Origin of the sequence: Dickeya sp. MK7, from assembly GCF_000406305.1 — a bacterium.
Lineage (GTDB): Bacteria > Pseudomonadota > Gammaproteobacteria > Enterobacterales > Enterobacteriaceae > Dickeya > Dickeya fangzhongdai.
In genome coordinates this window covers 4,775,803-4,833,473 of record NZ_CM001984.1, presented here as the reverse complement: position 1 = coordinate 4,833,473, position 57,671 = coordinate 4,775,803, and the positions used below count along the sequence as shown (strand labels likewise).

Below are 57,671 nucleotides of genomic sequence, written 5' to 3'. Positions count from 1 at the left end.
TCCGTTCGGGAAAGGCTGGCACGGTTCTGGCAATACCATAGGGGTTGCACCACAGGAAGGGATGAATATCCGGCGATGGCTGGGGGAGCCGGTGGTTTTGTTCCCGGGTGTTTTATTAAAGGGATTAAAAAGAAAAGATGTTCAAGAACATAACAATAAGAAAAGGGCAGCTCGGTTTGCTCAGTAAAAACGACAATTTGCTCCAGGTGCTGGAAACTGGCGAGCACACACTGTTTTGTTGGCCGCACAAAATGACGGTAGCAATCATCGCGCAGGATGGCTCTATGGTTGAGACCGCTCTTGCTGACCATTTGCGTCAGTTTCATCCGCAATGGGTGACTCGTTACTGCCTGTCGGTAGATCTGGCTGATGATGAAATCGGTCTGCGTTATGACCGGAAACAATTGCAGGAAATTTTGCCGCCGGGTACCCGACGTTTGTACTGGCGGCGGGATGAGCAACAGCTTGTCGAGCGTGTTTCTGCGCATGAGGTTCAGGTACCGACAACATTATTGCCCGCGTTAATGCAGCCTGTGTTACGCAATAGGGCGGTCAAGGGCAATGAAGGTGTGCTACTGGCAGCCATTCCAGCATGGCACGTGGGGATTTTACATGTCGATGGGCAACCATTGACGTTGTTACCCCCGGGTAATCATGGTTACTGGCGTTTCAATCGCCGTGTAAGTGTGGAGATCGTAGACACCCGTTTGCAGGCACAGGATATCGACGGTGTGGAAGTGTTAACCGCCGATCAAATCAATGTACGTCTAACTCTGGTGGCTACCTGGCGATACGGTGATGTTATGGCTGCGTTTTCACAGTTGGCTCAGCCAGAAGCACACTTGCGTTGCGCTTTGCAGGCTGCGCTTCACCGGGTGGTTGCTGCACACACGTTTTCTGAGTTGCTTGCCGGTAAACATACCGTTGGAGCGCAGGTCAGTGAGCAAATGGAACAACAACTGGCGGGCTATGGGCTGGATCTGGTATCGCTGACGGTGATGGATACCGAGGGATATAACGCTGCCTGGTAACAGCAGTGGCGTTAAACGTGATTAAAAGAATAACTCATTGGATTAAATAATAAATTTAAAGGATGTTTTACATAATGAATAACGATTACCGGATACTGGAAACGCCCCTGAGCGTGCCAATAAAAATGTGGACGCACGGTGTTCCGGTTGAACCTGAAGCCCGGGAGCAGTTACTCAATACGGCAAAAATGCCATTTATCTTCAAACATCTGGCGGTAATGCCGGATGTGCATCTGGGAAAAGGCTCCACGATTGGCAGCGTCATCCCCACATTGGGCGCCATCATCCCTGCTGCGGTCGGGGTGGATATCGGCTGCGGCATGATGGCGGTACGCACTTCGCTGGTGGCTGTCGATCTGCCGGATAATCTGTTCGGTATTCGCAGTGCTATCGAACAGGCTGTACCTCATGGGCGTAGCGTGAACCGCGGTGGGCGGGACAAAGGCGCATGGCATGAGCCGCCTCAGCGTGTCGATGCTCATTGGCAGCAACTGGACGCCGGGTTCAGACGTATGACGGATAAATATCCGTCATTGCTGAAAACCAACAATTACCATCATTTGGGCACGCTTGGGACCGGCAACCATTTCATTGAGCTATGTCTGGATGAAACAGATCGGGTGTGGGTGATGCTGCATAGCGGCTCCCGTGGTGTCGGTAACGCCATTGGTAACCTGTTTATCACGCTGGCGCAGCAGGATATGAAGCAGCACATTGCTAATTTACCCGATCGTAATTTGGCCTATTTTGCCGAAGGTAGCCGCTATTTCGATGACTATATGGCTGCGGTCGGCTGGGCGCAGGATTATGCGCGTCACAACCGTGAGGTAATGATGGAGCATGTGCTGCAAGCGCTGGCGAAAGCGATTCCTAAACCTTTTGCCGCCAGACAAGAAGCCGTGAATTGCCACCACAACTATGTGCAACAGGAACAGCATTTTGGTCAGTCGGTGCTGATAACGCGTAAGGGAGCGGTATCGGCTCACAAAGGACAGATGGGGATTATTCCCGGCTCGATGGGGGCCAAAAGTTTCATTGTGCGTGGTCTGGGTAATCACGAGAGTTTCTGCTCATGCAGTCATGGCGCAGGGCGCACCATGAGTCGAACGGCAGCGAAAAAACGTTTCACAGTGGAAGACCAGATCCGGGCAACCGCTCATGTCGAGTGCCGTAAGGATTGCGAGGTGATTGACGAAATACCTATGGCTTATAAGGACATCGACGCAGTCATGGCGGCACAGTCATCACTGGTCGAGATTGTTCACACGTTGCGGCAGGTGGTGTGTGTAAAAGGGTAATAGTGAGAAAAATATGGAAAACGAATCGGATGTAAGCCACGTGATGCGTGAGCGTGTCCGTGGCGTTCTGATGGATGTTGAGCAACAGTTTGGCGTACGTGTACTTTACGCCTGTGAATCGGGTAGCCGGGGGTGGGGATTTGCCTCACCGGACAGTGATTATGATGTGCGTTTTATCTATGTGCATCCGCCAGAGTGGTATTTGCGGGTTGAGCCGGCAAGGGATGTGATTGAACTGCCGATCGATGATGAACTGGATGTTAGTGGATGGGAATTGCGCAAGGCTCTGGGGTTACTTAAGCGAGCCAACCCGACATTGATGGAGTGGCTTGATTCGCCGGTGGTGTATCGTCAGGATGCCGAGGTGATGGCTCAGGTGCGGGCATTGGCATCGAACCACTTTTCACCGGGGCGCGCCCGTTACCATTATCTGTCGATGGCTCGAAAGAATTTTCGTGGATATTTGCAGGGGGAATCGGTACGACTGAAGAAATACTTCTATGTGCTAAGACCGATACTGGCTGTGCTATGGATTGAAGCGGATAAAGGGTGTCCGCCGATGCGCTTTGAGTCATTGCTGGCAGGTACGGTGACTGATCCCAATTTGCTGGCGGAAATTGCGCATCTGTTGCATATCAAACGCCAGTGCGGTGAAGCGGAATACGGTGCGCGCTTGCCGCACATTCATGCTTTTATCGAACGGCAACTGAATCGTGAGCGACCGTTGCTGGATGAGGCGTTAGCCAGGATGGACCTGGTATTGAACCAACTGCTGTTTGATACCGTTATGATGGCCTGACTGAGAGCGTAAAGCCGGTTACAACCGGCTTTACCTATCGCACCGATTTTCAAAACCGTTGCGAACCGCTGCGCATTTCTTCATACAATCCCGCTTTCTGTCTTTGCCGGATACCGATCGCTGGCGTTACACTTTTCTCCAGCGTTACACTTTTCGCTGGCGTTACATTTTTTTCGCCGGCGTTACACTGTGAGCCGTATTTCGCCATCGGCGCCAGCATCGGTGCGGCGGCGGGATACGGTCTATTTACCTTTATTGAACGTTTATCGAAAGTAAGCGTGGAGCCCTGATGACCAGACATTATGACTATCTCGCCATTGGTGGCGGCAGCGGCGGCATTGCCTCCATCAACCGTGCGGCCATGTATGGCAAGAAATGCGCGCTGATTGAAGCCAAATACCTGGGCGGTACCTGCGTCAATGTCGGGTGCGTGCCGAAGAAGGTGATGTGGCATGCCGCTCAGATTGCCGAGGCCATTCACCAGTACGGACCGGACTATGGCTTTGATGTCACCGTCAATCAGTTTAACTGGGACACGCTGCTGAAAAACCGCAGCGCCTACATTGACCGTATCCATCAGTCCTACAATAACGTGCTGGGGAAAAATCAGGTCGAGGTGATTCAGGGCTTTGCCCGTTTCGTGGATGCGAAAACGGTGGAAGTGAACGGCGAGCGCATCACCGCCGACCATATCCTGATCGCCACCGGCGGTCGGCCGACGCGCCCGGCGATTCCCGGTGCGGAATACGGCATTGATTCCGATGGTTTCTTTGCGCTGACGGCGTTGCCGAAGCGGGTGGCGGTGGTCGGCGCCGGTTATATCGCGGTGGAAATCGCCGGCGTGCTGAACGCGCTCGGCTCCGATGTGCACCTGTTTGTGCGCAAGCATGCGCCGCTGCGCCAGTTCGATCCGCTGATTGTGGACACGCTGGTGGAAGTGATGAATACCGAAGGCCCGGCGCTGCATACCGAGTCCATTCCCAACGCGGTGGTGAAAAACGCCGACGGCAGCCTGACGCTGCAGCTGGAAAGCGGGCACGAGCAAACCGTAGATTGCCTGATTTGGGCGATCGGCCGCGAACCGGCGAACGATAATATCAATCTGGACGCCGCGGGCGTAGCGCTCAACAGCAAAGGCTACATCGTGGTGGATAAGTTCCAGAACACCAGCGTGCCGGGCATTTACGCGGTAGGCGACAACACCGGCGCCGTTGAGCTGACGCCGGTCGCCGTGGCGGCGGGGCGCCGTCTGTCCGAGCGGTTGTTCAACAACAAGCCGGACGAGCATCTGGATTACAGTAACATTCCGACCGTGGTGTTCAGCCACCCGCCGATCGGCACCGTCGGGCTGACCGAACCGCAGGCGCGCGAGCAGTACGGCGACGATCAGGTTAAGGTGTATAAGTCCGCGTTTACCGCCATGTACACCGCGGTGACGCAGCACCGTCAGCCGTGCCGCATGAAGCTGGTATGCGCGGGGCCGGAAGAGAAAATCGTCGGTATACACGGCATCGGCTTCGGCATGGATGAAATCCTGCAAGGCTTTGCGGTGGCGGTGAAAATGGGCGCGACCAAAAAAGACTTCGACAACACCGTGGCGATTCATCCAACGGCGGCGGAAGAGTTTGTCACCATGCGCTAACGCGCAAAACCGTGGTGTGCTTACGGTGGTGACGGCGTGATAGTACAACACGACGATCGCTACAGGGTGATAACGACGCGGTTAGCACTACGCAGTGACAATCAGGGTGAGGTTATCCTCACCCTGATTTATTTGGGTCAGTAGTACTTCGATAGGTCAGTAATACCCCAGCAGATTCCACCACACCAGTCCGACCGCAAAGGTCAGCAGGACATTGACCGTCACCACGCATAAATTGATTTTGTAAAACCGCGGTCGTTCAAAATAGCCCTGGGCGAAATAAATCGGACCGGGGCCGCCGCCGTATTCGGTATTTCCCCACATCAGGTTGCTGAAAATACCAAAGCATATCGCTACCATGACGGGCGGGGCGCCTGCGGCAATCGCGGTGGCGGCAAAAGGCGCGTACAGCGCGGCGACATGACCGGTCGCGGTGGCGAAAAGGTAATGGACGTAAATATAGATAAGCCCGAGCAGGATAAACGTGCCCATCGCGCCAAAGCCGTGAATGGCGCCGCCCATTTTAACCGTCATCCATTTGATGAAACCCAAATCGGACAGGCCGCCGGCCAGGCTGATGATCACGCTGAACCAGATGACGGTGTCCCAGGCGGCGTGGTCTTTGAGCAGGGCTTTCCAGTCAACCGCGCGTGACGCAAACAGATAGGCGGCAAGGCCCAGCCCAACGGCGGTGGCCGATAGCCCGGTAGCCAAACTGGTGCCCCAGCCAATCAGCGCCAGCAGAAATCCCAGCGCGACTTTCTTCTCGGCGGACGTCATGGCGCCCAGCTCGGTGAGCGCCTGTTTTCCCATCTGTTTTGCTTCCGGGGTGCGCTTTAATTCGGGGTTTAACAGCTTGTATACCAGCAGCGGCATCAGGCAGAAACACACCATAGCCGGCACCACCGCGGCAACGAACCAGCTTCCCCAGGTGATTTCAACATTCAGCGACGATTTCGCCAGGCTGCCTACCAACGGATTCGCCGCCATGCCGGTCAGAAAAATGGCGCCGGTTATCGGGGTGAACTGAAAGCAAACCATGATCAGGAAATCGCCGATTTTTTTCCCTGACTCGCCCGGTGTGGAACCTAATACTTCGTTGATGGAGCGCACGATGGGGAAAATAATCCCCCCTGATCGAGCGGTAACCGATGGCATGGCGGGCGCCATAATCAGGTCGGAAACCCCTAATGAGTAGGCGATGCCCAGACTGCTGCCGCCAAATAACGACAGCATTTTATAGGCGATTCTTTTTCCAAGACCGGAGGTGACAAATCCCAGCGAAAGAATATACGCGCAAAATATTAGCCATACCGTTCCGCTGGAGAAGCCGGCCAGCGCTTTTGCTTCCGGTAATGTGTTGGTGAAAATAACAACGCATAACGCAATCAGCATAACGGCGCCGGAGGGCAACGGCTGGGTTAATATTGCCGCAATGGTGGCGAGAAAAATGGCAAACATATGCCATGCCTGAGGCGTTAATCCTTCGGGTACAGGGGAAAACCAGATTATGGTTCCCAGTAACAGGGGAACCATAAAGGCGATTATCGATTTTCCCTTAGATGAATCAGATGACATGATCATCTCCTCAATCTTACGGGTTATTGATTTTCTGGGGGATTATTGCCGTTTGGCCGATTTTTCCAGTACCTGGTCGACCATTTCCGGCGCAATGCCGAGATAGTTGATCGGGTCTGTTAACCGTTCGATTAATGCTGGTTCAAGACGACTGGATACCTGAGGCATGGCGTTCAGTACGTCGGCCAGGCGTCCTCCCTGCGTATTGACGATGCGGCAGGCGTCGTAAACCACGTCGTGCGCATCCTGCCGGCCCATGTAAGGCGCCAGCCCCATCATCACGGCTTCCGCCACGATCAGCCCCTTGGTCATGTCGAGGTTTTTCGCCATCGCCTGTTCGTCGACAATCAGACCGCTGAGCATGAATTTGGCCTGATTGAGCGCGCCGGCGGCCAGCACAAAACTTTCCGGGATCGCAATCCACTCCGCGTGCCACGGGCCGGTGGCGCGTTCCAGATCCTGCACCATCGCGTCCAGCATTAAGCCGGCGTGTTGGCGCACGCCTTTGGCGCAGGCGAGCATCAGTTCGCTGGAGATCGGATTGCGTTTTTGCGGCATGGTGCTGCTGGCGCCGCGGCCTTTGACGAAGGGCTCGTACAGTTCGCCAAACTCGTTGGAGGCCATCAGCATGACGTCATAGGCGATTTTCCCCAGCGAGCCGGTGATGACCGCCAGCAAGTTCACCGCTTCGGCGAAGCCGTCGCGCGCCACATGCCAGGTTGAGGTCGGCACGCCCAGTTTCAGTTCTGCCATCATCGCTTTCTGCACCGCCAGACCTTTGTCTCCCAGTGAAGCCAGCGTGCCGGCGGCGCCGGCGAACTCGCCGACCAGAATGCGCGGGCGAGCCTGCTCAAGGCGCTCGGCGTGGCGGTCAAACATATCCAGCCAGATAGCGGCCTTGTAGCCGAAAGTGATGGGCAACGCCTGTTGCAGATGGGTTCTGCCCGCCATCGGCGTATCGCGGTAGCGCAGCGCCAGATCGGCGAGAATTTTGCGCAGTGATTTGATATCCGCGTCGATCAGGTCGAAGGCGTCGCGGATTTGCAACACCACCGCCGTATCCATGATGTCCTGGGTGGTCGCGCCCCAGTGTACGTAGCCGCCGGAGGCTCCGGCCTGCTTCGAGATCTGATGGACCAGCGGTAAAATCGGGTAGCCGACGATTTCGGTTTCATGCCGCAGGAGGTCGAAATCAAGCGTGTCGGCGTTACAGGTTTTGGCGATCTCTTCCGCCGCTTCCTGCGGGATGACGCCGCAACGTGCTTCGGCTTTCGCCAGCGCGATCTCCACCTCAACGTATTTGCGGATCAGTTCATGATCGTCAAAGATGGCGCGCATTTCCGGCGTGCCGAACGAGTCCCTGAACAGAATAGAATCAAGAACATTCGATGCCATAGTGAACCCTCCCGGGTCTGATTTAGTGATAGACTGACCGATAGCAACGGTCTTGGTACGGTATGTCCGCGACGACCGACAATGGTGATGAAAATGTCCGGACATATTTCAAATGTACGGACATTTATAGCGAGCATAAATGGCTAGCGGAAGTGTTTACTCACTGCTTTGTGATAATGATCATTAATTTTTGAAGAATGTATCCTTATGAAAGAGTCCCTCTATAAGCGCATTGCCCGAGAGCTGGCGCAGGATATTGTTTCCGGCAAGTACCCCGCCGGCGCGCTTTTCCCGACCGAAAAGGCGCTCTGCGAGGTGTATCAGGCCAGCCGGCATACCGTGCGGGAAGCGCTGCGCGAGCTGACCGAACAGGGTCTGATCTCAAGACGCAAAGGCGCCGGGACCCACGTCACCGATGCCAGAGAAGGGAACACGAATCACCCGCTGGCAAACCTGGAAGATTTGCTGGCGCTGGCGCGGAATAATTTGCGGGTGGTGAAAAAGATTGATGAGATCGTCGCCGATTATGAATTGTCGCAAGTCATCGGTTGCCCGCCGGGGTCGCGCTGGCTGCATATCGCGAGTATTCGGGAAGACAGCATAAAGCCGGACGCGCCGATTTGCTGGACGGACAGCTATGCCAGCGTTGCCTACGACAAGGTCAGGCGTCTGGTGCGCAGCGACCCGTTTTCGTTGATCAGCGATTTGATCGAAAATCACTATGGCGTGAAAAGCAAGGAAGTGCACCAGACCATTACCGCGGTTGGCGTACCGGCCAAAATCGCCAAACAGCTAGGGGTGGAAGCAGGGTCGCCGGCGTTGAAAATCATACGGCGCTATGTGGATCGCAACGGCGAGACCTTTGAAACCACCATCTCCATTCATCCCGCCGGGCGATATACCTGTTCGATCGTCCTGAAACACCACGATGGGAACAGCTAGGCCGGCGGCGTTTTTCACCCGCCCTGATAACGCCCCGGCTTATGCCAGTTCATCAGCATGGCGTTCATCGCCAGCGCGCTGAGCGCCGACCACAGCAGCAGGTGAACAGGCATGGTGATCATCGATACGGCGAACACCAGCACATCCAGCAGCATCTGGCTTTTGCCGGCGTTGATGTTGAAACGTTTGTAGAGCCACAGGGTGACGACGCCGGTGCCGCCGACCGAGGCATTATGGCGCGCCAGCGAGAGGATGCCCATGCCGAGAAAGGTGCCGCCCACCAAGGCGGAAAACAGCGGGTGGATGTAATTGATGCTCAGCAGGTAGGGCACCGCCTGAGTGGCGGCGCTCAGGGCGATGTTGACGATCAGCGTTTTCAGCGTAAAGGCGCGCCCCATGCTGAAGTAGCAGAAAACCATGAACGGGATGTTGGCAAGGATAAACAGTACGCCGATCGACAGCGGAACAAAGTAGGAAAGCAGTAAAGCGATGCCGGCGATCCCGCCGGTGACCATACCGGACAGTTTCAGCATGTTCAGGCCGAAGGCGATAAACATCACCCCCAGCATCAGGCCATACACGTCGTCTTTCAGGGTGTGAGCCAGCCCCGGCTTCTGGCCGGTTTCCGCTGTCTTGGGTAGCACGACAGACTCTTTCAGCACGGGTGTTGCCCTCTCAACGCGATCTTGTCTGATTTAGCCATAAGAAATGCATATATTTGCGTCTTTCATGACTGAACATTCATTTATGGCGCTCAAGTTAACATTGATCACGGAGTGACTTTTAACTAAAAGAAAAGCCATTTATCCATTAAATTAGGGATAATCACCCATCGTAATGGCGTAAATAGAGACTTTCACTCATGAAGATCGACCGCATCGACGCACAGATTTTGAATGAGCTACAGCAGGATGCGCGGCTGAAAATCACCGAGCTGGCCGAACGGGTATGCCTGTCGGCCACACCCTGCACCCGGCGGCTGAAGCAGTTGGAAGACGCAGGCATGATCGACCGCTATGTGACGCTGCTGGATCAGGAAAAGGCCGGGTTTCCGGTGAACGCTTACATTTCGCTGACGCTGGAGCCGAAGTCGGAAGCCACCTTCCGCAAATTCGAACAGCAGATCGCCACCTTCGACGAAGTGATGGAGTGCCACCTGATGTCCGGCAGCCACGATTTCATGCTGCGGGTGGTGGCCGCCAGCCTGTCGGATTTCGAGAAATTCTTGCAGAAGAAATTGATCAAAATTGAAGGACTGCGCGATGTGCAGTCCTCGTTTTCACTGCGGCGGCTGATTCACAAAACCGCGCTGCCGGTTAAGGCGACGGTGTGACGTCAGGCGGCGAATTCGCCGCTGGCGACCAGAAAATCGATCAACGCGGTCAGCGTTTTCAGGTCGTCAAAGGCGATGTTGTGAAACAGCGCGATGCGTAACTGATTGCGCCCCAGCGCCCGGTAGCCTTCGATGCCGTGCGCCAGCCCTTGTTCGTCCAGATAGCGGGTCAGCTTGTCCACGGAAATCGTATCCGCCACGTCGATGGCGGCGACGGTGGTGGAGCGAAACGCCGGGTCGGCCACATAGGCGGACAGATAATCCCGGTCGGCGGCCCACTGATACAGCAACGCCGCTTTAGCGGCGGCCTGACGTTCCACCTCGGCGAAGCCCAGCGCGTTCATGCGTTTGACCTGCTCGGCGAACAGGAACAGCGTCACCACCGCCGGAGTATTGTAAGTCTGCTGCTGTTCGCTGTTGCTCAGCGCCAGCCGCCAGTCGGCGAACGCCGGGATATAGCGGTTGGGATCGGCGGCGATCTCGGCGATCCGCGCTTTGGCCTGCGGCGACAAAATAGCGACAAACAACCCGCCTTCACTGGCGAACACCTTCTGCGGCGAGAAGAAGAACACATCCACGCGGGACAGGTCGCAGGCGATTTGCCCCGCGCCGCTGGTGGCGTCTACCGCCAGCAGGCAATCCTCGCCGACTTCGGGCAAACGGGTGTTCATCACCCCGGTGGAGGTTTCGTTCAGCGTACAGGCCACCACGTCCGCGCCTTCCGTCACAAACGCGGTGTTTGCCTGGCCGTATTCCACCGCGGCGTTGTCCGCCTGAATCCACGGAATCCGGCGCGAGGCTTTGAACCATTTGTCGGAGAACTCGCCGCAGGTGTGGTGGACGATGCGCTTTCTGACCAGCCCGAGGCCGACCATGTCGAACAGCGCGGTGGCGCCGCCGTTCCCCAGCACAATGCTGTAGTCGTCCGGCACCGACAGGTAATCCCGCAGGCCCTGCTGAATCTCGCGGCACAGCGTGCGCACCGGCTCCTTGCGGTGGCTGGTGCCCAGCAGATGCGGCCCTTTGTCTTTCAGTTGCGTCAGGTCGTCAAGCTGAATCAACGACGGGCCGCAGCCAAAACGGGGGTCGGCTGGAATCAGTGCTTCAGGAAGGGTTATCGCCACACGTCTCTCCTCGGGTTCTGTATTGTTTTCATGATGTTGTTGCTATGAGAATACGCAGGATGGAGGAAAAGCGGTACGACTATTTCAACCAGATAGCACGGTGGCGTTGGTGCTGAAAGCAGGCATGATAGGGAAATACGATACTAAAATGTTAATTATCTGTTTGCAAAAAACGCATTTTGTTATAACAATAATAACGGTAATGTTATTGGAATAATGGGGCGGGGCGATGGTGTTTGTCGCCAGTCATGATATTGATTTTTTCCCAAAATATAATTTTTCAAAGCGAATAGCTTTTTCCAAAAGAATAAATTATTGCAAACTGAATTATTTTTCGATGCCTGATCGGTTGGCTATGTGATCACCAGGAAAGGGTATTTCAATGTGAAGTATCGTCGGTCTGCTATGGTTATTTTTTCATGTGATCGTATTTTTATCTTTTCACGTTAGTCGAACGTTTATTGTCGCCAGATTTAATCTGGTATTAAAAATACCGAACTCATCCATGAAGAGAAATAATGGTCAGCAGCCTGACGTGACTTTGCATCGCTGAAAACACGGTGATCACGGAGGTAATATGGATATATCAGTAACCGAACTGGCGTTATTCCCGGCAGAGGAGCGTTCGCGCTGGACGGACTGGCGCTGGCAGCAGAAAAACGCGATCCGGGACGAGCCGGCATTACGGGCGGCCTGCGGCGGCTGGAGCGAGGAGGTGGCGCAACACATCGTCCATAATCTCAAAGACCGCAAAATGCAGATCACGCCGTATTATGCCGACCTGATACGACAAGCCGCGTACACGGATATCGTCGATAATCCGCTGTGGCGCCAGGTGGTGCCGTTTTGGCATGATGACGGCGTAACCGGTTACGACGGCGAATCAGAAAACTGGGAATTGTCGCATGAAATGAAAACGCCGATTTGTCAGCACAAATATGACAATCGGGTTATTTTACGGATGGTCAATACCTGTAATTCCTACTGCCAGTTCTGCTTTGAAGCGCTGCGAACGTTAAAGGTCGATTCGGAAAAAGAGAATGCCGGGCGAAAAGCCTTTCAGGATTCGCTGGATTATATTCGAAATACCCCCGAGGTGGAGGAAGTTATTCTCAGCGGCGGCGATCCGATGATGCTGACGGACGCCAAACTGGATGAGTGTCTGGGGGCGATCCGTAATATCCGTGATTCCCTGTTGATTCGTATTCATTCCCGTTCGCTGACCTTCAACCCTTACCGTATTACCGATAATCTGCTGGATATTCTCCGGCGGCACCGCGTTAATGCCTTCGGGGTTCACGTTTGTCATCCGCTGGAATTGAGCGGCGCATTCCGCGATGCGGTAAAACGTATTCAGCAGGTGGTGCCGATTGTGTTTTCCAATATGCCGTTGCTGCGCGGCGTGAATGACAATGAGGAAACGCTCAGAAGTCTGTTTATCGAATTATACCGCATGGGGGTCAAGCCCTATTATTTATACCACTTTATGCCGTTTTCGCCGGGCGCTTCGGAATACAAGGCATCGATTCGCGACGCCATCGCCATCATGAATCGGCTGAAACGCCGGGTATCCAATATTGCGCTGCCGGAGTACGTGCTGCCTCACGCCAAAGGGAAATTCACCGTACCGTTGCTCAGCGGCGTGGAAGAGATGCCGCAGTTTGAAGACATCGACGGAACGCGTTTTTACCGTTTCACCAACTGGCAGGGCGATGTGTGCCGCTGGCAGGACAGCTAACAGCGACATAGGGAGAACCGGCATGAAATCCGAAGCGATTTTGTTTGTTGATGTCAATGATACCGCGGTGCCCGTCTATACCTACCGCGAGCCGCACTTCGCCGCCGCGCGCCGCCGGGGGCTGGCGTGCCTGACGGCGGCGTGGCGCGGTCACCGGCAACCTCAGCGGCTGGAGGCGGACAGCGACGAGGTGTTCTGGCTGCCGACGCTCTCGGTGGCGTCGCTGGATACGCTGCTGCGGCAACTGGCCGAGCGTTATCAGGTGCGGGCGGTGTTATGTCACGCCGGCCACGCCTCGCCGCTGGGGCAGATGGGGTGTCTGGTGGCGGAGCTGTGTCAGCGTCACGGCCTGGTCTACAGCGCGGCGCAGGCGATAGACCGGTGTAATAACAAGTTCCTGATGCGTCAGGCGCTGGCGCGGGCCGGCGTCCGGTCCGTGGCGTATGCGCTGTGCCATGATGAAGCCGAATTGCAGCGCGAGGCCGAACGGGTCGGCTACCCGCTGATCGCCAAACCGCCCTACGGGGCGGCTTCCGCCTTTATCCGCAAATGCCTCGACTGGCCGCAGCTGCGGGCCTATTACCGCACCTTTCTCGAACAGTACGATCGGGCGTCCGTCGCCAGTTTCTATGGCGAATCGCACCATTTCACCGATCTTGACGGATATTCACACCACTATGTGCCCGGTCGTTCGGTTCTGCTGGAGTCCTACATCGACGGCGTTGAAGGCAGTGTGGAGTGCGTGGCGACAGCGCAGGCGGTTTTTCCGGTGCTGATTAATGAAAAACTGTTGCTGACCACGCAAGACACCACGGTGCTGGAAAACCTGCTGATTACGCCGCCGGTCGCCTTCTCCGACGTGCAGCAGCAACAGATTCGGGAATACGCCGTCGCCTGCCTGCAGGCGGTGGGGCTGACTTACGCCGTGGCGCATGTCGAGTTCCGTATGACGGCGTCGGGGCCGGTGGTTATCGAGATCAATCCGCGGCTGGGCGGGCTGTACGTGAACGCGGCGTTTCAGGATATCGCCGGGCTGGACCCTTACGATCTGTACCTGTCTTTGCTGCTGGCGGAGGAAGGGATTGAGGCGTCGGTACGCACGGCCTGCGAGCGCGTCGCCCATCACCGGCAACACTATTCGATGTTCGCGATTTATCCTCCCGCCAGCGGCTATTTCAACGGTTTTGATGGTCTGCCGTGGGTCGAGCGTCACCCGGCGGTACTGGCGTTCGGCCATTATCCGGTGGGACATTACGTGGATGCCGATATCGAAGAGCATTACCTGTTTAAAGGGTGGGCCCGCGTCGCGTCGGCGCAAGACGCGCAGGCGCTGTACGACGCGTTGCAACAGCACCTCCGCCCAATGATCGACCCGATGCCGCTCACCGTCGCCGACGGCGTAGCGCCCGCGCCTGTCGCGATGCGTTAACTCAGGAAAATCACTATGAATACAGACAGGATTGTTGAACAACTGGCGCAGCAGGATTATTGCCATTTTGCCGCCAGCCGGGAGTGGATTGCGGTGGAGCCGGAGGAAGAAAAGACCTTCAAAGCCTACTGGGATAATCTGGCCGAGGATGAAAACTTCAAAAACTACACCTGCCGCGAACGGCGGATTTTGCGGTTTTTCCACCAGCCCGGCCGACCGCTGCAACTGAATACCGACGCGGATTACCGCTCCACGGTGAAATACGACATCGACTACAAACCGGGGCCGAACCACCTGCAGTATGCCGAAGAGGGGTTTATCCGCCACCCGCTGTTACAGCGCATCGTGGCGACGGATATCGCGATGATGCGACCCTGGATGGCGGCCGATCAGCAGTATGCCGTCGATATTCATCAGTTCCGGGTCAGGGCGGAAAAAGGGCACAGCAGCCCGACCACCTCCGGCATTCATCAGGACGGCATGGCGTGGATTTGCATGCATTTCATTCAGAGTGTGGACACGCAGCCGGTGGTGTCTGAAATTTTCACCTCGGCGCAGGAAGCATCCCCACCGTTGCTGGCAACGGCGATGAGCCGGTTTCTGGAGACGCTGATTGTGAATGACAAAACGCTGTACCACCGCGCCGGGCCGGTTCGACCGGCAGCGACGGCGGAATCAGCCTACCGGGATTTATTGCTGGTGACGTTTCGGCCGGCGTAGGAACGTTAACAGGGAACACCACAGGGAAAACAAAAGGTAATCCGTCATGGCTGAGCATCATGATATCGACATGGGACAATCCCGGCGCAATGCCGGGTTGATTATTGCCGCGCGTTTTATTTCCGATTTTGGCGCGTTTCTGAATATGGTGGCGCTGTCCACCTACGTTTATCTGCTGAGCAACAGCGTGGTGAGCGTCAGTATTTTTCTGGCCTGCCGGGTAGCGGGCGGTCTGCTGGCGAGCCTGATCGGTACGCCGTTTTTCCGCCGCTTTCAGGGGCGCGCCTCGCTGGTCGGTTTCGACCTGCTGCGGGCGGCGCTGCTTTCGCTGCTGCTGGTGTTGCCGCCGGCGTGGCAACTGCCGTTATTGCCGGTGATCGCGCTGGGCGTAGGGGTCGGGAACGCCATGTTCGCGATTGGGCTCAACAGCCAGTTGCCCTACTGGGTGGAGAGTTCGATGCGGCTCGGCACCAACGCCTGGCTGACGTCGGTGGCGGCCAGCGGCGCGGTGCTGGGCAGCCTGGTGTCGGGTCTGCTGGTCGCCGGTTTCGGCTATCCGGTGGTGTTTGCGCTGAACGTGGCGACCTATCTGGCTGCCGCGCTGTTGATTCTGCCGCTGCGCATGGTGGAAAAGCCGCAGCCGCGGGTAAGTCAGCGCGATCGGCTCAGCGAATGGCGTCAACTGAAAGAAGGGTTGCGCGGCGCGCCGATGCTGGCGGGCATGTTGATCGTCAGTATGGCGGACACGCTTGGCAGCGCCGCACATAACGTGGGTTTCCCGGTGTTGTCCGCACTGATTTCTCCCGACAGCGCCAGTAAGACTATGGGGTTGATGCTGGCGCTGTGGGCGGTGGGCAAATTCGCCGGCGCGCGGGTCAGCGGTTTTCTGCTCAGACAAGGGCGGCGCCGGGCGATGGAGCGGGCTTTTTTCATCGGCGTGGCGCTGATGTCCACCGGTTTTATTCTGACCTTCCAGCAGACCGGGCTGATGTGGCTGCTGGTGTTTGTGGTGTGGGCGGGCATTGGCGATGGCGTGGCGGAGGTCAGCCTGATTTCCCGCGCGCAGAGCGAACCGGAATCTTTGCGTCTGCCTATTTTCAGCCTGCTGACGTTGATGCAGATGACCGGGTTCGGTATCGGCATGCTGGTGGTGGCGCCGTTTTATGTGTGGTGGACGCCTGCGGCGGTGATTGTGCTGTTCCACGGTTTGCCGCTGACTATGCTGCTGGTGGTGCAAGGGTGGGCTTATCGTTATGGGCAGCGTGTTCAGGTCGCCAAAGGCGATGTGGCGAAACAGCGCGATGCGTAACGAGCCGCGGCTCAGCGCACGTTCACCGGCGACGCCGTGACGCCATGCGGGTTGTGTACCGACTGGCCTGTTTACAGAATGGATTGTTTAACGAATGGCTTGTTTACCGACTGGCTTGTTTACTGAATGGATTGTGTACCGGCTGAGCATTCCGTTGCTATGCCACCCCGACGCTGGGGAGGTGCCGGTACATGGTGATAGACGGGATGTCATGTCACCGGCATTCACCCGTCAGCGTCGGTAAGCGGTATCAAGCCATCAAATGACGTTCTTGTCGCGCAGGGCCGCCACGGCTGTGCTGTCATAGCCCAGTTCACGCAGAACCTCGTCGGTATGCTCGCCGTGCAGAGGGGATCGGGTGATATCCACCGGGCTGTCGGACATTTTTATCGGCATGCCAACGGTGGTGTACCTGCCACGTGTGGGATGATCAACCTCGACGATGGTGCCGCTGGCGCGCAGGGCATCGTCTCTGGCGATCTCTTTCATTGAAAGCACCGGACCGCAGGGGATGTCGTAATGGTTGAGAATTTCCATCACCTCGAATTTGTTCTTGGTCATGGTCCACTGTTCGATGCGCTGGAAGATTACGTTGAGTCTTGGCAGGCGGACGGCGGGGGTGTTGAAACGTTCGTCCTCGATCCAACTGTGTTCGCCGATCAGATTGCATATCGCCGGCCAGACCGCCGCCTGAGCGATGAAATAGAGGTAGGCGTTGTGGTCGGTTTCCCACCCTTTGCATTTGAGGATAGAACCCGGCTGGCCCCCACCCGAAGCATTGCCTGCGCGCGGCACCGCGTCGCCAATGTGACCATCCGGGAATGGCGGATATTCGTCCAATACGCCGGTGCGTTCCAGCCGTTGCTGGTCACGCAGTTTGACCCGGCATAGATTGAGCACGGCGTCTTGCATCGACACCGAGACTTTTTGTCCGCGCCCCGTGGTATGACGCTGGAAAAGCGCGGAGACAATACCCAGCGCCAGGTGCAAGCCTGAGCCTGAATCGCCGATCTGCGCGCCGGTAACAATCGGCGGGCCATCGTTGAAGCCGGTGGTTGACGCCGCGCCGCCGGCACATTGCGCCACATTCTCGTAGGATTTGCAGTCCTCGTAGCGACCTGGCCCGAAGCCCTTGACCGAGGCGAGGATCAGGCGTGGATTGGTGGCGTGGATGTGCTGCCAGGTCAGCCCCATGCGGTCCAGCGCGCCGGGAGCAAAGTTCTCAACCAGTACGTCACAGCGCCTGATCAGGCTATCCAGTACCTGCAGGCCTTCTGGCGTCTTGGTATTGAGGGTGACGGCGCGTTTGTTGTGGTTCAGCATAGTAAAATACAAGCTGTCCACGCCGGGAATGTCGCGTAATTGCTTGCGTGTCGCGTCGCCCTCGCCGACGCGTTCGATCTTGATAACGTCTGCGCCCATCCAGGCGAGTAACTGGGTGCAGCTTGGGCCAGACTGAACATGGGTAAAATCGATAATTCTGATCCCGTCTAATGCCTTGCTCATGATAATTCTCCTCGACTCTAATTCACCTCGACGTGATTCACCGCTCTTCATCCTTCCTCGGTCTGTTTGCCCTGAGCGTCAGTGGCGACGGTCAGGGCGTGTCGTCAGTCGACTTTTTAGGGCAGTTTATGTCGGTCGCTTTGCTTGCTGTTCTGCCTCAGCCAGACGCTTACGCAGCGTGCGTTCTTCGTTGAAGCGCGTCGTGTCGTCACGGATGACGGCGGCGATGGAGGCTGGCTGCCCCGCCTCCCCAGGCAGCAAGGCCACGGTGAAGGCGATGGAAATCGTGCCGCCGTCACGCGTTAGGGCCGGTACGTGAAGTAACGAAGTGCCGTACCGGGTGGTGCCGCTGTGCATGGTCTGGTGGTAGCCAGACCAGTGCCGCTGGCGCTGCCGCTCGGGAATAATGATGTCGAGCGAGGCGCCCAGCGCCTCGCCCTGGGTGAAGCCGAACAGACGTTCGGCTGCGGGGTTCCAGGCGGTGATGATGCCGTCGGCATCGCAAATAATCACGGCATCACCCACCGCTGAGAGGAACTGCTGTAGCGTGAGCGCCATCGTGCTTACACCGCTTTGGCTGTGTGAATGAGCGCGATCTGCTCTGTCGAGTAGCCCAGTTCCGCCAGCACGTCGTCGGTATGCTCGCCGAGCAGCGGCGAGGCGGTAATCTCAGGTTTGAGCGCCGAGAACTTGATCGGACAGCCGACGGTCCAATAGCTTCCGCGCACTTTGTGCGGCACTTCGACGATGGAGCCGCTTTTACGCAGCGATTCGTCGTGCAGCAGTTCCTTCATCGACATCACCGGCGCACAGGGGATGCCGAACTTACCGAAGTATTCCACCGCGTCGAATTTGTTTTTACCGGTCCTCAGAATGAAACTTTCAATGGCGCCGAAAATATCCATGATGTGCGGCTGGCGCGCCTTCGGGGTGGTATAGGCCGGGTCTTCCCGCCACTCTGGACGCTCTATCGCATCGCAAATCGGCGTCCAGACCAGGTCCTGTACCGTGAAGTAGATGTAGGCATTGGGGTCGGTCTCCCAGCCTTTGCACTTGAGGATCCAGCCGGGCTGGCCGCCGCCGCCGGCATTCCCGCCGCGCGGAACCACGTCGGAGAACGGTTCATGCGGATATTGCGGGTACTCTTCCAGATAGCCGACTTTGTCCAGCCGCAGTTGATCGCGCATTTTGACGCGGCAGAGGTTGAGCACGGCGTCCTGCATGGCGCAGGCGACTTTCTGCCCTTTGCCGGTTTTCTGGCGACCGATATAGGCAGTCAGAATACCGATGGCTAAATGCATACCGGTATTGCTGTCGCCTAACGCGGCGGCCGAAATGGTCGGCACGGCATTCTCACCCTTCCACCAGCCGGTGGTTGAAGCCGCCCCACCTGCGCATTGCGCCACGTTTTCATAGGCTCGCAGGTGTTCGTAGTGGTGGCCTTCGCTGAAGCCTTTGACAGAGGCAAGGATCATGCGGGGGTTCAGTTCCTGAATGTGCTCCCAGGTAAACCCCATGCGATCCAGCGCGCCGGGGCCGAAGTTTTCCACCATCACGTCACATTCTTTGATCAGTCGGGTCAGCACTTCCTTGCCCTCGGGCTTTTTGGTATCCAGTGTGAGTGAGCGCTTGTTGCTGTTGAGCATGGTGAAATACAGGGCGTCCGCATCCGGGATGTCGCGCAATTGGTTACGGGTGATGTCGCCTGAACCCGGACGTTCGATTTTGATCACGTCTGCGCCGAACCACGCCAGCATTTGTGTACATGCCGGGCCAGCCTGAACGTGGGTGAAATCGATGATTTTGACGCCAGCCAACGGCAATTCTTTGTTGTTATTCATAGAACTATCTCCATTTTATGTATGAACGACCAAAGCGATTATTTTTTGATTGCTTTGGCTGGGTTCAGGTTGGTAATGCGGCCACTTTCGGTACCGACCGTCTCGTCGATGACGGCATTGATAAGGGTTGGCTTACCGGAGGCAACGGCTTCATTCATGGCGCGATGCAGTTCATCCGTGGTGGTGACATGCACGCCCACGCCGCCAAAAGCCTGCATCATCATTTCGTAGCGTGCGTCTTTGACGAACACGGTGGGCGCCATGTCATCGCCGCCAGAGGCATTGGTGTCGGTCCCTTTGTAAATGCCGTTGTTGTTGAACACGACAATGCAGACGGGCAGGTGGTAACGGCAGATCGTTTCAACTTCCATACCGCTGAAACCGAAGGCGGAATCGCCCTCAATGGCGATGACGGGGTTGCCCGTCACCACCGCGCCTGCGACGGCAAAGCCCATGCCGATGCCCATCACCCCCCAGGTGCCGACATCCAGACGTTTGCGCGGCAGGTACATGTCCACGATGCTGCGGCCAAAATCCAGCGTGTTGGCGCCTTCGCTGACGACGATGGCTTCCGGGTTGTCCTTTACGATCGCTTTCACTACGCTCAATGCGCTATGGAAGTTCATCGGTGATGGGCGGGCGGCCAACATGTCAGCCATCTTGTTGATGTTTTTGGCTCTGCGTTCTGCGATAACGCCGGTCCAGTCATTCGAGGGTTTGGCCCAGTCGTTGCCGATGCCGTTCAACAAGGCGGTGACGCAAGAGCTGACATCACCGATAAGCGGCGCATCGATAGCGACGTTGCTGTCGATTTCAGTCGGCGCGATATCGATCTGGATAAATTTCTTCGGCCCGTTTTCCTGTCCCCAGGTCTTGCCTTTACCGTGTGAGAGCAACCAGTTCAGACGAGCGCCGATCAGCAGCACCACATCCGCTTCTTTCAAAACGTAGGAGCGTGTGGCGGCGGCTGACAATTCATGCGTATCCGGCAGCAAGCCTTTAGCCATCGACATCGGCAGATAAGGGATGCCGGTTTTTTCGACTAAGGCGCGAATCTCGGCATCGGCACGGGCGTAGGCGGCCCCTTTGCCCAGCAGAATCAGCGGTTTTTGGGCTTTTTTGAGCAGTTCAAGCGCACGGGTTACGGCATCTGGCGCGGGGAGCTGGCGGGGCGCTGGGTCTACAACCTTGATTAACGATTTGCGCCCCGCATCCAGCGGTAGGGTTTGTGAGAACAGTTTAGCCGGCAGATCCAGATAGACCCCGCCGGGGCGTCCGGAGACGGCTGCACGGATGGCGCGGGCGATACCAACGCCGATGTCTTCGGCCCGTAATACGCGGAAGGCGGCCTTACACAGCGGTTTGGCGATGGCCAGCTGATCCATTTCTTCGTAATCGCCTTGCTGCAAATCGACGATTTCACGCTCGCTGGAACCACTGATCAGGATCATCGGGAAACAGTTGGTCGTCGCGTTGGCGAGAGCGGTCAGGCCGTTCAGAAAGCCCGGGGCGGAAACCGTCATACAGATACCGGGTTTGGCGGTGAGGAAACCGGCCGCCGCCGCCGCGTTACCGGCGTGCTGCTCATGCCGGAAAGAAATCACCCGCAATCCTTCCGCCTGGGCCATACGCAGCAGATCGGTAATCGGGATGCCGGGTAAGCCGAAGAGGGTGTCGATATCGTTGAGCTTGAGTGCATCCAGAAAGAGGTGAAATCCATCAATCAGTGTTGTTTTTTCTGATACGGCCTCAACGGTAGTATCAATTTCGGTAATAGAAGACATAAGACCTCGCTTTAATTTCCAATGTCATTAGTTTCTGTAATAAATTTAAATTGTTAGTGTGTGGTTATTAGCATTCCATTCGTTTCCTTCCAGACGGGCGGATGTTTCCAAAGTGGAATGAGAATGAGCCCGGAAAGTAACGCCATGACGGAAGAGGTAATAATGGTGAAGGGGTGTCCATAGGTGGAGATTAAATAGGCGGAGAGTACACCGCCATAAATCCCGCCTATCCCTTTGGCTGAGGCATACAGCATGCCGTAGTTGGAGCCGGAAGCGACTTCGCCGTAGTAATAACCCACGATTGACGCAAACAGGGAATATAATGCGCCCCAGAAGAATATCGAGATAATACAGCTGCTGATAAATCCTGTTGCGCTGCCCGCTTCTGCAAGAAACAGCGCGATAAGAGAAAACAATCCGCACAGGATATAAAAGATAGTCATGGTCTTATCGATGCCGATTTTATCTGCAATCCAACCGCCGACAACCCGGCTAAGACCGCTCGTAATTGCCATTCCTACGGTGACTACCGTGCCTGCCGTCAGACTAAAGTGGAACGCTGACGCAAACTTGATGCTATTTGAAATAAACGTTAAACCAGATGCAGATACCAAAACGAAAGAGGCAATTAACACCCAGAATTGCCAGGTGTGCATTGCTTCTCCCATACTGTATTGCTTCTCACAAGGGCGTTTTACTACGGTATGTTTTGTTGCCGATGATGGGGTGAAATTACACCAGCCTTTCGGTGGGTCTTTCATTAACAGACCTGTAATAATAATAACGCCGGAGATAACCGCTGCCATAATAAAAATGACATTAAAAAAGATATTATCTGGGGCATCTTCCGGAATATTTCGAATGGGGAAAATAAAAGGCAATGCTCCCCAGGAGAAAGCGGCAGAGATAAGACCTATGGTGATGTTCCTGTGATCGGGGAACCATTTGTTGCAGGTGGTTATCGCCGCGTTGTAGACAAATCCGCAGAAAAAACAGCCAATACACCAGACCGTGAGCACGATGTTATACGACAGTACCTGCCCAAATGCGCAAACCAGCAGCCCGATGCCTGAAAATATGCCGGCAACGACAGACACGGCCTTTGGTCCAAACTTGTCACGAAAAATCCCGCCGGGCAGGGTGCCGAATGCCTGAAAAATAACGAACATGCTGAACATTAGCGATATTTTTGTCGGTTCCCAGCTATACATCTTTGCAAAATGCGGCGCAATGACTGACCAGGCGTACTCATAAGGGCTAATAACGGACATGGCCAGAAAAGCCAATGCAAAAAGCCACCATCGATTAAAACCGAGTATTTCCTTATCCGTTCGATTCTGCACATCTATTTTTTCACTCATAATACACTCTCCTGACTTCGAGAATTCGAAAATAAGAGTTGGAATGAAACATGAAGGGAATAATGTGGCCATAATAATGGCCACTTATTCACGACGTGTTTTACTTAATTTATCTGTTTGTGATTTATTTTGTTTGCAGGTGTGTTGATTGTCTTACTTACCTCCAGTGGTTTACTTATTCAAACGATATGGTTTCACTCGATGGCTGTATTTATGTCTGGTGAGTTATTTTTCACCTGGCTAATTGATTCTGTTTTTAAGTATTTTTCCTTGTTACATGCGGCTCCTGCTGATTTTAAAAAAATCACGGTATGTTTCTGGATACAGATGGTTACGATTTTAAAATCGAGAATGATTAAAATCCTGCTTATACAATTCATCAGGATTACACAATCTATCAGACATGGACTGACTGTGCGATTCAATGTTGTCGACGACAAGGCAACATGAAACATTGTTGTTACCAATTAATAACTATTCATTTTTTATTTACACTGACTGTCGCCTCTTTTAATAAATTCAACTCGTTTCTTTGGTCATTTTGATAACTGACTCATTGTTGCCAGAATAAAATTGCGCTTCGCTCTGTTTCTGGTATTTATTAATAACCACAAGGCTCTAAATGTGGAAATGTTTTTTTTAATCTATCGATGACTTAAAATCATGAATATTTCAAATATATCGTTAAGACAGTTACGTATTTTTTTAGCGGTTGCGGAGCATCATGGCTTTAGTCGCGCAGGCAACATGATTTCCCTGACGCAATCAGCCATGAGTCACAGTATCGGTGAACTGGAAAATGAACTTGGGATCAGATTATTTGAGCGCACGACCCGGGAGGTGTTGTTGACGCAAGAGGGGGCTGAGCTGTCGGAAGAACTCCGCCGTGTGCTGGGTGAGCTGGAAACCACACTGTGTAATGTCCAGAGCAGAGGAGAACGGCGCCGTGGACTGGTGCACGTGGCGACCAGTCCGACGATTTCGGCAGGAATCATGCCTGATTGCATCGCGCAGATTGTTGAGAATTATCCACAGATCAATCTGATAATCCATGATCAGGTACAGCAGCAGGCAATGCAGATGGTATTGAACGGCGAGGTTGATTTTGGCGTGATTATCGAACCCTCCGTACCGTCCGACCTGTACACGGAGACATTTATGGAGGAACCATTTTGTCTGGTATTGCCTGAGAACCACCAGATTGCACGTCTGAAACAGGTGACATGGCATGATCTGCAGAATCAAGAAATGGTGTTACTTGACTATGCCTCAGGTAGCCGCCCCTTAATCGACAATGCATTAATTCGTCATGGCGTCACGCCGCATGTCATTCAGGAACTTGGGCATGTCACTACAATATTTCGCATTTTACAGTCGGGTATCGGGGTTTCGGTCATCCCGCAACTGGCGTTATCTTCCCTTGAATGCTCTGGTCTGGCCGTACGTCAGTTATGGCCAATCGAGAACCGACGATTGCAGTTGGTACGCCGCCGTAATCGTTCACTCTCCACTGCGGCAACCGCAGTATGGACGTTAATTCAGACGCTGTGTCAGGCCTAAGTTTTTACCGGCCTTAGCCAACGGGCTCATGCCGTATACATAAAACAGATTGACGATGAGCAGCAGAGGCGGCTAACCCGCTTTGCCATCAGTCATTCGCCGGTTGATACTTTTCACGTTTCCAGAATAACGGATCTGACCATGTTGAGAGCCAGGAGCGAGTCAGACCGGCTATTTGCAATATTTCATTGCGCCAATATCAGGGAAGGTAAACACATCAGGCGGGTAAGCATTTTATTCGCGAGGTCACAGGCGGCGCCGATTTCGCTGCCGGCATGACCATTGCTGCGGTTGCTGTGTGATGCAAGAGTGGACTTTATCGTTGTTGTCGGCGTTGTTCAGGTGAGCGGTCTGGTGGGATGATAAACCCTCATCATGATCAAAAGGAGTAACACCGTGTCAGCGCAATGGGAGAAAAAGGACTATCAGGTCTCGACGGATTCGCAGCGGCTCGATCTGGACATCATTCATGGCTATCTCACCACCTCCAGTTGGGCAGCGGGCATCGACCGGGAAACGGTCGCGTTGTCTGTCGCCAACAGCCTGTGTTTCGGGCTGTATCATCAGGGCCGCCAGATTGGCTTTGCCCGCATGGTGACCGATTTCGCCACCTTCGGCTATCTGTGCGATGTATTTGTGCTGCCCGCGCATCAGGGCGCCGGGCTGGGCCGTTTTCTGGTGGAGTGCACGGTCAACCACCCGCGATTGCAGCGCCTGCGCCGTCAGTTGCTGCTCACCTCTACCGCGCCGTGGCTGTATCAAAAAGTGGGCTACGAGCCCGTCAATCGTCAGGATTACGCCTGGACGTTTGTCCGCAAGGATATCTACAGCACCGGGACGGCAGGCTGAGATCAGCGGCTCATCATCAGGCTTTTATTCCGATATTGAGGCCAGGTTGGCCTTCATTTTCTGCAATACCTGCGCGAACCGGCGGCGCTCTTCCGGCGTCACGTCGGCAAAGGCGCGCTGCAACAGGTCGGTGCGCGCGTCGGCGAACCGGCGATGCGTGTCCTCGCCTTTTTTCGTCAGCGACACCACCTGCGCCCGCCGGTCATTCGGCGAGGGCTGGCGGGTGATCAGCCCCAGCGTTTCCAGATCTTTCAGCAGACGGGCAATCTGCGCTTTGTCCCGCCCCATGTACTGCGCCAGAAAATGCTGGCTCTGACCGGGGTGGCGGGCTATTAGCCCCAGCGTGCGCGCCTGAAATGGGGCGAGGCCCGTCTGCGTCAACGCGTCGCTCTCCTGCAGACGCTGTTTAAAACCGTGGATCAGTTCTCCCAGCAGCTCGAAAGTCTGGGTATCAAGGGTGTCGCGCATTAATTTGTTGACCTTATCAACTATTCGGATTATATGGTTGATAATATCAACCATGTGGCGACGCCCGGTCGCCCATTCAGTCGCACGATTACAACCGCAAGGATAAAATCATGCCTTATCACTATCGTATCACGCTGGAAAATCTCACCGATAATCGCGACGAAACGCCGCAAAATCGCGCACTGACGTTTGACGTCACCAATCATGACGATATTCTGGAAATCATTGAGAAAGTTCGGTCAAAGGGGATTTTGCCGGACTCGGAGGTCGCTGCGTTCTGCACCGGGCTGAAGCTGTTTAGCGAGGTCATGATGACCCACCGCAAAGAGGCTCTGTTTCAGGAATTGGCTCCCGCATTTCGGGACTTTATGCTGCGGCTGAAACGGGGGGAAACGGCCTGATGTGATATGTCGCGTCTCCCTGATGGCATGGACCGCCAGTGAATATGAGTGAAATTCGGGCGTGCTTGCCGTCATCGGCGCGCGGTTTTCTCCGTGTGCTCAAGTACGCATGATGATATTTCAATGGGAGATCGTAATTTATGCATCAGTATGCGCTGGTAGGTGATGTCGGTGGAACCAACGCACGTCTTGCCCTTTGCGAACTGGCGAATGGGCATCTGTCACACAGTAAACAGTACGCGGTTCAGGAGCACGACAGTCTGGAAGACGCTATTCGTCTGTTTCTGACGGAGCACGCGAGTCTCACTATCAAAGAAGCCTGTATTGCCATTGCCTGCCCGGTGACCGATGACTGGGTGGAGATGACCAATCATCACTGGGCGTTCTCCATTGACGCCATGCGGCAGAGCCTGGGGTTTGAGCGTCTGGCGGTGATCAACGATTTTACCGCCGTCAGCATGGCGATACCGGTGCTGACGCCGGAGGATGTGATTCAGCTGGGCGGCGCCGATGCGGTCGCCGGTAAGCCGGTGGCGGTGTATGGCGCCGGAACCGGGCTCGGCGTGGCGCACCTGCTGCCGGTGGACGGCAAATGGCTGAGCCTGCCGGGCGAGGGCGGTCACGTGGATTTCGCGCCCAACAGCGAAGAAGAGGACATCCTGTTGCAGGTGCTGCGTCAGGAACTGGGACACGTTTCCGCCGAGCGCGTGCTGTCCGGGCCGGGGCTGGTGAATATTTATCGGGCGATCGTCAAAGCGGACGACCGGGTGCCGGAAGCGCTGACGCCGCAGGTCGTGTCCGAACGGGCGCTGGCGCACAGCGATGTGGACTGCCTGCGCGCACTGTCGCTGTTCTGCGTACTGATGGGGCGTTTCGGCGGCAATCTGGCGCTGACGCTCGGCACCTTCGGCGGCGTCTACATCGCCGGCGGCATCGTGCCGCGTTTTCTGGAATTCTTCCGCAACTCCGGTTTTCGTAGCGCCTTTGAAGACAAAGGCCGTTTCCGCGATTACCTCGCCGACGTTCCGGTGTTTATGATCACCCACCCGCAGCCGGGGCTGCTGGGCGCGGGCGCGTATCTGCGTCAGGCGCTGGGCCAGACCCTGTAATCCCCTTATCCGGCTTCGATAACCTCTTCGTCAAGTAACCTATCGGTTACTTGACGGTTTGTGTTTACTGGATGTGAGCGTGATAAGCGAGAGCTGTCGCCTGAATGTCTACGCCGTCGGCATCGCTGATCAGTGCCACCACCTGACGATCGTTCTCCTGCGGCCGAAAAATACCCTGCATTTCGATGTGGATATCTATCTGCCCGGCCAGAACGGCTCGCCCAGCGTCAGCATCAGCCGGTTGGCCCAGGCGAAGAAAGCGGTGGACTGAATCAGGTCGAGAATCTCCAGCGTGTCCAGCCCCTGTTCGCGCAGGCGCGCCAGATCCTGCGCGTTGGTCTGCGACGGCGTGGTGGACAGCCGGGCGGCAAAGGTGATGATCGCCTGCCAGCGCGCGTCCTGTCCGGCGGCGAGATCGCCGCCCGGCGGCACATCGAGCAGGCGCTGTACCGCGTCGTCCTGTTTCGACAGCTGGCTGGCTTTACGGGCGTGCACCGAGGCGCAATAAATACAGCCGTTGACCTTGCTGACTACCGCGGCCGCCAGCTCCCGGTCTTTGCGCGGCAGGCCACCGGACGTATAGAAGATGCCTTTGTCGGTGAGGGTGCGTTGTTCCAGCACCGGCAGGTTGCGGCCCAACAGGCGGAAGTAGTCGGAATCGGTATGACCGAAGCGCGCCAGAATCGCCTGTTCGTCGGCGGTGAATTCCGCCAGCGGCTTGGCCGTAACCCACGGCTCCCAGCCCAGTTCACCTTGCGTAAACGCATCCGGGGCGGTTTTGCCGCTGTGGGTCAGCGGCTGGGTGTGCCAGCGCCCGGCGACGGCCGCGGGCGCAGCGGGCGACGACTCTCCGGCATGACCGGCCAGCAGCCGATAACCGTGCAGCAACCGGCTTTGAAAACTGACAAACGCCACCAGTTGCGACAGGGTGACGATATCATCCACCTTCCAGCCGGCCTGTTGCAGCGCCTGCAATGATTGCGGTTGCGCGGCGATGGGCTGGAACGCCAGCCGCTCGGCATGTTCCAGCGCCCGGTCCAGCGCCGCACCGGGCGTCGGGGCCGGAAAATCCGCCAGCCGTTGGGCGTAAAAGTGCTGTAACCGCGTGTTCTGATGCCAGCCGCTGACCTTTTCGGCGATGAAAAAGCGCAGCGCCAGCGGCAGAGCATTGCCCGCCGTCTGGCTGAACAGCGCGTCATAGCTGCCCTGCGTGTGCCGGGTAGCGGCATCGCGCGTCGCTCTGGCCTGCGCCAGCGGCGAATCCGGGGCGATCTCCGCCAGCGTATCTAAAATGTCGGATGTGGATTGCGTCATGCGACCTCCTGCCCAACCGGGCTGGTTTGTTTATCTTTAGCGGGCGACCAGCCCAGCGCGGGCGCCACCCGGGTAGCGATCAGCTCCAGCGAACGCAGAATATGGGCGTGCGGCGGGTCGATGGAATGCACCTGAAACGCCAGATCGGTGGTCCGCGCCAGCGAACTGTCGGCCTGCAACGAGGCGATGACGTCTTCCGGCGTGCCGACATGGCTGTCGAACGAGGCGATCAGCTCTTCCACCGAACCGTCGCGGGCCGGGCGGCCCAACTGGGCCAGCCGGGCGGCGGAGCGTTGCAGCCCGGTTTGCGCCAGTTGCAGCGCCAGCGCCCGGTCGTCGGCCACAAATACGCTGCGCGAGCCCATGATGCGCGGTGTAACGCCGGATGGCAGCGCGTCCAGATAGGCATCGATCATCGGATTTTGCAGGTCGGCCAGCGTGGCGTCGGGAAAACCGTCCGGGCGCGGCTGGGTACGCGACAGCATCAGCCCGTCGCCCGCCTGACCGGCGCGGATGGCGCCTTCCACCGAGAACGTCGCCTGCCACACGCGGCGGTTAAGGTGCGGCGCGGCCGGGTAAAGCTGGTTGCCGTCGGCGCTCAGCGGTTCCCCTGCCCAGGCGGCGCGCACCTGCGCCAGATAGCGACCCAGAATCTCGCCGCGCTGCTCGCTGTTGTGGCCGAAGGCGGCGAACGATGACGGCGTGCCGCCGGAACCGATGCCCACTTCCAACCGGCCGTTGCTGAGCAGGTCAAGCACGGCGGTGTCTTCCGCCACCCGCAGCGGCTGCTCCATCGGCAGCGTGATCACCCCGGTGCCGAGGCGGATGCGGCGAGTCTGTGCGGCGACCTGCGCCAGAAACACCAGCGGCGACGGCAGGCCGCCTTCGTCGGCGTGAAAGTGATGCTGCGCCACCCAGGCGCTGTCGAAGCCCAGCTGTTCGGCTTTGATGATTTGCTCGGCGGCCAGCCGGTAGCGCTGCCCGGCGGGCGCGTCATCCAGCAGCCGGGTGAAAAACCCCAGACGTTTTTGAGTCATGATTAAATCCTTGGTTTAGGCTGTGTCCCTTAAGAGACATGGCGCTGGCCGGGGATCGCGTCGATCAGTTCCCGGGTATAGCGCTCGGCCGGCTGGGCAAAAATCTGCTCTACCGGCCCGGATTCCACCTGTTTGCCGTGATACAGCACGGAAACGGTATCGGCTATCTGTCGCACCACGGCGAGATCGTGGGAAATAAACAGATAGGTCAGCCCCAGCGAGGCCTGTAGCTCTTCCAGCAAGCGCAGGATTTGCGCCTGCACCGTGACATCCAGCGCCGAGACGGCTTCGTCCAGCACCAGCACTTTCGGCTCCAGCACCAGCGCGCGGGCGATGGCGACCCGCTGACGCTGGCCGCCGGACAATTCAAGCGGGCGGCGTTGCAGCAGCGGAGCGGGCAGCGCCACCCGCTCGAACATCTCATGCACCCGGTTGGTCCGCTCTGGCCGGGAGTAACGATTAAAATTGCGCAACGGCTCTTCCACGATGTCGAACAACCGTTGCGACGGATCGAGCGAGCTAAACGGATTTTGATAAACCAGCTGGATGGTCTGGCGGAACTGGCGCAGCGCTTCGCCGCGCAGCCGGGTGATGTCGGTGCCGTCGATCAGGATGCGGCCGGCGGTCGGACGCTGGAAGCCAAGAATCATGCGCGCGGTGGTGGTTTTGCCGGAACCGGACTCGCCGACAATGGCGTGGGTGGTGCCGGGCGCTACGCTGAACGACACCTCGTCCACCGCCCGGAATGGCGCTTTCCGGTTGCCCGCCAGCGGGAACTCCTGCACCAGTTGCTCCACCTGCACAATGGGTTGGCTGGGTATGGGTTGACTGGAAATCGGTTGAGCGGATGCGGCGGGTTGACCGGCGGCGCGTGATGGTCGACGGGCCGGCGCCAGCGACGGGATGTTAGCCAGTAGGGTGCGGGCGTACTGGCTTTGCGGCGCGCTCAGCACCTGCCGGGTTGGTCCCTGTTCCTGGATGTAGCCTTTCTGGAACACCAGCAACCGGTCGGCGCGTTCGGCGGCCACCCCCAGATCGTGGGTGACGAACAGAATGGCGGTGCCGTTTTCCCGGCGCAGTTCGTCCAGTAAATCGAGAATGCGTTTTTGCACCGTGACGTCCAGCGCGCTGGTGGGCTCGTCGGCGATGATCAGCGCCGGTTTCAGCGCGATGGCGATGGCAATCAGCACCCGTTGTTTCATGCCGCCGGATAGCTCGTGCGGGTACTGGCTGGCGCGCAGTTCCGGCTCTGTCAGCCCGACGCGCGTCAGCAATGCCAGCGTTTGTCGGCGCAGGCTATGGCGATCGCTTTTCTGGTGCAGCCGCAGAATTTCATCCACCTGCTCGCCGATGGTTTTCACCGGGTTGAGCGAGCTGCCGGGGTCCTGCGGCACCAGGCTGACCACGCTGCCGCGAATGCTGTCCAGCCGTTGTTGCGACCAGCGGCTGATATCGGCGCCGTTAAGGCGAATAGCGCCGCGCGCCAGACGGCCGTTATCCGCCAGCAGACCGATCACCGCCTGCGCGGTGGTGGTTTTGCCGGAACCGGATTCGCCCACCAGCGCCACCACTTCGCCGGGCTGGATGGCGAAGGACACGCCCTCCACCACCGTGCGTTCGCCGTCGTCGCCGCGGTAGGCGATGGCGACGTCTTCCAGTTCCAGCACCGGCGTTGTCGTGCTGCGTTGCAAACTCAGCGTCAGGCTCATCGCGTCGGCCTCCGGATCGACTGGCTGATGCGGTTGGTCGCCAGCACCACGGCGACCACCAGCAGGCCGGGGAAGGTAGTCAGCCACCAGGCGGTGGCCAGATAGTTGCGGCCCTCGGCGATCAACAGCCCCCATTCCGGCGTCGGCGGCGGCGCGCCGTAGCCGAGGAAACTCAGGGTGGCGAGCGCCAGAATCGCGCTGCCGAACTGCAACGCGGCGAACGCCAGCACGCTGGTGAGCGAGTTGGGCAGGATGTGGCGCCACAGCACGCCCAAAAAGGTGCCGCCGCTGCCAAACGCCGCTTCAACGTAATCGCTGCGGCGTACGCGCAGCACTTCCGCGCGCACCAGTCGGGTGAAGTTCGCCACCGAGGTTACGCCCACCGCGATAGCGGCGTTCAGGTTGCCGAACCCCAGCAGGATGATGACGCTCAACGCCAGCAACAGGCCGGGGATCGCCAGCAGCACATCGACGGTACGCATCACCAGCGTATCCAGCCGGCCGCCGACCGCGCCTGCCAGCAGCCCCAGCAGGCTGCCGAGCACCAGACCCAGCGACACGGCGATCACCGCGCCGGACAGCGAATGCGCCGAACCGTAGACGATGCGGGTGTAGAGGTCGCGCCCGAGTTGGTCGGTGCCGAGCAGGTAGTCGCCGCCCGGCGCCAGCCGTTGCGCGCCCGGCACGCCTTCAATCGGCGACGCGTGGGTAAACAGGCCGGGGAACAGCGCCCATAGCGCCACCGTCAGCAGTACCAGCCAGGCGATCACCAGACCGGGTTGCGCGGCATAACGGCGCAAGCGGGGCGTCTTGCGCAGCAGCGGAAAAGCGATTTTTTCCAGTTGAATACTCGCCATATCACACCTCCGGGGCGGTTTTCAGACGCGGATCAAGCAACGGGTAGAGCAGGTCGACCAGCAGGTTGACCGCCACGAACGCCGTGGCGGAAACCAGCACGATGGCCTGCAATACGCTGGCGTCCTGAGTGTTGACCGCTTCCTGCGTCAACTGGCCCAGCCCGCTGCGACCGAACACGGTTTCGGTAATCAGCGCGCCGGCGATCAGCTCGCCCAGCAACAGGCCCGCCAGCGTCAGCGCCGGCAGCATGGCGTTGCGCGCCACGTGGCGCCACAGCACGCCGCGGCGGCTCAGGCCTTTGGCGCGCGCTACCGCCACGAACGGCTGCGCCAGCACCTGATCGATGCTGCGCATCAGCACCTGGGCGATGGGGGCTGCAATCGGCACCGAGAGCGTCAGCACCGGCAGAATCAGCCCTTCCCACTCACCGGGGTTGATCACCGAAATCCATCCCAGCCGGAAGGAAAACACCTGAATCAGCACGATGCCGAGCCAGAAGGTGGGAATGGAAATCAGCAGCGACGGTACCGACTGAAACAGCTGGCGCAGCCAGGCGAACGACGTCAGCGCCGAGAGAAACGCCAGCGCGAACGCCAGCAGCAGCGCCACGCCAAACCCCAGCACCGCCAGCAGCAACGTCGGCGGCAGGTTAGTCGCCAGCAAGTCGCTGACTGGCAAGCCAGCCTGCAGCGACAGCCCGAAATCGCCGTGCAGCAGGCGCGACAGCGACGCGGCGTACTGCGTCAGCAGCGGCACATCGGCGCCGTAGGCCAGCCGCAATTCGGCTACCTGGCTGGCGCTGAGCCCCAGTTCCGGACTCATGAATTTAATCAGCACCGCGTCGCCCGGCAGCGCCTGCAGCAGAATGAACGACAGGGTAAATGCCGTCCACAGCACCAGCAGCGCCTGTCCGAGGCGTGTCGCCAGATAGGTTATCCGCACGTTTTGCCCTCCGTCGCCGGTTTGGTTACTTGTCCAGCCAGGTGTTGTAGAAACTGGGGCGGCCCACGGCTTCGAAACCAATGCCTTTGGTGGTGGCGCGCCCGGCGAACACCTGCGGTTCTTCAAATATCGGGATCACATACGCCTGATCGATCAGGTAGTTCTGCACCTCGCCCACCAGCGCCAGCCGTTTACCGCGATCGGTAGCGGAAGCGATGCCGTCCAGCAGCGTGTTGAGGCGTGTGTCTTCAAAGGTTTTCACCTTGTCGCTGGCGCCGCCTTTTTGCAGCAGTACGTTGCGCAGCGTCGGGTAATACTGACTTTTCAGCACGTCCGGGTCAGCGCGTCCCACCATGCCCGGCGACACGCCGGTTTTCAGCGGATCCAGACTATCGACGGTTTTGGTGCCCGCGTCGCCCGCCAGCACGTTCAGTTTCACGCCCACTTTGGCCCACTGCTGCGCTACCAGTTGCAGCATCTCTTTGTTTTGCGGCTGCGGCGGCGATTCATAGGCGGTCAGCACCAGCGACTGGCCGTCTTTCTGGCGGATGCCCTGCGCGCCCGCTTTCCAGCCAGCATCGTCCAGCAGGCGCGTGGCGGCGGCTGGGTCGAACGTCAGCTTGTCGGACAGGTTGACGTAACCGGCGGCGGTTTTCGCCAGCACCGAGGTAGCCTGCGGGTAGTTATCGGAGTAGAGCGTCTGGATGATTTCTTTCGGGTTGGTGGCGTAACGGAGCGCCTGACGCACGCGGATATCCGCCACCAGCGGGTTATCGGGACGGAAGTTGACGCTGTTATTCACCCCGCGGGTAGGGGCGGCATAAATCCGGATGCCTTCGCTTTGCACCCGTTTTTCGTCATAGGCCTGAATCTGGCGGATGAAATCCGCCTGACCGGACACCAGCGCGCCGATGCGCACGCTGTCTTCCGGCGTGACCAGATAGGTGATGCCGTCCAGATAAGGGCGGCCCTGATGGGCGAATTTCACCGGCGCCCAGTGGTAATCCTTGCGCGCCGCCAGTTTCAGCTCACGCCCCGGTTTCTCGCTGCTGACCACAAACGGACCGGAGCCGATGATGCGGGTAGCATCGCCCAACTGGTTGAAGTTGCGCGCCAGCGTGCTCAGCGACACCAGCCCGGAGCCGATGGCGGCGGTACCTTGCAGGAAGCCGGGCGACGGCTTTTTGAAGTAGAACTTCACCGTCAGCGGGTCGATCACTTCGCTGCGCTGGTAGTTGTTGATCACCTCGGATACCGGCTGGTTCAGTTCTTTGTTGCCCAGCCCGTAGGTGTCGAAATTCTTGGCGACGGCGTTGGCATCCAGCGGCGTGCCGTCAGAGAAGGTGACGCCGGGACGCAGTTTGAACGTGTATTCGGTGCTGTCGGCGTTGATAGTCCAGGATTCGGCGATCCAGGGCTCGATGTCCAGCGTTTCCGGGTTCTGGTAGGTCAGCTTGTCGGTAATTTGGTTGAGGATGCCGCCGTTGGGGTAAAAACCGCCTGCGGGCGGATACAAATTGGTGTGCGGCTGTTGTTCCAGATAGATCAACGTACCGCCGGTTTTGGGCGAAGCGTCGGCGGCCAGCGCCTGAGCGCCATTCCCCAGTAGCGCTAATGAAACAAGCAGACCAATCCCCCGCTTCTGCCGAGCGTTCAAGAAACCAGACATGGTTTTTTCCTTTTAGTTATCAGAGTTATATCAGCCGCTGTGCAGGTGGTGTCAGGGCTGGAAAAAGGCTGTCATACGAAAGGGATACTTCCACAGGCATGGTGAAACCGCAAAGTACAATACTGGTAATAAATATCTGGTTTTGGGGTAAGTGAAGGTGGGTGAGAATTCGCCGAAATGGCGGGTTTTTTTATTTCATAAAATTTGAATGATATCTGCAAATAAACCCGGTTTTAACGTGCGGGCAACAGGTCTATTATCACTTCCATCGAAGGCGAGAACGCCTCCAGTTAAGAACACTAACCGAATTCAAAGTGAAGGATATTGACCATGAAAACCATCAAAAACGTTGTTGCAGTTATCGCTCTGGCTACCCTTTCTTTCGGCACTTTTGCAGCGACCGAAGTACAGCACGCTGGCAGCCAGTCTGTTGGCACCGTGAGCGCCTCCGCTGGTACGCTGGACGGCTTGCAGGCCAGCCTGTCTGAAAAAGCCAATGCCGCCGGCGCCAAGTCATTCCGCATCATCTCCGCCACCGGCAACGATAACCAGCTGCGCGGCGTAGCGGAAATCTACAACTGATAATCGCTCTCCAGCCCGCACAGGCCGCCTTCGGGCGGCTTTTTTGTGTACGGAATGTTCAGATATCAGATGCCGGCTTCTTTCCGCGCCCGCTCTACCTCTTCGGCCAGAATGGCGACGCCCTGCTCGATTTTTTCCGGTTCCGGCACATAGTTCATGCGCAGGCACTGGTGGGCGTGCGGCCATTCCTGCTCCAGACCGGGGAAGAAGTAGTGGCCCGGCACCATCAGCACACCGCGTTGTTTCAGCCGCTGGTACAGCACTTCGGTGGTGATCGGCAGGTCTTTGAACCACAGCCACAGGAAAATCGCTCCTTCCGGTTTGTGGATCAGGCACACTTCCGGCGACAGATAGCGGCGAATGATGGCGATAGTCTGTTCCACCCGCTGACGGTAGAACGGCCGCACCACGTCGTTGGATAGCCGCAGCAGGTCGCCGCGCTGAATCATCTCGTGAGCCAGCGCCGGGCCGATGGAGCCGGGCGCCAGGCTGACGATGCCGTTCATGTTGCCGAGTGCTTCGATCACCTGCTCCGAACCGATCACGATGCCGCAGCGCGAGCCGGGCAGACCGAGTTTCGACAGGCTCATGCACAGGATCGTGTTTGGGTTCCACAGCGGCGTGGCGTCGCTGAAAATAATGCCGGGGAACGGCACGCCGTAGGCGTTGTCGATCACCAGCGGAATCTGATGTTCGCGGGCCAGCGCATCCAGATGCTGCAACTCTTCGTCGGTCAGCACGTTGCCGGTGGGGTTGGTGGGCCGCGAGACGCAAATCATGCCGATGTCGTCGGTGATGCGCAGTTGTTCGAAGTCGACGTGGTATTTGAATTGCCCTTCGGGCAACAGCTCAATCTGGGGGCGAACGGAGACGAACATGTCTTCATCCAGCCCGGAATCGGCGTAACCGATGTATTCCGGCGCCAGCGGGAACAGCACCCGGCGGCGCTGATCGTCGTCGGTGCGGCCGGCAAACAGGTTGAACAGGTAGAAAAACGCGCTCTGGCTGCCGTTGGTCAGTGCAATATTCTGTGGTCCAATCTCCCAGCCCAGCTGTTCGCGCAGCAGGCCGGAGAGCGAATGCAGTAGCACATCCTTGCCTTGCGGACCGTCGTAGTTGCACAGGGCATCGGTCAGTTTTCCTTGATCCAGCAGGTCGCGACACAACTGCTGAAAATAATCGTCCATCGCCGGGATATGAGCCGGATTGCCGCCGCCCAGCATGATGGCGCCGGGGGTACGCAGCCCGTCGTTCAGGTCGTCCATCAGTTGGGTAATGCCGGCATGGCGGGTAAATTTGTTGCCGAAACGGGAAAAGTTCATAGTTTGTCAATAAAGGGTAAAACACAGGTAAACCGACACCTTAGCGCGCGTGCCGGGCAGGTGCAATCGTAACGGAAAATCCCTCTCCACTCTTTATGCTGTCTATTTTTGTTATAGCGCAATAGTTAACTATTGTGGTTACTGTCTGCTTCAGCGCAACCCACCCGCATGACGCCAAAAGCTGAACGCGCTTCAGCTTTTGGCTGATTTCTCTCACGTTTTTTCTGCAAAATTACTCATCATGCTTATTAAAATTGTGATGTGTAATCCAAATCTATCGCGAAAAAAGAGCAGTTGGTTATCTGGTGATAGCAGTCACATTCTCCCGTCAGCCGGATTTGTAGTCTTTTAGCTCCGCAGGCTTAATCAATTCAGCTAGAAGGACGAATGGGATGAAAAATGTACTGGCAATAAGTATCGCTCTGGCGCTGGTTTCCTGGCAGGCATCGGCTCAGACCTTTGTGCTGACGGACGTTGAAAGCAGCATCGAGAAAGGAAACTGGCAGATCAGCAGCGACGCGCTGAAGATCAAGGATCAGCGCTTCAGCATCGAGCAGAAAGTGCTGCACGGCGGACGTCAGGAAGGCAGCAAAATTCTCACCATCACCAGCCCGAACGGGCTGCAAATCACCCTCAGTCCGACTCGCGGCATGGATTTGCTGCATGTCACCGGCAAAAACATCCGGCTGGGCTGGGATTCGCCGGTGGATGAGGTGGTGAACCCGAATACCATCACGCTTGAAAGCCGCAACGGGCTGGGCTGGCTGGAAGGTTTCAATGAGATGATGGTGCGCTGCGGCTATGAGTGGACCGGCCATCCGGTCACCAGCGACGGCATGATTTACACCCTGCACGGCCGTGCCGGTAATACGCCGGCGTCGAAAGTGATCGTGGACGTCAGCGACAAGGCGCCTTACACCATCACCGTGCGCGGTTTGCTGAAGGAAAACAGCTTCAAGAAATCCAATCTCGAAACCTGGACCGAACTGCGTTACGTGCCGGGCAGCGAGTCCTTTACCGTACACGATGTGCTGACCAACAAGTCGGATTACGCCCGCGATTACCAGATCATCTACCACAGCAATTTCGGTACGCCGATTCTGGAAGAAGGCGCGCGTTTCCTGGCGCCGGTGAAGGAGATTTCGCCGTTTAACGACTACGCCAAAGCGGGTCTGAAAAGCTGGCAGACGTATAAAGGGCCGACTAAAGACTTCGACGAAATGGTGTTTAACATGACGCCGTACGCGGATAAAGAGGGTAAGACGCTGGCCGCGCTGGTGAATCGCGCCGGCGACAAAGGGGTGTCCATCGCCTTTGATACTCATCAGTTGCCGCTGCTGACGCTGTGGAAAAACACCGACACCCTGAAACAGGGCTACGTTACCGGCATCGAACCCGGCACCAATTACGCCTACCCGGTCACCATCGAACGCCAGCAGGGAAGGGTGAAGAAGCTGCAACCCGGCCAGAGCACCACGTTTGAGCTGACCTACAGCCTGTTGAGCAGCCCGGCCGCGGTACAACAAACCGAGCAGAAAGTGAAAGCGATTCAGGGCGATCGCGCCACGACGCTGACCGAAAAACCGATTGCGGTGGAGTAATCGCGCTTACCGCGTAGGTTAAGGTCAGGATTCATGCTGTTATTCCGCCTTCCTGATATCAGGAGGGCGGAATATTGAATATAAAACGGGGGTAACGTGCTGAATTACTTCAGCACGTCCGGATTGACGCAGTTCTCTTTGACGTTGCCGCTCAGCGCGGCGATCAGATTATCCACCGCGCAGGCCGACATGTTGTAGCGGGTTTCATGGGTAGCGGAGCCGATATGCGGCAGCGCGACCACGTTGGGCAACTTCAGCAGCGGCGAGTCCACCGGCAGCGGTTCCTGCTCGAACACATCCAGACCGGCAGCGTAAATAGTGCCGTCAGTCAGCGCGTCAATTAACGCCGGTTCGTCGATAACCGGGCCGCGACCGATGTTGATCACAATCGCGCTGGACTTCATTTTCTTCAACTGTTCGCGGCCGATCAGATGGTGGGTCTGCGGTGTCAGCGGCAGGGTAATGCACAGAAAATCCGACTCTGCCAGCAAGCCGTCCAGATCGCGGTAACCGGCGTTGAAGCGGGTTTCCGCTTCCTGATGATGACGGCGGGCGTGGTACAGCACCGGCATGCCGAAGCCCAGATGCGCGCGCTGCGCCACCGCCAGACCGATGCGACCCATACCCAGAATACCGATGGTTTTGTGGTGCACGTCAATGCCAAACCAGTCTTTATCGACACTGGCTTTCCACTCTCCGGCCTTAACCCGCTCTGCCACTTCCAGCCCGCGGCGGGCGGTCATCAGCATCAGCGTCAGCACCGCATCCGCCACCGTTTCCGTCAGGGCGGTCGGCGTGTGCATCAACAGCGCCCCTTTGTCGTTCAGGGTGGCGAGATCGATATTGTCGTAGCCGACCGAGATGGTTGAGACGGCGCGCAGGCGCGGTAAATGGGAGAGAAATTCCCGGCTAACCGTGGCGCTGGAGCCGATCAGGCCTTCCACCCGTTCCAGTACGGGGTGATCGACCGGCGGCAGCCCGTTGAATTCATGCACGGTGGCGTATTGCTCAAGGCGAGCGCGCAGGGCGTCAGGGATACTTCTGTAGAGGATCACTTCAGGTTTCATCAGTTCACTCCGGCTGATAGGCGATTGTCTGATTAAAACGACGGTTGTATTTAAAAGAGGTCTTTTAAAAAAGGGTTCTCTGCTAGCTTCGCATATTGATGCCCGGTCTCTGCCGTGCCATCGCCCAAAAACGATTGGAAAATTCAATAAAATACGATGGTAAACAGTCATATGTGCTTATCATCCGCGCTCCATTCACGCGCAACGACCGGATGCGAAGCGATTTGTTCTGTTGGGGAAAGCGCCGCCCGACCCGTAAGGCATAAATCGGCCCAGAGACTGCGGGTTCTGAACAGGTTGCTTCAGGCATGATGGTCGACATGGCGGGAGACTGCAAGTCAGACGGTAGTCGGGCGGCGCGCCTTCTGATGTGCCCGAAGGCGCGCTCCCGCTAAAAACCCTGGTATTGGCTGAAATCAGCGGTGTTACAAAAAAGATGAAATAATTGGCAGCCACACTCACGCCAGCGGCATGAGTTGGTATGTTATAAAGTATCATTTCATGGCGGTAATGCAACCGTAGCAGGACGTTCTCCAGTTGCACAAACCTGATTCAGGGCATGACGGAGGCGAGCAGTTCCTGATCCTGCCAGTGCATGATCAACAGGCGTGAGCGGGTTTCGTGCTGGTAATTTTCCTGCACGGTGATAAACCCCTGTTTGCGGTAAAAGGCGCAGGCGCGGTGGTTTTGCTGATAGACCTCCAGGCTGAGCATCGGAAAGCGGTGTTGGATATGCTGCATCAGCGCGGCGCCCGCCCCCTGGCCGTACAGGTTGTGATGGACAAACAGCGCGCCGATAAAACGCTGATCCATCACGCTGATAAAACCGCCGATGCCCTGTTCATCCTCATAAATCCAGGTCTGCGAGTGGGGAATATAGTGCCCGCGCACCAGCTCCTCGCTTTCCCGCCAATAGCGCGGCGAGATAAACGGATGCGCCCGGGTGGTGCTTTCCAGCCATAACCGCACCAGCGAATCCAGATCCTGCGGCCGATAGGGTCGGATCACGACGCCTCCGGATGACAAAAGCATTCGGTGGTATGGTCGTTCACCAGTCCGGCGGCCTGCATAAAGGCGTAGCAGATGGTCGAGCCGATGAAGGTAAAGCCGCGTTTTTTCAGCGCCTTGGACATCGCGTCCGACACCGTTGTCTTCGCGGGCACGTCGGCCAGCGAGGCGTGTCGGTTGACAACCGGTTGGTGGTCGACGAAGGACCAGATAAAAGCGGCGAAGTCTTCTCCTTGCTGCTGCATCGCCAGCCAGGCGCGAGCATTGCGGATGATGGCTTCAATTTTGCCGCGATGGCGGATGATGCCGGGGTCCAGCACCAGCCGGTTCACGTCGTCGTCGGTCATGGCGGCGATGCGATGGGGATCAAATCCGTGGAAGCAGCGGCGGTAGTGCTCCCGTTTTTTGAGCACGGTTATCCACGACAGCCCGGCCTGCTGGCCTTCAAGACACAACAGTTCAAACAGTTCCCGCCCGTCGGTACAGGGCTTCCCCCACTCGTTGTCATGATAATCCAGGTACAACGTGTCCTGCGTGACCCAACCACAGCGCGTCATCCTCTTCTCCTTGCTCCCCGGTTGAGATCCACCGGCATTGTTGGTATTGATGATGGCCGGTTTCAGCGCATCACCCGTGTGGCATGGCGATCATCAGCCTAAGCGCGATGCGATGCAACCCTGCGCAGACAGGGGCCGTGTGAGGCATGACGCCGGAAATAACAGAGTATAAGCGACAGGGGACAAGAATGGGGATTGAGTGGGTGCTGGCCTATCTGGCGCTGGGCGCCGTGGTGGGTTTTATGGCTGGATTACTGGGCATTGGCGGGGGCGGCATCATGGTGCCGGTGCTGACGGCGCTGTTTGCCGCGCAGGGTGTGGAAACGTCGCATTTGGTGCATCTGGCGCTGGGCACGTCGATGGCGGCGATTGTGATTACCGCCATCTCCAGTCTGCGTACTCATCATCAACATCAGGCGGTGCTGTGGCCGGTGGTGTGGCGCATCACGCCGGCGATTCTGGTGGGGACCTTCGCCGCCACCTGGCTGGCGGCGCTGTTGCCGACCCGCGCGCTGGCGATTTTCTTTTCCTGCTTCATGGCTTATGTCTCGTTGCAGATGGTGCTGAACATCAAGCAGAAACCTCACCGGCAGTTGCCGGGCGTGCCGGGTATGTCGCTGGCTGGGCTGACCATCGGCGGTATTTCCGCGCTGGTTGCTATCGGCGGCGGGTCGCTCACCGTGCCGTTTCTGACCTGGTGCAACGTGCGCATCCAGCAGGCCATCGGCACGTCGGCGGCGGTTGGCCTGCCGATTGCCTTGTCCGGCGCGCTGGGATACGTGATCAACGGCTGGTCGGCTACCGGCTTGCCCGCGTTCAGCGTGGGTTATGTCTCGTTGCCGGCGGTGGTGCTGATCTCCGCGGTCAGTTTCTTCACCGCGCCGGTGGGCGCGCGTCTGGCGCACCGGCTGCCGGTCGCCACGTTGAAAAAGGCGTTCGCCGGGTTATTGCTGCTGCTGAGCCTGAAAATGCTGCAGACCGTGTTCGCGGGCTGATTGCCGCGGGAACCGGAAGGAAAAGCCGGCTACAGAGCAATGCGGCCCAAGTTGTTGCCGCATTCTGGCTGTATATCTTGCACTCAGAGGGTATACTGGCGCCTTCATTGTAAAAACCACTTGTATCGCGTGCGAATCCAACATGCAAAAGTTTGATACCAAGACCTTTCAGGGCCTGATCCTGACGTTACAGGATTACTGGGCGCGTCAAGGCTGCACCATCGTCCAACCGCTGGACATGGAAGTCGGTGCCGGCACTTCTCACCCTATGACCTGCCTGCGCGCGCTCGGCCCGGAGCCGATCGCCGCCGCCTATGTGCAGCCGTCCCGCCGTCCTACCGACGGCCGCTACGGTGAGAACCCCAACCGTCTGCAACACTACTACCAGTTTCAGGTGATCATTAAGCCGTCGCCGGACAACATTCAGGAGCTGTACCTCGGCTCGCTGAAAGAGCTGGGTATGGACCCGACCATTCACGACATTCGTTTCGTGGAAGACAACTGGGAAAACCCGACGCTGGGCGCCTGGGGCCTGGGCTGGGAAGTGTGGCTCAACGGGATGGAAGTGACCCAGTTTACCTATTTCCAGCAGGTGGGCGGTCTGGAGTGCAAGCCGGTGACCGGCGAGATCACCTACGGTCTGGAACGTCTGGCGATGTACATTCAGGGCGTAGACAGCGTCTACGATCTGGTGTGGAGCAACGGCCCGTTGGGTAAAACCACCTACGGCGACGTGTTTCATCAGAACGAAGTGGAGCAGTCCACCTATAACTTCGAATACGCCGACGTGGATTTCCTGTTTACCTGCTTCGAGCAGTACGAAAAAGAAGCCCAGCACCTGCTGGCGCTGGAAAAACCGCTGCCGCTGCCTGCCTACGAGCGCATTCTGAAAGCCGCCCACAGCTTCAACCTGCTGGACGCGCGCAAAGCCATTTCCGTGACCGAACGTCAGCGCTACATCCTGCGGATCCGTACCCTGACCAAAGCGGTGGCGGAAGCCTACTACGCCTCCCGCGAGGCGCTGGGCTTCCCGATGTGCAATCGAAAAGAGAGCTGAGAGGCAGCGATGACAGACAAGACGTTTCTGGTGGAAATCGGCACGGAAGAGCTGCCGCCGAAGGCTTTGCGCAATCTGGCGGAATCTTTTGCCGCTAATTTTACCGCTGAACTGGATACGGCCGGGCTGGGTTATCAGTCGGTCAACTGGTTTGCAGCGCCGCGCCGTCTGGCGCTGAAAGTAGCCGGTCTGAGCGCGTCTCAGCCGGATCGTGAAGTGGAAAAACGCGGGCCGGCCATTGCGCAGGCGTTTGACGCCGAAGGCAAACCGACCAAAGCGGCCGAAGGCTGGGCGCGCGGCTGCGGCATCACCGTCGCTCAGGCCGAACGCCTGACCACCGACAAGGGCGAATGGCTGCTGTTCCGCGCTCAGGTGAAAGGCGAAGCGGCGCAGACGCTGCTGCCGGGCATGGTCAGCACCGCGTTGGCGAAGCTGCCGATCCCGAAATTGATGCACTGGGGCGACAAAGAAACCCAGTTTGTGCGTCCGGTGCACACCGTAACCCTGCTGCTGGGCGACGAATTGGTCCCCGGCACCGTGCTGGGCATCGACTCCGCCCGCACCATCCGCGGCCATCGCTTTATGGGCGAGCCGGAATTCACCATCGATAACGCCGACCAGTATCCGCAGATTCTGCTGGAGCGCGGCAAGGTGCTTGCCGACTACGAGGCGCGTAAAGCCAAAATCAAAGCGGATGCCGAAGCGGCCGCCCGCAAAATTGGCGGTAACGCCGATCTGAGCGACAGCCTGCTGGAAGAAGTCACCTCGCTGGTGGAATGGCCGGTGGTGCTGACCGCGAAGTTCGAAGAGAAATTCCTGGCGGTGCCGGCGGAAGCGCTGGTGTACACCATGAAAGGCGACCAGAAATACTTCCCGGTTTACGACAACAGCGGCAATCTGCTGCCGAACTTCATCTTTGTCGCCAACATCGAGTCCAAAGACCCGCAGCAGATCATCGCCGGTAACGAGAAGGTGGTGCGTCCGCGTCTGGCCGACGCCGAGTTCTTCTTCAATACCGACCGTAAAAAACGCCTTGAAGATCATCTGCCGCGTCTGGAAACCGTGCTGTTCCAGCAGCAGTTGGGCACGCTGCGCGACAAGACCGACCGCATCGCGGCGCTGGCGGGCTGGGTAGCCGGCCAGATCGGCGCCGATGTGAATCATGCCGAGCGCGCGGGCCTGCTGTCCAAATGCGACCTGATGACCAACATGGTGTTCGAATTCACCGATACTCAGGGCGTGATGGGGATGCACTACGCCCGTCACGACGGCGAAGCCGAAGACGTGGCGGTGGCGCTGAACGAACAGTATCAGCCGCGCTTTGCCGGTGACGAGCTGCCGTCTTCGCCGGTAGCCTGCGCGTTGGCGATCGCCGACAAGATGGATACCCTGGCGGGGATCTTCGGCATCGGCCAGCATCCGAAAGGCGACAAAGATCCGTTCGCGCTGCGCCGCGCCGCGCTGGGCGCGCTGCGCATCATCGTGGAAAAACGTCTGCCGCTGGACTTGCAAACCCTGACCGAAGAAGCGGTGCGCCTGTACGGTAACAAGCTGACTAACGCCAACGTGGTGGATGATGTGATCGAATTCATGCTGGGTCGCTTCCGCGCCTGGTATCAGGAAGAAGGTCACAGCGTGGACACCATTCAGGCGGTGCTGGCGCGTCGTCCGACTCGCCCGGCGGATTTCGACGCCCGTGTGAAAGCGGTGAGCCATTTCCGAACGCTGGAGCAAGCCGAAGCGCTGGCCGCCGCCAACAAGCGCGTGTCCAACATTCTGGCTAAATCCACCGAAACGCTGAACGACAGCGTGCAGGCGGCGTTGCTGAAAGAGAACGAAGAAATCCAGCTGGCGACCTATGTCACCGCGCTGACCAGCAAGCTGGCGCCGTGGTTTGCCGAAGGCCGCTATCAGGAAGCGCTGGGCGAGCTGGCGCAGCTGCGCGAGCCGGTGGACAACTTCTTCGATAAGGTGATGGTGAACGCCGAGGACCAGCAGGTGCGTATCAATCGCCTGACGCTGCTCAACGAACTGCGCAACCTGTTCCTGAAAGTCGCGGATATCTCCGTGCTCCAGTAAGTCAGCGCACGGATAGTTTGTTTACATTCAAAAGCCTCCTTCCCGGAGGCTTTTTTATCATAGAGGTCAGTTGGCTGTATTGCGGTTAGACCTACGCATGGCAGGTGTTGTTTGATATTTCCCGAATGACTTTCTGTACCCATGCACAGAGTGTGTACTGGTGATAGATGTTTTCCGGCACGGGTTGGTAAGGGGTGTGGATGAAATCAGGCTGAATTGATCCATCCTGATTCAGAACACACACGTTTTGCGCGTTATAAAAGTCATAATTGGTTATATAGGGATTGCTGGTAATCAGTTTTCTCTGATAAGCCATTGATTCATAGGCGCGGAATGACAATCCAGTCTGTTGGCCTTGTACAATATCCAGAATAACCTTTGTATTATCGATTTCGTGCGCCAGTGCATCACCCAGCAGCAATTTTTCCGATATTTTTATTCTTTTATCTTTTATATTTTTTTGTTTTCCAGACTTACCGACATAAAAAATAATATTGGATTTTAGATCAGGGTTTCTATCAAGAAAATTGATTACTTGCCTGTATCTTTCCGGAGTGAAACTCATAATGGAAAAAACATCATACTCACACGCCTGGTAAGGAATAGTACTTTTCCAGGCAGGATCAATGTAATTGGTGATTTTGGCAAAGTTAAATTGGTCGCAGTCCTCACAGTCAAAACTTAGTACATGATCGAATTGGTTGAGATACAAGGCATTATTAGGGGCTTTTTTTAGACTGTCCCACAATGTGGCGACGAGCTTTCTCCCATGCCGGCGCAGTAATTCCAGATGCTGTTGATTGAACAGCTTGGGCTCCGTCATGATAATGGCGTCAAACGGTTCCCGGCCGATAAAAAAATTGTGCAGGCCAAGTTTGATCTGATTATCAAGAACAAGGCGTTTGTAGTTCTTTCCTGTTATCGCTTTATAGAATTTCGTGATGATTCTGTGGCGCGAATCAAAATAGCTAAACGTTGATAAGTCGCAATGATCAATATGGATAACGTCGTGGCCCTGCCGCTTCATCTCCGTCACAATGGGTGTAGCCAAATCAGCCCAATTCGGGCAAATAAATAATAACCGCATAACGCTGTCAACCTCGTGATCGTTTTTATTATTCATCAGACACAGCGGGTAAGGCATTCACTGCCCTGCATCAGATTAATACGAAATTTCTAATTTACTGTGAATATAGCACTAAATGTCACGAAAAATCCACAGACGCGATTGGTTATTGCGTACCAGCTATGCGGTATTTAGGCGGTGTTCCGCCTTTACGGGAGGGCCGACCGGCTGTTGATTACTTCGCTTTCCGGGATACGTTACTGCCGGCGTTGGGCGCCAGACGGGCGATATCCCACAGCGCCAGCGCGGTGATCAGCGCGATGATCACGAACCCTAACCGGAAGTCGATGCCTGCCGCCGGCGGTATGCCGATAGCATCGGTAATCCAGCCGCCGGCGCGAATACTGAGCGCGCCCAGCGTAACGCCCAGACCGTTCGCCAACTGAAGTGAGGTGCTGAACAGCGTGTTGGCCGAACTCATTTCCTGTGCCGGAACATCCGCGAACGCCAGCGAACTGATGCCGGTAAATTGCATCGAACGGCTGAGTCCTCCCCAGAACAGCAGCAATAATGTGAGAATCTGCGGCGTGGTGGGGGTCAGCGCGGCACAAAGCAGCAACGACAATACGCACAGTATGCCGTTGACCATCAGCAGTTTTTTGAAGCCGAAACGGCGCATCAGGGGCGTGGTGGCCGGTTTCATCGCCAGATTGCCGGCAAAGACGGCCAGCACCAGCGTCCCGGCGTGAAAGGCGTCCAGCCCGAATCCCACCTGAAACATCAGCGGCAGCATGAACGGCGCGGAGCTGATGGTGGCGCGTAGGATAAACCCGCCGCGCATGGTGATGCGAAAGGTCGGCACATTCAGTGACGTCAACCGGATCAGCGGGGCGGCAGCCCGCCGCAGATGCCGTACCGCCCACCACAGCGCCAGCAGGCCCGCTGCCATCAGGATCAGCGCGTGGGTTGAATCCAGATTCTGCTGGCTGAACATTTCCAGACCGGCGACCAGACACAGCATGGCGGCGCCCATCGAGAGAAAACCCATCAGATCAAAAGGTTGTTTCTTATCAGGCGTTTGATTGGGCATCAGCCGGAACGACAGCGCGATCGCGATTATGCCCAATGGGACGTTGAGGAAGAAGATCCAGTGCCAGCTGGCATAGGTGGTAATGAAGCCCCCCAGCGGCGGCCCCAGAATCGGTGCCACCAGCGCAGGCCAGGTCAGGGTGGCGATGGCTTTGATCAATTGATCTTTAGGCGTATTGCGCAGAACCGCCAGTCGGCCTACCGGCACCATCATGGCGCCACCGATGCCTTGCACAATACGCATCAAAACGAACTGCGTGACCGTCTGCGTCAGTCCGCAGAACAGCGACGATACGCTAAAAATCAGCAGCGCCAGGCTAAAGACGTTTCTGGCGCCGAAGCGCTCGGCAATCCAGCCGCTGGCCGGGATCAGGACCGCCAGCGTCAGCAGATAGGCGCTAATCCCGATGTTGAGATCGATCGCCGGAACGCCAAACGCTTTCGCCATCTCCGGTAAGGCGGTGGCGATGACCGTCCCGTCGAGGAATTCCATAAAAAAAGCGCTAGCGACCAGCAGCGCCATGCCGGAGATGGGCACCTTACGGGGTAGGGGTTGTGGAATATCGTTAGGATCGGAGAAGGCCACGTTACATCCTCTGCATCAGTGACGGCACATCTGCTTATCGGTGAAGCGGTGTGACAACTTTTTATTGATGTTATACCAAATAGGTAGAGGAAATCGACCGTATACAACGCGGTTGTGTGAGGTAATGGGCTGACCGGGCAGAGATGACCGTATGATGGATAAGCGAGCGGTATACCATGCGATGCGCTTGGGGTTTGCTTGTCGAAGCACCCTAAAATCAAAATGTGATTTTAATCACGCTTTATGTCGATTTATTTATCAGCAGGAAAGCGGTTTCAGAACAATCGCAAAATCTGCGCAACTTCTTGCTCAGTTATCAGCATAAATCCCTGTTTGCGCAATGGATGCCGTTTTTTCGGGAGGTCTGCGCAATTTTTTGCTCAAATTTGACTTAGGGAAAATGACGATATGATTTTTCCCTTTTAAAACAACCAAATAAAAAGTGGCATAGTCATTGCTTTATGAACCGTGAAGTCAAACACATGTTCAACAGCGAGGAGCAAGACTATGCCAACTCCATGTTATATCAGCATCGAAGGCAAAACCCAGGGCAATATCACCGCCGGTGCCTTCACTTCCGACTCCGTCGGCAACATCTACGTGCAGGGCCACGAAGACGAGATGCTGGTACAGGAATTCAACCACGTCGTTACCGTACCGACCGACCCGCAGTCCGGCCAGCCTTCAGGCCAGCGCGTGCATAAACCGTTCAAATTCACCGTGGCCCTGAACAAGGCCGTGCCGCTGCTGTATAACGCGCTGGCCTCCGGCGAAATGCTGCCGACCGTGACCCTGAAGTGGTTCCGCACCTCTGTCGAAGGCAAGCAGGAGCATTTCTTCACCACCACCCTGACCGACGCCACCATTGTCGACATCAACAACCAGATGCCGCACTGCCAGGACCCGTCCAAGCAGGATTACACCCAGCTGATCGAAGTGTCGCTGGCCTACCGCAAGGTGGACTGGGAGCACACCGTGGCCGGGACGTCCGGCTCCGACGACTGGCGCGCGCCGATCGAAGCGTAATGACCATCAACCCGGACTGCGGTCCGGGTTGTGCTGTTTTCAGTCTGTACTGAGCCGTGGCGGCAGCCATCGCTGAGTGCGGACGCAGGTCGGGGACGTAAGGAGGAAGCAAGGTGGCCAACAGTACAGGACTTCAGTTCACCGTAAAAATCGGCGCGCTGCCGGAGAGTACCTTCGCGGTGGTGGATTTTGAACTCGACGAGGCGCTGAACCAGCCGTTCGCCCTGTCGCTGAATCTGGCCAGCAGCCAGCCCGGCATCGACTTCGGCGCGGTGCTGGACCAGCCGTGCGAGCTGCTGGTGTGGTACGAAGGCGAGTTGCAGCGCCGGGTCAGCGGCATCGTCAGCCGCTTTGCCCAGGGCGACACCGGTTTTCGCCGCACCCGCTATCAGGCCGAGGTGCGCCCGGCGCTGTGGCGGCTGGGGCTGCGCACCAACGCCCGTATCTTCCAGACCCAGAAGCCGGACGCGATTATCAGTACCCTGCTGGAGGAAGCCGGGATTACCGATTATGCCTTCGCCCTGCGCCACGACCACGCGGTGCGCGAGTACTGCGTGCAGTACCGCGAAAGCGACCTGGCGTTCATCCACCGGCTGGCGGCAGAAGAAGGGCTGTTCTATTTCCACGAGTTCGACGCCGGCAAGCACCGGGTGGTGTTCGCCGACGACGCCGGCGCGCTGACCAAAGGCCCGGAACTGTTCTTCAATTTGGCGACGCAGGGGCTGACCGAAGGCGCCTATGTGCGGCGTTTCCGCTACGCCGAAGCGGTGAGCACCGCCGAGGTGGCGCTGAAGGATTACAGCTTCAAAACCCCGGCCTACGGGCTGCTGCACAACAGGATGAGCAGCGAGCTGGGCCATCAGCGCGAATCCTACCAGCACTTCGACTACCCCGGCCGCTTCAAGCAGGACCCGAGCGGCAAGGCGTTTACCGGCTACCGGCTGGACGCACTGCGCGCCGGGGCGATGACCGGCAGCGGCGAATCCAACGCCGCCGAACTGATGCCGGGCAGCACCTTTACCCTCACCGAACACCCGAACCCGGCGTTTAACCTGGCCTGGCAGGTGGTGGCGGTGACCCACAGCGGGCAGCAGCCGCAGGCGCTGGAAGAAGAGAGCGGCGGCGAACCGACCACGCTCAGCAACAGTTTCGAAGTGGTAAAAGCCACCACCACCTGGCGGGCGGCCATGCCGTACAAGCCGATGGTGGACGGCCCGCAGATTGCGACGGTGGTCGGCCCGGCGGGCGAAGAGATTTACTGCGACGAGTACGGCCGTATCAAACTGCAGTTCCCGTGGGACCGCTACGGCGCCAGCGACGACCAGAGTTCGTGCTGGGTGCGGGTGAGCCAGGGCTGGGCCGGCGGCCAGTACGGGCTGATTGCCATTCCGCGCATCGGTCATGAAGTGGTGGTGAGCTTTCTGGAAGGCGACCCGGACCAGCCCATCGTCACCGGGCGCACCTTTCACGCCACCAACCCGTCGCCGTATCCGCTGCCGGCGAACAAGACCCGCACCTCGCTGCGCACCAGTACCCACAAGGGCGCCGGGTTCAACGAACTGCGTTTTGAAGACCAGGCCGGGCAGGAAGAGGTGTTTATCCACGCCCAGAAGGACATGAACACCGTGGTGCTGAACAACCGCAGCACGTCGGTGAATGCCAGCCACAGCGAGAACGTGGGCGGCGACCAGACGGTGGTGGTGCAGCACAACCAGACGGTGTCGGTGAAGGAAAATCAGGTCACCGAGATTCAGGGCGAGCAGACCGTCGCCGTCACCCAAAACCGCAACACCACCGTCAACGACAACGAGTCGCTGCAGGTGAAAAACAATATCGCCATCCAGTCCCAGAGCGGCGACATCCTGATTGCCACCGCCGGCGGCTACATCGCCATTGATAAGGACGGCAACATTGCCATTACCGGTAAAGGACTGGTGCTGAACGGCACCCGTATCGATTTGAACTAAGGGAAACGCAACGTATGTATCAGATGAACGAAGGCACCCTGGCTATTCCGACGGGCTGGCGCGACGAGTCGTTGCACGTGTTTGTGCTGCCGGGCGATACCGCCAATCTGGTGGTCAACCGCACGCCGATTGAGTTCGGCCTGTCGCCGGACACCGTCTATGAACAGACGCTGTCACAGTTTTCCGCCCACCTGAAGGGCTATCAGGAGCGTGCCGCCTGGGAACTGACGCTGGATGGTCAACCTGCACGCGGGCTGGAGTACAGCTGGCGCTCGCCGGAAGGCCCCATGCATCAGGTGGTGGTGATGCAGGTACGCGGCGAGCTGTTGCTGACCTTTACCCTTACCGCCGCCGGCGAACTGAAGGATGAACAGAAAACCGCCCTGCTGGCGGTGATTGAGACGTTTACCGCCGCGTCCTGAAGGGAGTCACGATGCTGAACGATATTCTGAGCCGGGTGGCCCGGGTGGGGGCCATGCACGCCGGTAATCGACCCAACCCGCCCGCCGACCGGCCACAGCCCTGTCAGGGCAAGCCGCCGACCTCGCCGGGCAAGACCATCAAGCACAAGAGTTTTAAAGGCGCCATCTTCGGGGCGATTGCCGGGGCGCTGGTGGCGGCGGCCGTGTTTGCCGTGGCAGCGGCAGCGGCGGCGGCGGTGGCGGTCGCCGTCATCGGCACCGGCGGTATGGGCGCGGCGCTGGTGGTGGGGGTGGTGAAACTGGCCGCCGGGTTTGGTGCGGTCAGTTTGCTGGGCGGCCTGATAGACTCGGTATCCAGCAAGGTCTCGGCGATGGTGGACAGCGGCTCGCCGTCGTTCGGGCCGGTGGCGTCCGGCTCCGGCAACGTGTTTGTCGAAAAGCAGCCGGTGGCCCGCGCCACCCAGGATGCCGTCGCCTGCACCCGGCACAGTGGTCCGCAGTTGATAGCCCAGGGCAGCGAGTCGGTATTTGTGAACGACGCGCCGGCCGCCCGCATTGACGACAAGACGGTGTGCGGCGCCACCCTCAAGGAAGGCGCCTCGACGGTATTCTTCGGCTCGGGTCAGGGCACCTATCTGGAGATAGCCGAAGAGTTTACCGCCCTGCAACGAGCGCTGCTGATTGCGGTGGAGTTTCTGGTGCCGCCCAGCCGCGGCATGTTCAGAGGGCTGGGCAAGTTGTTCACCCGCGGGCCGATGGCGGTGCTGCGGGGGATGCGTGTCGGGGCGCTGAAAACGCTGGAAGGACTGAAAAGCGCCGTTAAATGTGCCAGTGAGGGGTTTCGCAGCAACAAGGGGCTGTCGCGTATCACGGAAGCGGTGCGCGGTTTCCTCAAAGACCCGGTCTACATCGCCAGCGGCGAGGTGATTGAATCCCGCACCGATATCGCACTGGGCCAGACGCTGCCGCTGGTGTTCGAACGCACCTACCGCTCTGCCTCCGTGCATGTCGGATTGCTGGGCCGCGGCTGGCACGACAGCGGGAGCGAGGTGGCGACGGTGACGCGCGACGGCCTCAACACCCACGTGGTCATCACGCTGGCGCAGGGCTACGACATCGATTTTACCTTCCATCAGGACGTGCAGGCGGTGTACTGCCCGCACTACCCTGAATTTACCCTGCACCGCCGGGGCGAGGGTTTCAGCCTGTGGCACCGCGACCAGCAGACCTGGCGCGACTTTAGCGTGGTACAGGGCACGCGCCGGTTGCTGTCGGCCATTCACGATACCCACGACAACCGCATCGAGCTGGTGCGCGACCCGAAAGGCTACCTGCGCCAGGTGCGCCACAGCGACGGCGTTACCCTGCTGCTGGTGTGGCAGGGCGACTTCCTGCACCAGATTCAGCGCACCGACGGCGGCCAGAAAACGCTGCTGGCCGAGTACCGCCAGGACGAACTGGGCCGACTGGTGGAAGCCAACGCCACCCAGGCCTATCACCTCTACTACGAGTACGACGCCGCCCATCGGCTGACCCGCTGGCACGATAACGACCAGACCTGGGCGCGCTACGAATACGACGCACAGGGGCGCTGCGTTTACACCACCTGCGCCGACGGCTTTCTGACCGCCCGCTTCGACTACCTCCCCGACCGGGTGGTGATGACCGACGGCCTCGGCCAGCGCAGCGAATTCGGCTTTAACGACCTGTCCCTGATGAGCTGGGAAACCTCCCCGCTCGGTCACGTCACCCGCTACGACTACGACGAGGTTGGCAACCTGCTGCGGGAAATCTCGCCCGCCGGGCGGGTGGTCGAATTCGGCTATCTGGGCGATACCGGGCGGGTCAGCACCTTTACCGACGCCAGCGGCCACCAGTGGCAGTACGACTATGACGACGCGCTGCGGCTGTGCGGCGTCACCGACCCGCTGGGGCGCGAATGGGGCTGGGTGTATGACGCCGAAGGCAACCCGGAGCGACTCACCGGTCCGGACGCCAGCGAAGTGCGATTTACCTGGAACCGCTACGGCCTGCTGACGCAGGTGAGCGACCGTGCCGGCGAGGTGCAGGCCCGGTTGCAGTATGACCACCGTCAGCGGTTGCTGAGCGCCACCGACGCCGAGAGCCGCACCCAGCAGTTACGCTACGACAGGCAGGACCGGGTGGTGCAGTGGCAACGTGCGGACGGCGCGCGCTTTGGGCTCGGTTATCGCCGGGCCAGCTGGAAGCTGCCGGAGCAGCTGATGCGCCCGGACGACAGGGAAGAGCTGCGCCAGTACGACCGCCACAACAACCTGCTGAGCTACGTGGACGGCAACGGCGCACTGTGGCGTCAGACCTTCGGCCCGTTCGACCTGCTGACCGCGCGCACCGATGCCGAAGGCCGCACCTGGCACTACGAGTACGACAGGGAAAGCCAGCAGCTGATTGCCGTTACCGCGCCGGACGGCAGCCGCTGGCAGTGGTGGCTGGACGCCGACGGGCGGGTCATCCGCGAGCGCGACATGACCGGCACCGACACCCATTACGACTACGACGAAGACGGCCTGTGCGTCAGCGTGCGCAATGGCGAAGGCGACACCCGCCACTTCCTCTACGACGCCCGTGGGCTGCTGCTGCGCGAAACCGCGCCGGACGACAGCCTGCATTACCACTATGACGCGGTGGGCCGGCTGACGGAAATCACCTCGTCGGTGAGCCACGTCCAGCTGGACTACGACCTGCGCGACCGGGTGGTGCGCGAATGGCACAACGGCACGCTGCTCACCCGCCAGTACGATGATGCGGCCCGCACCGTCACCCGCACCCTGGCGTGGGACGGCGATGCGGACGATACCGCACACGCTCTTGCCCCACTCACCAGCCTGTTCCATTACACCCGTACCGGCGAACTGCGGCAGGTGCAGTTGCCGGACGGCGCCGAGCTGACGCTGACCCATGACGCAGCGGGCCGGGAATCGCTCCGTAGCGGCGGCAGCGGGTTTGTGCAGCGGCGCGAATACGACGTGATGGGCTGGCTGACGCGGGAGATGAGCGGCGCACAGCACGACGGCCGCCTGTTGGCGGCACAGACGCGGGAATACCGCTACGACGGTGCCGGTAACCTGACCGGGGTGCGCCACAACCGTGAGGCTGAAGGCTACCGGCTGGATGCCACCGGCCGGGTGCAGGAAGTGCTGAGCGGCGGCGCGGGCAAAACCGTGGACACCACCGCCCGCTACCAGTACACCCGCAGCGGCCTGCCACAGGAGGCCGGACGGCTTACCGAGTGGCAGTCTGGCAGACTGGTTCAGCACGATGACACCCATTACCAGTACGACAGGGCCGGACGGCTTATCCGTAAACAGGTGGTGCAGCCGGGCTACCGCCCGCAGGTGTGGCAGTACCGCTGGGACAGTCGCAACCAGCTGCGGGTGGTGGATACCCCGAACGGCGAACGCTGGCTGTACCGCTACGACCCGTTCGGCCGCCGGGTGGGCAAACGCTGTGACCAGAAAGCCGAAGAAATTCGCTACCAGTGGGACGGCGACCAGATAGCGGAAATCCGCCACTACCGCCACGGCCAACTGGTGGCCCGTCGTCACTGGGTCTACAACGGCTGGGAGCTGGTGGTACAGCAGCGCCAGCACACCGGCGGCGACTGGGAAACGGATTTTGTGACCAGCAGCCAGAACGGTGCACCGCAGGCGCTGTTCGCACAGGACGGCGCACTGCGCTGGCAGGCACCGAAAGCCACGCTGTGGGGCCAGCGTCAGGCAGAAAAATCGGAAAGTCCGGACCCCGGCCTGGCCTTCGCCGGGCAGCTCCGTGACAGCGAAAGCGGGCTGTGCTATAACCGCTTTCGGTACTACGACCCGGCCGGCGGGTGTTATGTGTCGCCAGACCCGATAGGGGTGCTGGGGGGGGAGAGTAACTACGGGTATGTGCCTAATCCCAATACGTGGGTTGATCCGTTTGGGTTGGCTCGCTGTAATGGGTTACCCTCAACTCGTAAACCGGGTGGTACTGGGGCGAGTTATGATTCTGTAAATGGGCAGGGGTTGTATATTTTACATGAAGGAGGGAAAATAAAATATGTAGGTCGCGGAGATGCACCTTCGAGATTGGATATTCATGCTCAAACCCCTGGTAAGTCACACCTAGAACAATTAATCATTTTTGATAACAATCTGACAAAAGCAGAGGCGAAGTTTTTAGAAGAAAAATTAATAGGTATGCATGGTGGTGCAAAATCTATGAATTCATTGACTAACCTACTAAATAAAATTCGATCATATAGTCCATCTAATCCTAATGCAGCAAACTATAAAGTTGCCGGTGATAATTCATTATGGGGAAATGAAATATTAAAGGATGCGCTATCTATAATAAGGGGGAATACATGAATAAAAAATATAATGAGGGGGATGTGTTCGTTATCCCAATGAATAATGAAAAATTCGCTATCTGTCAGATAGTATGTGCCTTTAAAGGTCGGTTTAAGAAAGCATTTTCTTTTGGCGTTATTGGAATTCAAGCTGATTGCAGCATGCCAGACGACAGTGAATTCTTAACATTTAAAAACTCAAGAGGGGAGTTTGATGTTATATTCTCATCGCCAGAAAATATAAAAAATGGTGATTGGGTAATCATTGGAAATATCCCGCTAACACAAAAAAAAGAAGCACTCAAGATTTATCAGAGTGCAGGTAATCTATATCAATGTGATGAATACATAAGGGCTCTTAATAAAGACGAATATAAGAGTTTTAATGTGATGGGTGTGGCTGGATATGAACTGGTTCATCAATATTTATCTCAACGCTAATTACTAAAACAAAAGGGATCATGATGATCCTTTTTGTTCTACTTTATCTATAAGTTATCCATCGCAACTTAATCTCTGTTACTCAGTTTTCCATACTATATAACCTGTTCGGCGGCGACTGGGAAACGGATTTTGTGACCAGCAGCCAGAACGGCGCGCCGCAGGCATTGTTTGCGCAGGACGGCGCGCTGCGCTGGCAGGCCCCGAAAGCCACGCTGTGGGGCCAGCGCCAGGCAGAAAAATCGGAAAGTCCGGACCCCGGCCTGGCCTTCGCCGGGCAGCTCCGTGACAGCGAAAGCGGGCTGTGCTATAACCGCTTTCGGTACTACGACCCGGCCGGCGGGTGTTATGTCTCGCCAGACCCGATAGGGATAGCGGGCGGTGAAAACCTGTATGCGTATGTCAAAAACCCAGTAAGTTGGATCGATCCGCTCGGGTTAGCTGGATGTAATATACGATACGGTGAATTGGATCACCTAGGTCGCCCAACTGGTGTGAAAGCTCGCTTAGATTCAAGCTATATAAATACAGGTACGCACGCTAATCCTGCCATCCAACCACCTGGATTTATTACAGGAGCAGGTTCTAATCGTGCTCGTGGACATTTGTTAGGGCGACAATTGGGCGGTTCGGGCGATGATGTGCGTAATTTGGTTACTATTCAACATCGTCCAGTGAATACCCCGGATATGAGCAGTATCGAAGGACGTATAAGAAAAGCGTTAGAACGAGGGGAAATAGTTGATGTATCGGTAACGCCTATCTATAAAGGTCCTTCTAGAATACCGGCAGGTATAACAATGAACGCTCAAGGTAGTGGCGGATTCTTTGAAAGCGTCACTCTTCTTAATCCTCCTGGAATGTAAATCATGACCATGCCTAAATTAAATAGCATTTTAGTTCCACCTGATTTTCCCAATGAGTCTGGGAGCGGTGATACTTGGCCTTCTATAGATGAAGGCATTACATTTCCTAATGACTATGTTGAGTTTATCAGTAACTATGGTACGGGACGAATTGCTAATTTCATTGCGATATTTAGTCCATTTACTCAAAACTATGATCTTAATTTCTTTGAACAAAAGAAATTAATTATTGAAGACTTTAATTATCTTAACAATGAAGATCCAGACTATTTTAAATATAATCTTTATCCAGAAAAAAATGGGCTTTTACCAATAGGTGTAACGGATAATGGTGATTATATATTTTGGGTTGTTTGCGATCTAAACAACAGTGATGCATGGGGAACTGCAATAGTTGCATCTAGATCACCTGATATAGAATATTTTGATGAAAATATAACGTCTTTATTATCTGGTGTTTTATTAAGAAAAATAAAACCAGACTCATTACCTAATAACTTTCCTCCTGATAATATTATTTTTGAGAAATACTAGGGAATAAAACCGGAAGCGATCTTAATGATCCTTCCGGCTTTATTTTATCTGCCACTCAGTCGCAGCGACTTATAGATGGGTGACTCCGGCCAAATCCAGCCCACCTGGAAACCCCGTTAACCACTGCGTCACCGCTTGTTTATCAAACCGCTTGTCACTCGGCGCTTGCAGGTATCACAATTAGCGGATGTCCTGCTCGGTAATTGCAATGCAGCCTACCGGCATAACAACCTGTTGAGCTACGTGGACGGCAACCGCTGACAGTGGAGGCTGAACTCCACCGCCCGCTACGCC

At 57.3% G+C, this 57,671-nt stretch carries 48 protein-coding genes and 1 pseudogene; 26 read left to right on the top strand and 23 right to left on the bottom strand.

Features of this window, described 5'->3' with window-relative positions; translation table 11 throughout:
* Positions 1 to 137 precede the first annotated feature (137 nt).
* The 3 genes from DXXMK7_RS20980 to DXXMK7_RS20970 all read left to right on the top strand — a co-directional run bounded on the left by DXXMK7_RS20980 (position 138) and on the right by DXXMK7_RS20970 (position 3,128).
* On the top strand, positions 138 to 1,031 hold the full coding sequence (locus tag DXXMK7_RS20980; protein WP_038920690.1) for an SPFH domain-containing protein: 894 nt from the start codon (positions 138 to 140) through the stop codon (positions 1,029 to 1,031).
* A 74-nt stretch (positions 1,032 to 1,105) separates the two neighbouring features.
* The gene (locus DXXMK7_RS20975; protein WP_123130527.1) at positions 1,106 to 2,329 is read left to right on the top strand and encodes an RtcB family protein; all 1,224 of its coding nucleotides are present in this window, start codon (positions 1,106 to 1,108) and stop codon (positions 2,327 to 2,329) included.
* 13 nt (positions 2,330 to 2,342) lie between these two features.
* Positions 2,343 to 3,128 carry a nucleotidyltransferase domain-containing protein gene (locus tag DXXMK7_RS20970; RefSeq protein WP_038920688.1) on the top strand — a complete coding sequence of 262 codons (786 nt, stop codon included), beginning with the start codon at positions 2,343 to 2,345 and terminating at the stop codon, positions 3,126 to 3,128.
* A gap of 49 nt (positions 3,129 to 3,177) precedes the next feature.
* On the opposite strand, the gene DXXMK7_RS22755 is transcribed toward DXXMK7_RS20970, so the two are convergent.
* The gene (locus tag DXXMK7_RS22755; RefSeq protein WP_131331225.1) at positions 3,178 to 3,429 is read right to left on the bottom strand and encodes a hypothetical protein; all 252 of its coding nucleotides are present in this window, start codon (positions 3,427 to 3,429) and stop codon (positions 3,178 to 3,180) included.
* On the opposite strand from DXXMK7_RS22755, the gene gorA reads away from it, so the two are divergent.
* Positions 3,418 to 4,770, top strand: a complete 1,353-nt coding sequence (gene gorA, locus DXXMK7_RS20965; RefSeq protein ID WP_038920686.1) for a glutathione-disulfide reductase — start codon at positions 3,418 to 3,420, stop codon at positions 4,768 to 4,770. The genes DXXMK7_RS22755 and gorA overlap by 12 nt on opposite strands.
* A gap of 156 nt (positions 4,771 to 4,926) precedes the next feature.
* On the opposite strand, the gene DXXMK7_RS20960 is transcribed toward gorA, so the two are convergent.
* Positions 4,927 to 6,348: a DASS family sodium-coupled anion symporter gene (locus DXXMK7_RS20960; RefSeq protein WP_038920685.1), complete on the bottom strand. Its 1,422-nt coding sequence runs from the start codon at positions 6,346 to 6,348 to the stop codon at positions 4,927 to 4,929.
* Positions 6,349 to 6,390: 42 nt separating this feature from the next.
* Positions 6,391 to 7,743: an adenylosuccinate lyase family protein gene (locus tag DXXMK7_RS20955; protein ID WP_038920684.1), complete on the bottom strand. Its 1,353-nt coding sequence runs from the start codon at positions 7,741 to 7,743 to the stop codon at positions 6,391 to 6,393.
* A gap of 207 nt (positions 7,744 to 7,950) precedes the next feature.
* Between DXXMK7_RS20955 and DXXMK7_RS20950 the strand changes: the two genes are divergently transcribed.
* Positions 7,951 to 8,685 (top strand): GntR family transcriptional regulator, encoded by a 735-nt coding sequence (locus DXXMK7_RS20950; RefSeq protein ID WP_038920683.1) that lies wholly within the window; start codon positions 7,951 to 7,953, stop codon positions 8,683 to 8,685.
* Between the two features lie 14 nt (positions 8,686 to 8,699).
* On the opposite strand, the gene DXXMK7_RS20945 is transcribed toward DXXMK7_RS20950, so the two are convergent.
* Positions 8,700 to 9,329, bottom strand: coding sequence for a YitT family protein (locus DXXMK7_RS20945; protein ID WP_225622622.1), 630 nt, complete (start codon positions 9,327 to 9,329; stop codon positions 8,700 to 8,702).
* Between the two features lie 218 nt (positions 9,330 to 9,547).
* Between DXXMK7_RS20945 and DXXMK7_RS20940 the strand changes: the two genes are divergently transcribed.
* Positions 9,548 to 10,018 carry an Lrp/AsnC family transcriptional regulator gene (locus DXXMK7_RS20940; RefSeq protein WP_038920680.1) on the top strand — a complete coding sequence of 157 codons (471 nt, stop codon included), beginning with the start codon at positions 9,548 to 9,550 and terminating at the stop codon, positions 10,016 to 10,018.
* Positions 10,019 to 10,020: 2 nt separating this feature from the next.
* Here DXXMK7_RS20940 and DXXMK7_RS20935 read toward each other — a convergent pair whose 3' ends face one another.
* On the bottom strand, positions 10,021 to 11,142 hold the full coding sequence (locus DXXMK7_RS20935) for an aminotransferase class V-fold PLP-dependent enzyme (RefSeq protein ID WP_038920679.1): 1,122 nt from the start codon (positions 11,140 to 11,142) through the stop codon (positions 10,021 to 10,023).
* A gap of 577 nt (positions 11,143 to 11,719) precedes the next feature.
* Here DXXMK7_RS20935 and DXXMK7_RS20930 point away from each other — a divergent pair.
* Genes DXXMK7_RS20930 through DXXMK7_RS20915 form a run of 4 tightly spaced genes read left to right on the top strand, consistent with a single transcriptional unit; the run spans position 11,720 to position 16,338 of the window.
* On the top strand, positions 11,720 to 12,880 hold the full coding sequence (locus DXXMK7_RS20930; protein ID WP_049842499.1) for a KamA family radical SAM protein: 1,161 nt from the start codon (positions 11,720 to 11,722) through the stop codon (positions 12,878 to 12,880).
* Positions 12,881 to 12,902: 22 nt separating this feature from the next.
* Positions 12,903 to 14,309, top strand: a complete 1,407-nt coding sequence (locus DXXMK7_RS20925; protein WP_038920677.1) for an acetyl-CoA carboxylase biotin carboxylase subunit family protein — start codon at positions 12,903 to 12,905, stop codon at positions 14,307 to 14,309.
* Positions 14,310 to 14,324: 15 nt separating this feature from the next.
* Positions 14,325 to 15,029 carry a 2OG-Fe dioxygenase family protein gene (locus tag DXXMK7_RS20920; RefSeq protein ID WP_038920676.1) on the top strand — a complete coding sequence of 235 codons (705 nt, stop codon included), beginning with the start codon at positions 14,325 to 14,327 and terminating at the stop codon, positions 15,027 to 15,029.
* A 46-nt stretch (positions 15,030 to 15,075) separates the two neighbouring features.
* Complete coding sequence (locus DXXMK7_RS20915; RefSeq protein WP_038920675.1) at positions 15,076 to 16,338, top strand: MFS transporter; 1,263 nt, start codon at positions 15,076 to 15,078, stop codon at positions 16,336 to 16,338.
* Between the two features lie 258 nt (positions 16,339 to 16,596).
* On the opposite strand, the gene frc (DXXMK7_RS20910) is transcribed toward DXXMK7_RS20915, so the two are convergent.
* The 5 genes from frc (DXXMK7_RS20910) to DXXMK7_RS20890 form a co-directional block, all read right to left on the bottom strand.
* Positions 16,597 to 17,844 carry a formyl-CoA transferase gene (gene frc / locus DXXMK7_RS20910; RefSeq protein ID WP_038920674.1) on the bottom strand — a complete coding sequence of 416 codons (1,248 nt, stop codon included), beginning with the start codon at positions 17,842 to 17,844 and terminating at the stop codon, positions 16,597 to 16,599.
* Between the two features lie 126 nt (positions 17,845 to 17,970).
* Positions 17,971 to 18,402, bottom strand: coding sequence for a PAS sensor domain-containing protein (locus DXXMK7_RS20905; protein ID WP_038920673.1), 432 nt, complete (start codon positions 18,400 to 18,402; stop codon positions 17,971 to 17,973).
* Between the two features lie 5 nt (positions 18,403 to 18,407).
* Positions 18,408 to 19,685 carry a formyl-CoA transferase gene (frc, locus tag DXXMK7_RS20900; protein WP_038920672.1) on the bottom strand — a complete coding sequence of 426 codons (1,278 nt, stop codon included), beginning with the start codon at positions 19,683 to 19,685 and terminating at the stop codon, positions 18,408 to 18,410.
* Between the two features lie 38 nt (positions 19,686 to 19,723).
* Entirely contained in the window at positions 19,724 to 21,469 is a 1,746-nt protein-coding gene (gene oxc, locus DXXMK7_RS20895) for an oxalyl-CoA decarboxylase (RefSeq protein ID WP_038920670.1), read from the bottom strand.
* Between the two features lie 53 nt (positions 21,470 to 21,522).
* Positions 21,523 to 22,830, bottom strand: a complete 1,308-nt coding sequence (locus DXXMK7_RS20890) for an MFS transporter (RefSeq protein ID WP_038920669.1) — start codon at positions 22,828 to 22,830, stop codon at positions 21,523 to 21,525.
* Positions 22,831 to 23,493: 663 nt separating this feature from the next.
* Here DXXMK7_RS20890 and DXXMK7_RS20880 point away from each other — a divergent pair.
* Both DXXMK7_RS20880 and DXXMK7_RS20875 read left to right on the top strand, forming a co-directional pair.
* Positions 23,494 to 24,390: a LysR family transcriptional regulator gene (locus tag DXXMK7_RS20880; protein WP_038920666.1), complete on the top strand. Its 897-nt coding sequence runs from the start codon at positions 23,494 to 23,496 to the stop codon at positions 24,388 to 24,390.
* A 396-nt stretch (positions 24,391 to 24,786) separates the two neighbouring features.
* The gene (locus tag DXXMK7_RS20875) at positions 24,787 to 25,239 is read left to right on the top strand and encodes a GNAT family N-acetyltransferase (protein ID WP_084682755.1); all 453 of its coding nucleotides are present in this window, start codon (positions 24,787 to 24,789) and stop codon (positions 25,237 to 25,239) included.
* Positions 25,240 to 25,263: 24 nt separating this feature from the next.
* Here the strand turns inward: DXXMK7_RS20875 and DXXMK7_RS20870 are convergent, their stop codons facing one another.
* Positions 25,264 to 25,707 (bottom strand): MarR family winged helix-turn-helix transcriptional regulator, encoded by a 444-nt coding sequence (locus DXXMK7_RS20870; protein ID WP_038921171.1) that lies wholly within the window; start codon positions 25,705 to 25,707, stop codon positions 25,264 to 25,266.
* Positions 25,708 to 25,817: 110 nt separating this feature from the next.
* On the opposite strand from DXXMK7_RS20870, the gene DXXMK7_RS20865 reads away from it, so the two are divergent.
* Positions 25,818 to 26,108, top strand: coding sequence for a DUF3861 domain-containing protein (locus DXXMK7_RS20865; RefSeq protein ID WP_038663832.1), 291 nt, complete (start codon positions 25,818 to 25,820; stop codon positions 26,106 to 26,108).
* A gap of 140 nt (positions 26,109 to 26,248) precedes the next feature.
* The gene (gene glk, locus DXXMK7_RS20860; protein ID WP_038920664.1) at positions 26,249 to 27,217 is read left to right on the top strand and encodes a glucokinase; all 969 of its coding nucleotides are present in this window, start codon (positions 26,249 to 26,251) and stop codon (positions 27,215 to 27,217) included.
* 195 nt (positions 27,218 to 27,412) lie between these two features.
* Here the strand turns inward: glk and DXXMK7_RS20855 are convergent, their stop codons facing one another.
* The 6 genes from DXXMK7_RS20855 to DXXMK7_RS20830 are packed head-to-tail and all read right to left on the bottom strand — an operon-like array spanning position 27,413 to position 34,746.
* Positions 27,413 to 28,531, bottom strand: a complete 1,119-nt coding sequence (locus tag DXXMK7_RS20855) for an alkylhydroperoxidase domain protein (protein ID WP_038920663.1) — start codon at positions 28,529 to 28,531, stop codon at positions 27,413 to 27,415.
* Positions 28,528 to 29,568, bottom strand: coding sequence for a putative FMN-dependent luciferase-like monooxygenase (locus DXXMK7_RS20850; protein WP_038920662.1), 1,041 nt, complete (start codon positions 29,566 to 29,568; stop codon positions 28,528 to 28,530). The genes DXXMK7_RS20855 and DXXMK7_RS20850 overlap by 4 nt, the downstream gene beginning before the upstream one ends.
* A gap of 29 nt (positions 29,569 to 29,597) precedes the next feature.
* Complete coding sequence (locus DXXMK7_RS20845; RefSeq protein WP_038920661.1) at positions 29,598 to 31,277, bottom strand: ABC transporter ATP-binding protein; 1,680 nt, start codon at positions 31,275 to 31,277, stop codon at positions 29,598 to 29,600.
* Entirely contained in the window at positions 31,274 to 32,134 is an 861-nt protein-coding gene (locus DXXMK7_RS20840; RefSeq protein ID WP_038920660.1) for an ABC transporter permease, read from the bottom strand. Before DXXMK7_RS20840 ends, DXXMK7_RS20845 begins: the two co-directional genes overlap by 4 nt.
* 1 nt (position 32,135) lies before the next feature.
* On the bottom strand, positions 32,136 to 33,077 hold the full coding sequence (locus tag DXXMK7_RS20835; protein WP_038920659.1) for an ABC transporter permease: 942 nt from the start codon (positions 33,075 to 33,077) through the stop codon (positions 32,136 to 32,138).
* 25 nt (positions 33,078 to 33,102) lie between these two features.
* Entirely contained in the window at positions 33,103 to 34,746 is a 1,644-nt protein-coding gene (locus DXXMK7_RS20830) for a TIGR04028 family ABC transporter substrate-binding protein (protein ID WP_038920658.1), read from the bottom strand.
* 330 nt (positions 34,747 to 35,076) lie between these two features.
* Here DXXMK7_RS20830 and DXXMK7_RS20825 point away from each other — a divergent pair, with 330 nt between their 5' ends.
* Positions 35,077 to 35,328 (top strand): YdgH/BhsA/McbA-like domain containing protein, encoded by a 252-nt coding sequence (locus tag DXXMK7_RS20825; RefSeq protein WP_038920657.1) that lies wholly within the window; start codon positions 35,077 to 35,079, stop codon positions 35,326 to 35,328.
* Positions 35,329 to 35,393: 65 nt separating this feature from the next.
* On the opposite strand, the gene DXXMK7_RS20820 is transcribed toward DXXMK7_RS20825, so the two are convergent.
* Positions 35,394 to 36,650: a valine--pyruvate transaminase gene (locus DXXMK7_RS20820; RefSeq protein WP_038663807.1), complete on the bottom strand. Its 1,257-nt coding sequence runs from the start codon at positions 36,648 to 36,650 to the stop codon at positions 35,394 to 35,396.
* Positions 36,651 to 37,042: 392 nt separating this feature from the next.
* On the opposite strand from DXXMK7_RS20820, the gene DXXMK7_RS20815 reads away from it, so the two are divergent.
* Positions 37,043 to 38,251 (top strand): aldose 1-epimerase family protein, encoded by a 1,209-nt coding sequence (locus DXXMK7_RS20815; RefSeq protein WP_038920656.1) that lies wholly within the window; start codon positions 37,043 to 37,045, stop codon positions 38,249 to 38,251.
* Positions 38,252 to 38,355: 104 nt separating this feature from the next.
* On the opposite strand, the gene ghrB is transcribed toward DXXMK7_RS20815, so the two are convergent.
* The 3 genes from ghrB to DXXMK7_RS20800 all read right to left on the bottom strand — a co-directional run bounded on the left by ghrB (position 38,356) and on the right by DXXMK7_RS20800 (position 40,883).
* Positions 38,356 to 39,318 carry a glyoxylate/hydroxypyruvate reductase GhrB gene (gene ghrB, locus DXXMK7_RS20810; protein WP_038920655.1) on the bottom strand — a complete coding sequence of 321 codons (963 nt, stop codon included), beginning with the start codon at positions 39,316 to 39,318 and terminating at the stop codon, positions 38,356 to 38,358.
* Between the two features lie 552 nt (positions 39,319 to 39,870).
* A complete protein-coding gene (locus DXXMK7_RS20805; RefSeq protein ID WP_038920654.1) occupies positions 39,871 to 40,326 on the bottom strand; it encodes an N-acetyltransferase in 456 nt (151 codons plus the stop codon).
* Positions 40,323 to 40,883, bottom strand: coding sequence for a DNA-3-methyladenine glycosylase I (locus DXXMK7_RS20800; protein ID WP_038920652.1), 561 nt, complete (start codon positions 40,881 to 40,883; stop codon positions 40,323 to 40,325). Before DXXMK7_RS20800 ends, DXXMK7_RS20805 begins: the two co-directional genes overlap by 4 nt.
* A 188-nt stretch (positions 40,884 to 41,071) precedes the next feature.
* Here DXXMK7_RS20800 and DXXMK7_RS20795 point away from each other — a divergent pair, with 188 nt between their 5' ends.
* From DXXMK7_RS20795 to glyS, 3 genes are all read left to right on the top strand, one after another.
* On the top strand, positions 41,072 to 41,878 hold the full coding sequence (locus DXXMK7_RS20795) for a sulfite exporter TauE/SafE family protein (RefSeq protein WP_038920651.1): 807 nt from the start codon (positions 41,072 to 41,074) through the stop codon (positions 41,876 to 41,878).
* A 142-nt stretch (positions 41,879 to 42,020) separates the two neighbouring features.
* Positions 42,021 to 42,935: a glycine--tRNA ligase subunit alpha gene (glyQ, locus tag DXXMK7_RS20790; protein WP_038663786.1), complete on the top strand. Its 915-nt coding sequence runs from the start codon at positions 42,021 to 42,023 to the stop codon at positions 42,933 to 42,935.
* Positions 42,936 to 42,944: 9 nt separating this feature from the next.
* A complete protein-coding gene (glyS, locus tag DXXMK7_RS20785; RefSeq protein WP_038920650.1) occupies positions 42,945 to 45,014 on the top strand; it encodes a glycine--tRNA ligase subunit beta in 2,070 nt (689 codons plus the stop codon).
* 91 nt (positions 45,015 to 45,105) lie between these two features.
* Here the strand turns inward: glyS and DXXMK7_RS20780 are convergent, their stop codons facing one another.
* A complete protein-coding gene (locus tag DXXMK7_RS20780; RefSeq protein ID WP_231348827.1) occupies positions 45,106 to 46,158 on the bottom strand; it encodes a hypothetical protein in 1,053 nt (350 codons plus the stop codon).
* 157 nt (positions 46,159 to 46,315) lie between these two features.
* Positions 46,316 to 47,692, bottom strand: coding sequence for an MFS transporter (locus tag DXXMK7_RS20775; protein ID WP_082171020.1), 1,377 nt, complete (start codon positions 47,690 to 47,692; stop codon positions 46,316 to 46,318).
* 570 nt (positions 47,693 to 48,262) lie between these two features.
* Between DXXMK7_RS20775 and DXXMK7_RS20770 the strand changes: the two genes are divergently transcribed.
* From DXXMK7_RS20770 to DXXMK7_RS22190, 7 genes and pseudogenes are all read left to right on the top strand, one after another.
* Complete coding sequence (locus DXXMK7_RS20770) at positions 48,263 to 48,781, top strand: Hcp family type VI secretion system effector (RefSeq protein ID WP_022633128.1); 519 nt, start codon at positions 48,263 to 48,265, stop codon at positions 48,779 to 48,781.
* A gap of 113 nt (positions 48,782 to 48,894) precedes the next feature.
* Positions 48,895 to 50,748 (top strand): type VI secretion system tip protein VgrG, encoded by a 1,854-nt coding sequence (tssI, locus tag DXXMK7_RS20765; RefSeq protein ID WP_038920649.1) that lies wholly within the window; start codon positions 48,895 to 48,897, stop codon positions 50,746 to 50,748.
* 14 nt (positions 50,749 to 50,762) lie between these two features.
* Complete coding sequence (locus DXXMK7_RS20760) at positions 50,763 to 51,170, top strand: DUF1795 domain-containing protein (protein ID WP_038920648.1); 408 nt, start codon at positions 50,763 to 50,765, stop codon at positions 51,168 to 51,170.
* A gap of 11 nt (positions 51,171 to 51,181) precedes the next feature.
* A complete protein-coding gene (locus tag DXXMK7_RS20755) occupies positions 51,182 to 55,555 on the top strand; it encodes an RHS repeat-associated core domain-containing protein (RefSeq protein WP_038920647.1) in 4,374 nt (1,457 codons plus the stop codon).
* Positions 55,552 to 55,977 (top strand): immunity 26/phosphotriesterase HocA family protein, encoded by a 426-nt coding sequence (locus tag DXXMK7_RS20750; RefSeq protein ID WP_038920646.1) that lies wholly within the window; start codon positions 55,552 to 55,554, stop codon positions 55,975 to 55,977. The genes DXXMK7_RS20755 and DXXMK7_RS20750 overlap by 4 nt, the downstream gene beginning before the upstream one ends.
* Positions 55,978 to 56,087: 110 nt before the next feature.
* Positions 56,088 to 56,843 (top strand): annotated as a pseudogene (locus DXXMK7_RS22195) (DNA/RNA non-specific endonuclease); the annotation flags it as partial.
* A gap of 3 nt (positions 56,844 to 56,846) precedes the next feature.
* The gene (locus DXXMK7_RS22190; protein ID WP_071605244.1) at positions 56,847 to 57,377 is read left to right on the top strand and encodes an SMI1/KNR4 family protein; all 531 of its coding nucleotides are present in this window, start codon (positions 56,847 to 56,849) and stop codon (positions 57,375 to 57,377) included.
* Positions 57,378 to 57,671: the final 294 nt, after the last annotated feature.

Excerpts from the sequence above, each read along its gene's own strand:
- DXXMK7_RS20980 (WP_038920690.1), top strand. The coding sequence starts at position 138 with ATGTTCAAGAACATAACAATAAGAAAAGGGCAGCTCGGTTTGCTCAGT.
- DXXMK7_RS20975 (WP_123130527.1), top strand. The coding sequence starts at position 1,106 with ATGAATAACGATTACCGGATACTGGAAACGCCCCTGAGCGTGCCAATA.
- DXXMK7_RS20970 (WP_038920688.1), top strand. The coding sequence starts at position 2,343 with ATGGAAAACGAATCGGATGTAAGCCACGTGATGCGTGAGCGTGTCCGT.
- gorA (WP_038920686.1), top strand. The coding sequence starts at position 3,418 with ATGACCAGACATTATGACTATCTCGCCATTGGTGGCGGCAGCGGCGGC.
- DXXMK7_RS22755 (WP_131331225.1), bottom strand. The coding sequence starts at position 3,429 with ATGTCTGGTCATCAGGGCTCCACGCTTACTTTCGATAAACGTTCAATA.
- DXXMK7_RS20960 (WP_038920685.1), bottom strand. The coding sequence starts at position 6,348 with ATGTCATCTGATTCATCTAAGGGAAAATCGATAATCGCCTTTATGGTT.
- DXXMK7_RS20955 (WP_038920684.1), bottom strand. The coding sequence starts at position 7,743 with ATGGCATCGAATGTTCTTGATTCTATTCTGTTCAGGGACTCGTTCGGC.
- DXXMK7_RS20950 (WP_038920683.1), top strand. The coding sequence starts at position 7,951 with ATGAAAGAGTCCCTCTATAAGCGCATTGCCCGAGAGCTGGCGCAGGAT.
- DXXMK7_RS20940 (WP_038920680.1), top strand. The coding sequence starts at position 9,548 with ATGAAGATCGACCGCATCGACGCACAGATTTTGAATGAGCTACAGCAG.
- DXXMK7_RS20930 (WP_049842499.1), top strand. The coding sequence starts at position 11,720 with ATGGATATATCAGTAACCGAACTGGCGTTATTCCCGGCAGAGGAGCGT.
- DXXMK7_RS20925 (WP_038920677.1), top strand. The coding sequence starts at position 12,903 with ATGAAATCCGAAGCGATTTTGTTTGTTGATGTCAATGATACCGCGGTG.
- DXXMK7_RS20920 (WP_038920676.1), top strand. The coding sequence starts at position 14,325 with ATGAATACAGACAGGATTGTTGAACAACTGGCGCAGCAGGATTATTGC.
- DXXMK7_RS20915 (WP_038920675.1), top strand. The coding sequence starts at position 15,076 with ATGGCTGAGCATCATGATATCGACATGGGACAATCCCGGCGCAATGCC.
- frc (WP_038920674.1), bottom strand. The coding sequence starts at position 17,844 with ATGAGCAAGGCATTAGACGGGATCAGAATTATCGATTTTACCCATGTT.
- DXXMK7_RS20905 (WP_038920673.1), bottom strand. The coding sequence starts at position 18,402 with ATGGCGCTCACGCTACAGCAGTTCCTCTCAGCGGTGGGTGATGCCGTG.
- frc (WP_038920672.1), bottom strand. The coding sequence starts at position 19,685 with ATGAATAACAACAAAGAATTGCCGTTGGCTGGCGTCAAAATCATCGAT.
- oxc (WP_038920670.1), bottom strand. The coding sequence starts at position 21,469 with ATGTCTTCTATTACCGAAATTGATACTACCGTTGAGGCCGTATCAGAA.
- DXXMK7_RS20890 (WP_038920669.1), bottom strand. The coding sequence starts at position 22,830 with ATGAGTGAAAAAATAGATGTGCAGAATCGAACGGATAAGGAAATACTC.
- DXXMK7_RS20880 (WP_038920666.1), top strand. The coding sequence starts at position 23,494 with ATGAATATTTCAAATATATCGTTAAGACAGTTACGTATTTTTTTAGCG.
- DXXMK7_RS20870 (WP_038921171.1), bottom strand. The coding sequence starts at position 25,707 with ATGCGCGACACCCTTGATACCCAGACTTTCGAGCTGCTGGGAGAACTG.
- DXXMK7_RS20865 (WP_038663832.1), top strand. The coding sequence starts at position 25,818 with ATGCCTTATCACTATCGTATCACGCTGGAAAATCTCACCGATAATCGC.
- glk (WP_038920664.1), top strand. The coding sequence starts at position 26,249 with ATGCATCAGTATGCGCTGGTAGGTGATGTCGGTGGAACCAACGCACGT.
- DXXMK7_RS20855 (WP_038920663.1), bottom strand. The coding sequence starts at position 28,531 with ATGACGCAATCCACATCCGACATTTTAGATACGCTGGCGGAGATCGCC.
- DXXMK7_RS20850 (WP_038920662.1), bottom strand. The coding sequence starts at position 29,568 with ATGACTCAAAAACGTCTGGGGTTTTTCACCCGGCTGCTGGATGACGCG.
- DXXMK7_RS20845 (WP_038920661.1), bottom strand. The coding sequence starts at position 31,277 with ATGAGCCTGACGCTGAGTTTGCAACGCAGCACGACAACGCCGGTGCTG.
- DXXMK7_RS20840 (WP_038920660.1), bottom strand. The coding sequence starts at position 32,134 with ATGGCGAGTATTCAACTGGAAAAAATCGCTTTTCCGCTGCTGCGCAAG.
- DXXMK7_RS20830 (WP_038920658.1), bottom strand. The coding sequence starts at position 34,746 with ATGTCTGGTTTCTTGAACGCTCGGCAGAAGCGGGGGATTGGTCTGCTT.
- DXXMK7_RS20825 (WP_038920657.1), top strand. The coding sequence starts at position 35,077 with ATGAAAACCATCAAAAACGTTGTTGCAGTTATCGCTCTGGCTACCCTT.
- DXXMK7_RS20820 (WP_038663807.1), bottom strand. The coding sequence starts at position 36,650 with ATGAACTTTTCCCGTTTCGGCAACAAATTTACCCGCCATGCCGGCATT.
- DXXMK7_RS20815 (WP_038920656.1), top strand. The coding sequence starts at position 37,043 with ATGAAAAATGTACTGGCAATAAGTATCGCTCTGGCGCTGGTTTCCTGG.
- ghrB (WP_038920655.1), bottom strand. The coding sequence starts at position 39,318 with ATGAAACCTGAAGTGATCCTCTACAGAAGTATCCCTGACGCCCTGCGC.
- DXXMK7_RS20800 (WP_038920652.1), bottom strand. The coding sequence starts at position 40,883 with ATGACGCGCTGTGGTTGGGTCACGCAGGACACGTTGTACCTGGATTAT.
- DXXMK7_RS20795 (WP_038920651.1), top strand. The coding sequence starts at position 41,072 with ATGGGGATTGAGTGGGTGCTGGCCTATCTGGCGCTGGGCGCCGTGGTG.
- glyQ (WP_038663786.1), top strand. The coding sequence starts at position 42,021 with ATGCAAAAGTTTGATACCAAGACCTTTCAGGGCCTGATCCTGACGTTA.
- glyS (WP_038920650.1), top strand. The coding sequence starts at position 42,945 with ATGACAGACAAGACGTTTCTGGTGGAAATCGGCACGGAAGAGCTGCCG.
- DXXMK7_RS20780 (WP_231348827.1), bottom strand. The coding sequence starts at position 46,158 with ATGCCTTACCCGCTGTGTCTGATGAATAATAAAAACGATCACGAGGTT.
- DXXMK7_RS20775 (WP_082171020.1), bottom strand. The coding sequence starts at position 47,692 with ATGGCGCTGCTGGTCGCTAGCGCTTTTTTTATGGAATTCCTCGACGGG.
- DXXMK7_RS20770 (WP_022633128.1), top strand. The coding sequence starts at position 48,263 with ATGCCAACTCCATGTTATATCAGCATCGAAGGCAAAACCCAGGGCAAT.
- DXXMK7_RS20760 (WP_038920648.1), top strand. The coding sequence starts at position 50,763 with ATGTATCAGATGAACGAAGGCACCCTGGCTATTCCGACGGGCTGGCGC.
- DXXMK7_RS20755 (WP_038920647.1), top strand. The coding sequence starts at position 51,182 with ATGCTGAACGATATTCTGAGCCGGGTGGCCCGGGTGGGGGCCATGCAC.
- DXXMK7_RS20750 (WP_038920646.1), top strand. The coding sequence starts at position 55,552 with ATGAATAAAAAATATAATGAGGGGGATGTGTTCGTTATCCCAATGAAT.
- DXXMK7_RS22190 (WP_071605244.1), top strand. The coding sequence starts at position 56,847 with ATGACCATGCCTAAATTAAATAGCATTTTAGTTCCACCTGATTTTCCC.